Annotated in this window: 50 protein-coding genes, 1 other RNA gene and 1 pseudogene (2 of these 52 cut by a window edge); 16 read left to right on the forward strand and 36 right to left on the reverse strand. The window is 55.2% G+C overall.

The window, feature by feature from the left end; all coding sequences use genetic code 11:
- Both F5984_RS12350 and gyrA read right to left on the reverse strand, forming a co-directional pair.
- On the reverse strand, nt 1–402 hold the 5' end (the start) of the coding sequence (locus F5984_RS12350) for a tetratricopeptide repeat protein (protein ID WP_152124589.1). It extends 1,053 nt beyond the left edge of the window; 402 of the gene's 1,455 nt are visible here — the first part of the coding sequence; its start codon is at nt 400–402; its stop codon lies off the left edge, out of view.
- An 80-nt stretch (nt 403–482) separates the two neighbouring features.
- Entirely contained in the window at nt 483–3,032 is a 2,550-nt protein-coding gene (gyrA, locus tag F5984_RS12355) for a DNA gyrase subunit A (protein ID WP_152124590.1), read from the reverse strand.
- A gap of 409 nt (nt 3,033–3,441) precedes the next feature.
- Between gyrA and F5984_RS26540 the strand changes: the two genes are divergently transcribed.
- Nucleotides 3,442–3,618: a hypothetical protein gene (locus F5984_RS26540; RefSeq protein ID WP_185155501.1), complete on the forward strand. Its 177-nt coding sequence runs from the start codon at nt 3,442–3,444 to the stop codon at nt 3,616–3,618.
- A 12-nt stretch (nt 3,619–3,630) separates the two neighbouring features.
- Here F5984_RS26540 and F5984_RS12360 read toward each other — a convergent pair whose 3' ends face one another.
- Together F5984_RS12360 and parS are read right to left on the reverse strand one after the other, a co-directional pair.
- On the reverse strand, nt 3,631–4,116 hold the full coding sequence (locus F5984_RS12360) for an RES family NAD+ phosphorylase (RefSeq protein WP_152124591.1): 486 nt from the start codon (nt 4,114–4,116) through the stop codon (nt 3,631–3,633).
- A 15-nt stretch (nt 4,117–4,131) separates the two neighbouring features.
- Nucleotides 4,132–4,542, reverse strand: coding sequence for a type II RES/Xre toxin-antitoxin system antitoxin (parS, locus tag F5984_RS12365; RefSeq protein WP_152124592.1), 411 nt, complete (start codon nt 4,540–4,542; stop codon nt 4,132–4,134).
- Between the two features lie 128 nt (nt 4,543–4,670).
- On the opposite strand from parS, the pseudogene F5984_RS12370 reads away from it, so the two are divergent.
- A pseudogene (locus tag F5984_RS12370) lies at nt 4,671–6,235 on the forward strand (M81 family metallopeptidase).
- Between the two features lie 88 nt (nt 6,236–6,323).
- Here the strand turns inward: F5984_RS12370 and F5984_RS12375 are convergent.
- From F5984_RS12375 to F5984_RS12410, 8 genes are all read right to left on the reverse strand, one after another.
- Entirely contained in the window at nt 6,324–6,872 is a 549-nt protein-coding gene (locus tag F5984_RS12375) for a hypothetical protein (protein WP_152124593.1), read from the reverse strand.
- 181 nt (nt 6,873–7,053) lie between these two features.
- Nucleotides 7,054–8,961, reverse strand: a complete 1,908-nt coding sequence (dnaK, locus tag F5984_RS12380) for a molecular chaperone DnaK (protein WP_152124594.1) — start codon at nt 8,959–8,961, stop codon at nt 7,054–7,056.
- 210 nt (nt 8,962–9,171) lie between these two features.
- The gene (locus F5984_RS12385; protein WP_152124595.1) at nt 9,172–9,393 is read right to left on the reverse strand and encodes an MbtH family protein; all 222 of its coding nucleotides are present in this window, start codon (nt 9,391–9,393) and stop codon (nt 9,172–9,174) included.
- A 23-nt stretch (nt 9,394–9,416) separates the two neighbouring features.
- Nucleotides 9,417–10,328, reverse strand: a complete 912-nt coding sequence (hemF, locus tag F5984_RS12390; protein WP_152124596.1) for an oxygen-dependent coproporphyrinogen oxidase — start codon at nt 10,326–10,328, stop codon at nt 9,417–9,419.
- A 76-nt stretch (nt 10,329–10,404) separates the two neighbouring features.
- A complete protein-coding gene (locus tag F5984_RS12395) occupies nt 10,405–11,025 on the reverse strand; it encodes an AlbA family DNA-binding domain-containing protein (protein WP_152124597.1) in 621 nt (206 codons plus the stop codon).
- Nucleotides 11,026–11,311: 286 nt separating this feature from the next.
- Nucleotides 11,312–12,187 (reverse strand): universal stress protein, encoded by an 876-nt coding sequence (locus F5984_RS12400; RefSeq protein WP_152124598.1) that lies wholly within the window; start codon nt 12,185–12,187, stop codon nt 11,312–11,314.
- 24 nt (nt 12,188–12,211) lie between these two features.
- Nucleotides 12,212–13,027, reverse strand: coding sequence for a universal stress protein (locus tag F5984_RS12405; protein ID WP_152124599.1), 816 nt, complete (start codon nt 13,025–13,027; stop codon nt 12,212–12,214).
- Between the two features lie 38 nt (nt 13,028–13,065).
- Nucleotides 13,066–13,308 (reverse strand): hypothetical protein, encoded by a 243-nt coding sequence (locus F5984_RS12410; RefSeq protein ID WP_152124600.1) that lies wholly within the window; start codon nt 13,306–13,308, stop codon nt 13,066–13,068.
- Between the two features lie 233 nt (nt 13,309–13,541).
- Between F5984_RS12410 and F5984_RS12415 the strand changes: the two genes are divergently transcribed.
- Together F5984_RS12415 and F5984_RS12420 are read left to right on the forward strand one after the other, a co-directional pair.
- Nucleotides 13,542–14,651: a L,D-transpeptidase family protein gene (locus F5984_RS12415; RefSeq protein ID WP_152124601.1), complete on the forward strand. Its 1,110-nt coding sequence runs from the start codon at nt 13,542–13,544 to the stop codon at nt 14,649–14,651.
- 128 nt (nt 14,652–14,779) lie between these two features.
- Nucleotides 14,780–15,178, forward strand: a complete 399-nt coding sequence (locus tag F5984_RS12420; RefSeq protein WP_152124602.1) for a hypothetical protein — start codon at nt 14,780–14,782, stop codon at nt 15,176–15,178.
- An 85-nt stretch (nt 15,179–15,263) separates the two neighbouring features.
- Here F5984_RS12420 and F5984_RS12425 read toward each other — a convergent pair whose 3' ends face one another.
- The 12 genes from F5984_RS12425 to F5984_RS12480 all read right to left on the reverse strand — a co-directional run bounded on the left by F5984_RS12425 (nt 15,264) and on the right by F5984_RS12480 (nt 25,169).
- Nucleotides 15,264–15,659: a DUF983 domain-containing protein gene (locus F5984_RS12425; RefSeq protein WP_152124603.1), complete on the reverse strand. Its 396-nt coding sequence runs from the start codon at nt 15,657–15,659 to the stop codon at nt 15,264–15,266.
- A gap of 226 nt (nt 15,660–15,885) precedes the next feature.
- Nucleotides 15,886–17,298 (reverse strand): MBL fold metallo-hydrolase, encoded by a 1,413-nt coding sequence (locus F5984_RS12430; protein WP_152124604.1) that lies wholly within the window; start codon nt 17,296–17,298, stop codon nt 15,886–15,888.
- Between the two features lie 113 nt (nt 17,299–17,411).
- A complete protein-coding gene (locus tag F5984_RS12435; protein ID WP_317163102.1) occupies nt 17,412–17,576 on the reverse strand; it encodes a hypothetical protein in 165 nt (54 codons plus the stop codon).
- Complete coding sequence (locus F5984_RS12440; protein WP_152124606.1) at nt 17,539–18,528, reverse strand: sterol desaturase family protein; 990 nt, start codon at nt 18,526–18,528, stop codon at nt 17,539–17,541. The genes F5984_RS12435 and F5984_RS12440 overlap by 38 nt, the downstream gene beginning before the upstream one ends.
- A gap of 5 nt (nt 18,529–18,533) precedes the next feature.
- Entirely contained in the window at nt 18,534–18,926 is a 393-nt protein-coding gene (locus tag F5984_RS12445; RefSeq protein ID WP_152124607.1) for a rhodanese-like domain-containing protein, read from the reverse strand.
- A 123-nt stretch (nt 18,927–19,049) separates the two neighbouring features.
- Nucleotides 19,050–19,262 carry a YgaP family membrane protein gene (locus F5984_RS12450; RefSeq protein ID WP_152124608.1) on the reverse strand — a complete coding sequence of 71 codons (213 nt, stop codon included), beginning with the start codon at nt 19,260–19,262 and terminating at the stop codon, nt 19,050–19,052.
- A gap of 188 nt (nt 19,263–19,450) precedes the next feature.
- Nucleotides 19,451–19,936, reverse strand: a complete 486-nt coding sequence (locus F5984_RS12455) for a DUF6691 family protein (protein WP_152124609.1) — start codon at nt 19,934–19,936, stop codon at nt 19,451–19,453.
- 6 nt (nt 19,937–19,942) lie between these two features.
- Entirely contained in the window at nt 19,943–20,515 is a 573-nt protein-coding gene (locus F5984_RS12460) for a YeeE/YedE family protein (RefSeq protein ID WP_152124610.1), read from the reverse strand.
- A gap of 3 nt (nt 20,516–20,518) precedes the next feature.
- Nucleotides 20,519–21,904, reverse strand: a complete 1,386-nt coding sequence (locus F5984_RS12465) for a hypothetical protein (protein WP_246168947.1) — start codon at nt 21,902–21,904, stop codon at nt 20,519–20,521.
- A 65-nt stretch (nt 21,905–21,969) separates the two neighbouring features.
- A complete protein-coding gene (locus tag F5984_RS12470; protein WP_152124611.1) occupies nt 21,970–23,379 on the reverse strand; it encodes an MBL fold metallo-hydrolase in 1,410 nt (469 codons plus the stop codon).
- A 238-nt stretch (nt 23,380–23,617) separates the two neighbouring features.
- Entirely contained in the window at nt 23,618–24,448 is an 831-nt protein-coding gene (locus F5984_RS12475) for a sulfite exporter TauE/SafE family protein (protein ID WP_152124612.1), read from the reverse strand.
- 82 nt (nt 24,449–24,530) lie between these two features.
- Nucleotides 24,531–25,169: a Crp/Fnr family transcriptional regulator gene (locus F5984_RS12480; RefSeq protein WP_152124613.1), complete on the reverse strand. Its 639-nt coding sequence runs from the start codon at nt 25,167–25,169 to the stop codon at nt 24,531–24,533.
- Between the two features lie 222 nt (nt 25,170–25,391).
- Between F5984_RS12480 and F5984_RS12485 the strand changes: the two genes are divergently transcribed.
- The gene (locus tag F5984_RS12485) at nt 25,392–28,010 is read left to right on the forward strand and encodes a T9SS type A sorting domain-containing protein (RefSeq protein ID WP_152124614.1); all 2,619 of its coding nucleotides are present in this window, start codon (nt 25,392–25,394) and stop codon (nt 28,008–28,010) included.
- Between the two features lie 71 nt (nt 28,011–28,081).
- On the opposite strand, the gene F5984_RS12490 is transcribed toward F5984_RS12485, so the two are convergent.
- Together F5984_RS12490 and F5984_RS12495 are read right to left on the reverse strand one after the other, a co-directional pair.
- Entirely contained in the window at nt 28,082–28,849 is a 768-nt protein-coding gene (locus F5984_RS12490) for an LOG family protein (protein ID WP_152124615.1), read from the reverse strand.
- Between the two features lie 471 nt (nt 28,850–29,320).
- Nucleotides 29,321–30,013 carry a hypothetical protein gene (locus F5984_RS12495; RefSeq protein ID WP_152124616.1) on the reverse strand — a complete coding sequence of 231 codons (693 nt, stop codon included), beginning with the start codon at nt 30,011–30,013 and terminating at the stop codon, nt 29,321–29,323.
- A 321-nt stretch (nt 30,014–30,334) separates the two neighbouring features.
- On the opposite strand from F5984_RS12495, the gene F5984_RS12500 reads away from it, so the two are divergent.
- Together F5984_RS12500 and F5984_RS12505 are read left to right on the forward strand one after the other, a co-directional pair.
- Complete coding sequence (locus F5984_RS12500; protein WP_152124617.1) at nt 30,335–31,159, forward strand: universal stress protein; 825 nt, start codon at nt 30,335–30,337, stop codon at nt 31,157–31,159.
- Nucleotides 31,160–31,177: 18 nt separating this feature from the next.
- The gene (locus F5984_RS12505; RefSeq protein ID WP_152124618.1) at nt 31,178–31,624 is read left to right on the forward strand and encodes a pyridoxamine 5'-phosphate oxidase family protein; all 447 of its coding nucleotides are present in this window, start codon (nt 31,178–31,180) and stop codon (nt 31,622–31,624) included.
- A 300-nt stretch (nt 31,625–31,924) separates the two neighbouring features.
- On the opposite strand, the gene F5984_RS12510 is transcribed toward F5984_RS12505, so the two are convergent.
- From F5984_RS12510 to F5984_RS12520, 3 genes are all read right to left on the reverse strand, one after another.
- Nucleotides 31,925–32,482 carry a transposase gene (locus tag F5984_RS12510; RefSeq protein WP_152124619.1) on the reverse strand — a complete coding sequence of 186 codons (558 nt, stop codon included), beginning with the start codon at nt 32,480–32,482 and terminating at the stop codon, nt 31,925–31,927.
- Between the two features lie 118 nt (nt 32,483–32,600).
- Nucleotides 32,601–32,969, reverse strand: coding sequence for a helix-turn-helix domain-containing protein (locus F5984_RS12515; RefSeq protein WP_152124620.1), 369 nt, complete (start codon nt 32,967–32,969; stop codon nt 32,601–32,603).
- Nucleotides 32,970–33,273: 304 nt separating this feature from the next.
- Nucleotides 33,274–34,266 (reverse strand): 2-hydroxyacid dehydrogenase, encoded by a 993-nt coding sequence (locus F5984_RS12520; protein WP_152124621.1) that lies wholly within the window; start codon nt 34,264–34,266, stop codon nt 33,274–33,276.
- Between the two features lie 201 nt (nt 34,267–34,467).
- On the opposite strand from F5984_RS12520, the gene F5984_RS12525 reads away from it, so the two are divergent.
- Nucleotides 34,468–35,265: a universal stress protein gene (locus F5984_RS12525; RefSeq protein WP_152124622.1), complete on the forward strand. Its 798-nt coding sequence runs from the start codon at nt 34,468–34,470 to the stop codon at nt 35,263–35,265.
- A 93-nt stretch (nt 35,266–35,358) separates the two neighbouring features.
- Here F5984_RS12525 and F5984_RS12530 read toward each other — a convergent pair whose 3' ends face one another.
- Nucleotides 35,359–36,222 (reverse strand): universal stress protein, encoded by an 864-nt coding sequence (locus tag F5984_RS12530; RefSeq protein WP_152124623.1) that lies wholly within the window; start codon nt 36,220–36,222, stop codon nt 35,359–35,361.
- Between the two features lie 165 nt (nt 36,223–36,387).
- On the reverse strand, nt 36,388–37,362 hold the full coding sequence (locus F5984_RS12535) for a 1-phosphofructokinase family hexose kinase (protein WP_152124624.1): 975 nt from the start codon (nt 37,360–37,362) through the stop codon (nt 36,388–36,390).
- Between the two features lie 239 nt (nt 37,363–37,601).
- On the opposite strand from F5984_RS12535, the gene F5984_RS12540 reads away from it, so the two are divergent.
- The 3 genes from F5984_RS12540 (at nt 37,602) to F5984_RS12550 (ending at nt 44,897) form a co-directional block, all read left to right on the forward strand.
- Nucleotides 37,602–40,301, forward strand: a complete 2,700-nt coding sequence (locus tag F5984_RS12540; RefSeq protein WP_152124625.1) for a cation-translocating P-type ATPase — start codon at nt 37,602–37,604, stop codon at nt 40,299–40,301.
- 77 nt (nt 40,302–40,378) lie between these two features.
- Nucleotides 40,379–40,750, forward strand: a transfer-messenger RNA (tmRNA) gene (ssrA, locus tag F5984_RS12545).
- 337 nt (nt 40,751–41,087) lie between these two features.
- The gene (locus F5984_RS12550; protein WP_185155502.1) at nt 41,088–44,897 is read left to right on the forward strand and encodes an Ig-like domain-containing protein; all 3,810 of its coding nucleotides are present in this window, start codon (nt 41,088–41,090) and stop codon (nt 44,895–44,897) included.
- 55 nt (nt 44,898–44,952) lie between these two features.
- Here F5984_RS12550 and F5984_RS12555 read toward each other — a convergent pair whose 3' ends face one another.
- Complete coding sequence (locus F5984_RS12555; protein WP_152124627.1) at nt 44,953–45,429, reverse strand: DUF3347 domain-containing protein; 477 nt, start codon at nt 45,427–45,429, stop codon at nt 44,953–44,955.
- Nucleotides 45,430–45,599: 170 nt separating this feature from the next.
- On the opposite strand from F5984_RS12555, the gene F5984_RS12560 reads away from it, so the two are divergent.
- Nucleotides 45,600–46,400 (forward strand): sialate O-acetylesterase, encoded by an 801-nt coding sequence (locus tag F5984_RS12560; RefSeq protein WP_152124628.1) that lies wholly within the window; start codon nt 45,600–45,602, stop codon nt 46,398–46,400.
- A 114-nt stretch (nt 46,401–46,514) separates the two neighbouring features.
- Here F5984_RS12560 and F5984_RS12565 read toward each other — a convergent pair whose 3' ends face one another.
- Nucleotides 46,515–47,687, reverse strand: a complete 1,173-nt coding sequence (locus tag F5984_RS12565) for an acyltransferase family protein (RefSeq protein WP_152124629.1) — start codon at nt 47,685–47,687, stop codon at nt 46,515–46,517.
- A 390-nt stretch (nt 47,688–48,077) separates the two neighbouring features.
- On the opposite strand from F5984_RS12565, the gene F5984_RS12570 reads away from it, so the two are divergent.
- Nucleotides 48,078–48,320 (forward strand): hypothetical protein, encoded by a 243-nt coding sequence (locus F5984_RS12570; RefSeq protein WP_152124630.1) that lies wholly within the window; start codon nt 48,078–48,080, stop codon nt 48,318–48,320.
- A 252-nt stretch (nt 48,321–48,572) separates the two neighbouring features.
- On the opposite strand, the gene F5984_RS12575 is transcribed toward F5984_RS12570, so the two are convergent.
- On the reverse strand, nt 48,573–49,982 hold the full coding sequence (locus tag F5984_RS12575; protein ID WP_152124631.1) for a sensor histidine kinase: 1,410 nt from the start codon (nt 49,980–49,982) through the stop codon (nt 48,573–48,575).
- A gap of 179 nt (nt 49,983–50,161) precedes the next feature.
- Between F5984_RS12575 and F5984_RS12580 the strand changes: the two genes are divergently transcribed.
- The gene (locus F5984_RS12580; RefSeq protein WP_152124632.1) at nt 50,162–50,353 is read left to right on the forward strand and encodes a hypothetical protein; all 192 of its coding nucleotides are present in this window, start codon (nt 50,162–50,164) and stop codon (nt 50,351–50,353) included.
- Here F5984_RS12580 and F5984_RS12585 read toward each other — a convergent pair.
- Nucleotides 50,350–52,572, reverse strand: a complete 2,223-nt coding sequence (locus F5984_RS12585) for a bifunctional alpha,alpha-trehalose-phosphate synthase (UDP-forming)/trehalose-phosphatase (RefSeq protein ID WP_152124633.1) — start codon at nt 52,570–52,572, stop codon at nt 50,350–50,352. The genes F5984_RS12580 and F5984_RS12585 overlap by 4 nt on opposite strands.
- Before the next feature lie 285 nt (nt 52,573–52,857).
- Between F5984_RS12585 and treS the strand changes: the two genes are divergently transcribed.
- Nucleotides 52,858–56,163 carry a maltose alpha-D-glucosyltransferase gene (gene treS / locus F5984_RS12590; protein WP_152124634.1) on the forward strand — a complete coding sequence of 1,102 codons (3,306 nt, stop codon included), beginning with the start codon at nt 52,858–52,860 and terminating at the stop codon, nt 56,161–56,163.
- 26 nt (nt 56,164–56,189) lie between these two features.
- On the opposite strand, the gene F5984_RS12595 is transcribed toward treS, so the two are convergent.
- Nucleotides 56,190–57,272, reverse strand: a complete 1,083-nt coding sequence (locus F5984_RS12595) for a hypothetical protein (RefSeq protein ID WP_152124635.1) — start codon at nt 57,270–57,272, stop codon at nt 56,190–56,192.
- Between the two features lie 248 nt (nt 57,273–57,520).
- On the opposite strand from F5984_RS12595, the gene F5984_RS12600 reads away from it, so the two are divergent.
- Nucleotides 57,521–57,671, forward strand: the beginning of a protein-coding gene (locus F5984_RS12600) for a glycoside hydrolase family 88/105 protein (RefSeq protein ID WP_152124636.1). The gene runs 992 nt beyond the window's last position; the window shows 151 of its 1,143 coding nt (coding positions 1–151); its start codon is at nt 57,521–57,523; its stop codon lies beyond the right edge, outside the window.

A 57,671-nucleotide genomic window follows, 5' to 3' on the forward strand; every position in this document is an offset into this window, starting at 1 on the left:
TTTAGACTGATACCGCGAAGCACCCTGATTCATAAAGGCACTGTACAGCTTCTGCCCTGCCAGAGCTTCGTTCAGTTCTTTACCCGACTTACCCCCGTTAGGCTCGACTTCAAGACCTTTCTTGTACGACTCATAGGCCGTCATAGCCGCGTTGGTATCCAACTTCGAATACACACCCGTCTGGTCGAGGGCAATCGCTTCGTAAACCTGTCCGCGAACGAGCCAGGTTTTCGCCTTACTGGCCGCCTTGCTACCTTCGCTAACATCTTTATCAATAGCGGCTTTAGCTTTGTCCAGAGTGCCACTCTGCAACTGTAGCATGGCATTCGTCTGGGCAGATGCCGGTTTTACGGCCGCCAGCACCGTCAGGCTGAGTGCCGAAGCAACTACGAGTTTTTTCATTGTACTTAATTAGGGTTGATTAATTTATTGTGAACGCAAAAGGGTATTCTTACCATTAACCTCTACAGAGGGCCATCGGTTCATTCTACCGATGGATCGCCTGCCTCGGCAACGCCTACACTACCATCTGTCAACGGAGCGTCCTCCTCTTCTTCCTTCGTGATTTTCGTCACTGAAGAGATAGAATCCTGCTTCAGTTCGATCAGTTTAACGCCTTGGGTATTCCGACCACTCACCCGAATATCTTTCACTGGCGTGCGAATCGCAATACCAGAACGGTTGATAATCATCAAATCGTCATTGTCGGTCACGTCCAGGATAGCTACCAGATGCCCTACTTTATCGGTTACTTTGAGCGTACCTACGCCCTTAGCTCCCCGATTGGTCACCCGGTATTCATCCACCTGCGAGCGCTTGCCATACCCATGTTCCGAAACGACGAGCAGTTGGGTATCGGGCGAGCTGATACAAACCATACCCACTACCTGATCGTCGGCTTCCTCGTCATCCAGCGTAATCGCTTTCACACCGGCTGCCTGACGACCCATAGGCCGTACCCGACTCTCGTGGAACCGAACTGCCTTACCCTGCTGCGAAGCCACGACAATATCGTTATCACCATTGGTAAGGCAAACCGATAACAGACAGTCTCCCTCATCAATCGTAATCGCAATAATCCCGTTCTGACGGGGCCGTGAGAAGGCCTCCAGCATGGTCTTTTTGATAGTCCCCTGCTTGGTACACATCACAATGTAGTTATTGTTGATGTAGTCGTCGTCTTCGAGGGTTTTAATGTTAATCACCGCCCGAACCTTATCGTCGCCTTCAATATTGATCAGGTTCTGAATCGGACGCCCTTTTGCCGTACGATTTCCTTCGGGCAATTCGTGCACACGCTTCCAGAACAAACGACCCTTATCCGTGAAGATAAGCAGGTAGTTATGCATAGTTGCCGTAAAGAGGTGCTCCGTGAAGTCATCGTCTTTCGTCGATACGGCTTTAGCCCCTACCCCGCCCCTTGTCTGGGTCCGGTATTCCGTCACAGGCGTCCGCTTCACGTAGCCATCATGCGAAATGGTGATCACCATCTCCTCATCGGCAATGAGCGACAGGTCGCTGATATTGCCATCCCCGAAAGGATTAATCTGTGTCCGGCGCTCGTCGCCATAACGCGCCTTGATGTCCTGAATCTCGTCACCGATAATGCCGCGCTTGCGTTCGTCTTTGGCCAGAATGTCTTTGTAATCGGCAATCTCGACCATCAGCTGATCGTATTCCTGCTGAATCTTGTCGCGCTCCAGACCCGTAAGCCGTTGCAGACGCATTTCCAGAATAGCCTTGGCCTGCACTTCCGACAGACTGAATTTCTCTATCAGACCATTCTTCGCCACCTCTGCATCCCGGGCCGAACGAATAAGGGCAATCACTTCATCGATGTGATCGAGAGCGATCAGCAGACCCTGCAAAATATGCGCACGCTTTTCAGCCTCGCGCAATTCGTACTCAGTCCGGCGGGTAATCACCTCGTAACGATGCTCCACGTAGTAGCGGATCATGTCTTTGAGGTTGAGCATCATCGGGCGGCCTTTGACCAGAGCCACGTTGTTGATACCAAACGACGACTGTAACGAGGTGTATTTGTACAGATTATTGAGGACTACGTTCGGAATAGCATCCCGACGAATATCGTACACAATCCGCATCCCGTCGCGGTCTGATTCATCCCGGAACGCCGAAATACCCTCAATCCGCTTCTCATTAATCAGTTCAGCGGTTTTCTCTAGCATTACCGCTTTATTGATCATGTACGGAATCTCCGTCACAATGATCTGGGTTTTGCCTTTATGCTCTTCAATAGTCGCGTTAGCCCGAATCACCACTCGTCCCCGACCGGTGCGGAAAGCAGACTGTACCCCTTCCATCCCGTAGATCGTTCCACCGGTGGGAAAGTCCGGTGCCTTTACGTGCACCATCAACTCCTCAACCGTTATCTCTGGGTTTTCCAGGTAGGCAATAATTCCATTAGCCACCTCCGTGAGATTATGAGGTGCCATATTGGTGGCCATACCCACGGCAATACCCGACGAACCGTTGAGCAGCAAGTTTGGCAACTTGGCCGGCATCACGCTCGGTTCTTCGAGGGAATCGTCGAAGTTAGGCTGAAAATCAACGGTTTCTTTATAAATGTCTCCCAGGATCTCATCGGCAATCCTCTTCAACCGAGCCTCGGTATAACGCATGGCTGCGGGCGAGTCGCCATCGACAGAGCCAAAGTTACCCTGCCCGTCCACAAGGGGATAGCGCAGCGACCAATCCTGGGCCATGCGCACCATTGTATCATACACTGAAGCATCGCCGTGCGGGTGGTATTTACCCAATACCTCCCCAACGATACGGGCCGACTTCTTATAGGGTTTATTGTAATTGACGCCCAGTTCCGCCATACCAAACAGCACCCGCCGGTGAACCGGCTTGAGTCCGTCGCGTACATCGGGCAAGGCCCGGGAAATGATAACCGACATCGAGTAATCGATATAGGCACCACGCATTTCGTCCTCAATATTAATAGGAATGATGTTGGTTGGACCGTCGGATTCGGGCAGGTTTGCACCGGTTATTTCTTCCGCCATGTTAGAGGGGTTTCACAAAAAATTTCTATTTCGCTCTACAAACGACGTAGAGGGAACGATATAGACAAATATACAAATTTTTTCCGTAAAATGAAAATAACGGCCAAACAACCGCCTTAAAGACCCAAAAAGGCCTATCAAGGAGCCCTTTCTAACTACCAGTAATCACACACTGACCAAACAACCCGGTTATACGTCAGGCTTAGCGGAGTGCAATTTTCTGGTCTCATCTCTAAGACTCTTTTTGGAGCGTATAGTTTAATCCGGCAAACACGCACAATCCTCCAGTGTCCCCCCATCACTCAACCGACAGGTAACAACTTTGGAAAGGAGCCCACTTACCCAGTATTCTGAACATTAGGGGCTTGGCACCGTTCTGCCTGTAGTTCTCACAAACCGACATTCACATATGGAAACGAACCGATTCTTTTCTCTTCTTTTGATTGCCCTCACGCTTACCCTGAGCAGCTGCGATATTATCGGGGGAATTTTTAAGGCCGGCGCCTGGACAGGCATCATTGGTCTGCTACTGGGTGTAGCTCTGGTTATCTGGCTTGTTTCTAAACTTTTCGGAGGTCGGCGCTAACCAATGGCTGTGTCACTGCCCATCCCGCCATAGTCGGCGCTCAATTGGGAAGGGTTCACTTTTCAACACCCGGATATCCGCAAAACGGGGATGGAACGGGTGGATAAGGTAATTGACCGACATAGGCACAGCAACCGAAGGGACGGCCACCATGAGCGTATCCGGTTTTTCGAGCCAGGGACGCAGAATCCACTGTGTCTGCTCATAACTCTCCGCATTCCAGTACGCGGGCAGATCAGCTACAGAATAGGTTCGGAGGGGACACCCTTCAGCCTCATCGGGCACCTGAAGGGTAAACAGATACAATGCGGGTAGTTTTTCGTACCGAACTCCCGGTTGGTGTACGAGGGATTCGATCAGAGCAAGCGAGGGCGACGATGTAGCATATAGCAACGGGGACCCTTTGGGGTTCCAACGCCCGCCAAAAAGCCGCGCCCCTTCGGTCCCAAGCGGGTCGGCTACGTATTTCGCCTTTACGGTTCGGTAAACAGTCAGCATCAAAAACCCGGCGAATTACCCGACAATCCCGTGTTCAATCCGACCCAGCACGTCATCGACCAGACCAAAGCCAGTGGTTGTGTCGAGCAACTGAATGGGGGCCTGCTGCGCCAATTCACGGATGGGCGTTCGGAGCCACGAAGCTACGGTTTCGGCATCCCCATCGAACACGTCGAGCGCGTGACGCAGGAGATTGGTCAACAACAAAAGCCGCTCCGACGAATCGCGGGCCAGCCGATCTTCGTCTTTCAGGCGGTGCATATTCCGCTCTGACATATTCAGAATCGGGGCCATCTCCTTATCCGTCAGGCCAACCAATTCGGCAACCTGATCGACCTCAACCCGCGGAACCCCCTGCCGCGAACGGGCAATCATCATAAAAGGCGGGTACGAAACCGGCAAAGCCTGGGCAGTTGCGTGTGTCATAAGCTAACGAGTGACTAATTGCACGAATATAACTGCAATTAGTCACATCTGGTTCATTCAGAGAAGTTCTCCCCTCACAAACCAGCTTGTCTATACCAATGAGCCGTTCCATCGCTTAACTTGGCGACATGAACAAGCTACTCTCTGCCGTTTTTGTATGGCTGACCGTTGGGCCCGCCCTTTTCGCCCAACCCGCCAACGGCCGACTCCCACGAATTGCTATTGCAGGACTGGGCATCGAATCGAGCACGTTTTCGCCCGCTGTTACCCACGAAGAAGCCTTTCATGCCCGGTACGGCCCCGAGGTCTTCAACGCCTATCCGTTCCTGATGCCGATGGCGCCCCTACGCAAACAGGCCGCATGGGTACCCACCGTGATGGGAAAATCGCTACCCGGCGGGGCTGTCACCCGGCAGGCCTACGAGTCGCTGGTGAACAAAACCCTCGACTCGTTGCGCAAATACGCTCCGTACGACGGCCTTTTTCTCGACATTCACGGGGCCATGAGTGTGCAGGGACTCGACGACCCCGAGGGAGATTTTATCACCCGAATCCGGCAGGTAATCGGGTATCAGACTCTTATCTCTACCTCAATGGATCTGCACGGCAACGTTTCGTGGCGGCTCGCCCAAAACACAGACCTGATGACCTGCTACCGGATGGCCCCGCACGAAGACGCCATGCAAACCAAAGAACGGGCCGTCGTGAACCTCCTCCGGCGTATCCGGAGTGGGCTGGGCAAACCCGCATACAAAGCCCTTATTACCGTACCCATTCTGTTGCCCGGCGAAAAAACAAGTACCCGGATTGAACCCGGCAAGAGCCTCTACGCACAGGTGCCCCCCTTGCCGACGGACAACCGGGAATTGTGGACGCCGGCATCTGGATCGGGTACGCCTGGGCCGACGAACCCCGCAACCATGCCGCTGTCATGGTGACCGGCGACGATAAAGCCAAGGTATCCCAGACAGCCGAAACCCTCGCCCGTCAGTTCTGGGATGTGCGTAAGCAGTTTGCGTTTGTTGCTCCAACCGCTCCACTCGCCGAATGCATCGACAAAGCGCTCAAGAGCAAAAAACACCCGTTTTTCATCAGCGATATGGGCGATAACCCAACCGCTGGTGGGGCGGGCGACGTAACCTGGACACTCACCCAGATTTTGAACCAACCGGCATTTAAAGACCCCAACGGCCCTTCGCTTATCTACGCATCGATCCCAGACCCGGAGTTGGTCAAAAAAGCCATTGCCGCCGGTGTAGGTGGACAGGTTAGCGCCAAGGCCAGTGCCAATGTCGATGCCCGATTTGCTCCGCCGGTGCCTCTGAATGGAGTGGTACGAGCCATTGAATACGGCGACCGGGATGCCGAAGTTGAAGTAGTGATGCAGGTAGGCAGCGTTCGGGTAATTGTAACCCAAAAACGAAAGCCCTACCATAAGGAGAAAGATTTTACCCGGCTCGGCCTCAACCCACGGCAAGCCGATGTCGTTGTGGTGAAAATCGGGTACCTTGAGCCTGAACTGTACGCCATGCAAGCCGACTGGCTGATGGCCCTCACCCCCGGGGGAGTCGATCAGGATTTGTTTCGCTTGCCCTACAAGCGGATTCAGCGCCCCATGTTTCCCTTCGATACCGATATGCCTACGCCTGACCTCTCGGCCAAACTAGTTCCGGTATCAGGTAGTACCAAGTAAGCGTATTCTACTGAGCTGAAACTACGGGGGCGGGTCGAGATTTCATTTCTCGATCCGCCCCCGTTTCATAATCACTTCATTAAACAGCTCAGAGCGCCGTCAGATCCATACCGTCATTCAGGTTCGGTGTAGTGCTGATGGTCATTACAGTCTCACCCCGGTTATTTTTACGAATCGCGTAATAATAGGTTCTGGATTTAAGCTCATCGGCAGTCGCATCGCGTTTAAAGTTTTGGCTCGCGGCACAGGAGTAATACCCCCGCATGGTTCCCCGCGCCGGGCGAATCGAAAACGAACCGGCCCCCTCATCAAACGTCACCGTACCCGCCGTAAACGCATACGATTCGGTTCGGCACGAGTAGGTCGTGGCCGAGTTAATGGTGTAGACCTCGTATTTTCCATTCGTACTAAAGTCGAAGAGCATACCCTGCTCAAAAGCCTTGCCGCTGTACGAGCCATTGTAATTCCAGAAATCGGTGGCCGAAAACGAACCCCCATACACCCATTTCCCCTTAGCCCGCGCCGGGGTTGTCGTGTGTGGTTCCGGTTCGCCCCCAGCATCGGCTCCTCCCGACGGTGTACAGGCAACAGCCGCAAGAGTGCCCCAGAGAAAAAGTACCCGAATTAGCGTGTTCATCAGCGTATGTTGTTTGGTTACGGACCAAAATTGGGTGTCCAATACCCCACAACGCGACCTTTACCTGCACGAACAGCCATGTTGCTCAACTGAACTGCGCGAATCTGGTTCTTAACCGGGACAGGTAACCAACAAAAAACCCCGCCGTTTTGGGGCGGGGTTTTCCAGAAACAGGTTCTGCTTATTTCACTTCTTCGTAAGGCACATCCGACACGTCATCGGCAGGCTGCCCCTGTCCATTGGCCGCGCCAGTAGCAGCGCCATCAGCGGGGTTAGCTCCCTGCGTAGCGTTGTAAATGTCCTGCGAAGCGGCATTCCAGGCATTCGTCAGGGCCGCCAGTGCGGTATCGATAGCAGCCGCATCGCGCGAGCCGTGAGCCGTGCGCAACTGCGCGAGGCCGTCTTCAATCGCTTGCTTGTTAGCGGGCGTCAGTTTGTCGCCATAATCTTTCAGCTGCTTCTCGGTCTGGAAGATCATCGAGTCAGCTTGGTTCACTTTCTCGATTTTTTCCCGCTCCGCCTTATCCGCAGCTTCGTTGGCTTTCGCTTCGTCGCGCATCCGGTTGATTTCAGCGTCGGTCAGACCGCTCGATGCTTCAATTCGGATTTTCTGCTCTTTACCCGTTCCTTTATCACGGGCCGTTACGTTCAGAATACCGTTGGCATCAACGTCAAAGGTCACTTCAATTTGCGGAACTCCACGCGGTGCCGGTGGGATATCCGACAGGATAAACCGACCCAACTGCCGGTTCTGAGCGGCCATCGGGCGCTCGCCCTGCAACACGTTGATTTCTACACTTGGCTGGTTATCTGATGCCGTCGAGAAGGTTTCGGTTTTCTTGCTCGGAATCGTGGTGTTTGCCTCCACCATCTTTGTGAACACGCCACCCATCGTTTCGATACCCAGCGACAGCGGGATTACGTCGAGCAGGAGTACGTCTTTCACTTCACCGGTCAATACGCCACCCTGAATAGCTGCGCCTACGGCAACGGCTTCGTCGGGGTTAACGGCTTTCGAAGGCTTCTTACCAAAGAGTTTCTCTACCTCTTCCTGTACTTTCGGAATCCGGGTAGAACCACCCACCAGAATCACCTCATCGATCTGACCGGCGCTCAGACCGGCGTTTTTGAGGGCCCGGCGGCAAGGCTCCAGGCTACGCTGCACCAACGAATCGCTCAACTGCTCAAACTTCGCGCGGCTCAACGAACGCACCAGGTGCTTCGGAATACCATTGACCGGCATGATGTACGGCAGGTTGATTTCCGTTGACGCTCCGCTCGACAGTTCAATTTTCGCTTTTTCGGCGGCTTCTTTCAACCGCTGCAGAGCCATCGGGTCCTGACGCAGGTCGATACCTTCGTCGCTCTTGAACTCATTAGCCAGCCAGTCGATGATCACCTGATCGAAGTCGTCGCCCCCGAGGTGTGTGTCACCATCGGTCGATTTTACTTCGAATACACCGTCGCCCAGTTCGAGGATCGAGATATCGAACGTACCACCACCGAGGTCAAACACCGCGATTTTCATGTCTTTATCGGTCTTATCGAGACCGTAAGCCAGAGCCGCTGCCGTGGGTTCGTTGATAATCCGCTTCACATCGAGACCGGCAATCTGACCGGCTTCTTTAGTCGCCTGCCGTTCGGCATCGTTGAAGTAAGCCGGTACCGTAATCACGGCTTCGGTTACGGTTTGCCCCAGATAGTCCTCCGCGGTTTGCTTCATCTTTTGCAGAACAAGCGCCGAGAGTTCCTGCGGGGTATATTGACGGTCACCGATCTTAACCCGGGGCGTATCATTCGCTCCGCGCTCAACATCGTAAGCCACCGTTTTCATTTCGTTCTGTACTTCGTTGTAACGCTTACCCATGAAGCGCTTAATCGAAGAAATCGTATTTTTCGGGTTGGTGATTGCCTGACGTTTGGCCGGATCACCTACTTTGCGCTCCCCGTTGCCGTTATCCATAAACGCGACCACCGACGGAGTAGTCCGACGTCCTTCGCTGTTTGGGATAACCACGGGCTCGTTACCTTCCATAACGGCCACGCACGAGTTGGTTGTGCCTAAGTCAATGCCAATAATCTTGCCCATAGTCTGGTTTAGTTATGTCTAATTCTGTTGTAATTCCTGACAGATACCTCCCCTATTGCAAGGGATATGCCAGCCGCTTATAGGGCTTTTTTTTATGACAGATTGACAGCATAAAAGGAGGTAACGGGCAAGGTTGGCAGACCACTAACCCACACTCTGACACGCTGCCAGTACAGACCGGGTTAGGTATGTACCGGCAGTCCCAAGCTGTTATTCGCCCCGCTGTTGGGCTTCTTCCATCCGCTTGCGTAAACTCAGCGGACGCATGTCTGTCCAGACTTCTTTGATGTATTCCAGACACTCCGCTTTCGTACCCTGCTTACCGGCGTCATTCCAGCCCAGGGCGTTTTCGCGGTCGGCGGGCCAGATACTGTACTGTTCTTCGTGGTTGACCACAACTTTATACATCGTGTTGTCTTCGCGCTCTTCCATGAGGTAGTTTTTGGTTAACTAGATTATTTCCCAACCCAATCTACTCCTTTTCGCAGAAGGATCAAGGTGCGGGCCTCTTCGGAACCGGGTTGCGGCTGATGGTTATAGGTCCAGTTGGCCTGCGGGGGCATACTCATCAGAATCGACTCGGTACGGCCGTCGGTTTCGAGACCAAACTTGGTGCCCCGGTCCCATACCAGATTGAACTCTACATAACGCCCGCGCCGGAGCATCTGCCACGCTTTCTGCGCTTCGTCGTAAGGCAGATCGCGGTTCTGATGCATATAGTGCGTGTAGATTGGCGCAAAGGCTTCGCCTACATCCTGCACAAAGTGGAATAGTTCAGCCTTATGCTCGGGCGACTCGGGGCGGAGATGATCGAAGAAAATGCCACCGATACCGCGGGTCTCCTGCCGGTGTTTGAGGTAGAAATAATCGTCGGCCCAGGGCTTAAACCGGGCGTAGTAGTCCGGGTTGTGCTTGTCGCAAACGGCTTTAAGCTGCTCGTGAAACCAACGGGCATCGGCATCAACCACGTAGTGTGGAGTTAGGTCAATACCACCCCCGAACCAGTTGTGCCCGGTACTCATCTCGAAGTACCGCACATTCATGTGGATGATGGGCACCCTGGGGCTGTGCGGATGCAACACAATAGATACGCCCGTGGCAAAAAACGTAGGGACTTCGCCGTTTTGCGCTGTAATCCCAAGCTGACGCAGGGTACCTTCGGTGGCTTCGCCATGCACAACCGAAAAGCCAACACCTCCTTTTTCGATAACGGCCCCGTTGGCCAGCGTGCGCGAGCGACCTCCGCCACCGCCGGGCCGCTCCCAGCTATCCTCGCTAAAGCGCCCTACACCGTCGGCCGTTTCGAGCGAGTGGCAAATCCTATCCTGTAAGCCCCCAAACCAGTGGGCAATATCTTCCTTTGTCATGTATCAATGATTGTCATACCCGATTTGGTGCGTAACAAGCGTCGCGTACTAAACCGGGGAAGCGCAAAACTACACCTTAATTCACTTTGAGGGCAAACCGGGCGGGCCGGGGCTTATCGATGAGAATCAACAGCCCCTGCTCGGTCAGTTGCCGAAGAAGCTTGTTGGCCCGGTAATCGGAGATGTTGACCAGTTTGGCCAACCGGTCGGCCGTGATGTAATCATTCTTGCGCAGGTACTGCACCAGCGTGCGCACGTTGGGCGACTGTAGCAAGGTTTTGTCGGCTGAGTCCTGCTCCATAATGAGCTTGTTGGTCGGCACCGATTTATCCTTCACCCGAACATAAATAGTTCGACGCCCCTGATCGTCGACGGCATAGTGCGGCTTTTCGGTGCTTTCCGGCACATCGATCACAAGCACAGGGCGCCCATCGCCATACACCACCTCGTAGCTCACCGTGATGGGCGGCTCCACCAGCAGGTCGGTGGCCTGTTCAATCTTGCGCATCTCCCGTATTTCGGACTGAATACCGACCATCTTTCCGTCATCGTCGACGCCAATCAACAGCGTGCCGCCCGCCGTATTGGCAAACGCGCACAACGTCCGGGCAATGCGGGCCGGGGTCGAAATGGTACTTTTAAACTCGAGCCGGGAGCCTTCGCCCTGGGCAATCAGATCGGGAAGCTTTGAGACCATACTACGCTAACGACGGTTTTTGGTGTAGAGTTTTACGGGCAGCCGTTAACCGGAACGGAAATAGAGAAGTAGATATAAGAAAAGGGACTCTCTGCAGAGTCCCTTTTAAAGCGTTTACGCAATTGGGCAGAATTAGTTTGCCCCACTGGGGCTCCCTGTTACTAGCTCAGTAACAGACCCGCTTCTACCCCGTAGGGGTTTTCCGCCTACAGAAGCACCGGTTTCGAATACAAGTCTGTTTTTAACCAAAAACGACAAACTAAATACTATAAACCCAAAAGCCCACTTACAAATACGTAGCAAACGGCACCTCAGTTGGGTCGGTACTGGCGGGAGTAACGGGGGTGGCATCGTACAGGGCCAGCAAAGGAACCCGTGGGTGATACGCCAGCGAACGGGTCACGCTACGGCCAAATAAAGCATCGACCAGACTCTTACGGTGCGGTACCGTTACGAGCAGATCAACCGGGTGGGTTTCCAAGTACGCGTCGATACCCCGCACTACCTCGTTATCGTGAATGTAATACACCAGCGGCTTCGCCGGATCAAAGTATAGCTGCAACCGGTCGAGCGTTTCGGGAGCGATTTTCGTCTCTTTGCGGTCGGGATTCTCAATGGTTAACACTGTTAGATCAGCATTTTTAGCCTCCAGTATCCCTTTTACCGGGTCCAGACATTCGGTCGAGCGGACGAAGTTGGCGTCGGTGGCCAGCACCACATGCGCGAGAGGCCGGATGGGTGCCGTTGCCGGAACCACCAGCACATGGGCCGTAGCCGCCCGGATTACCCCGGTCGACACGCTACCCAGCCATTCGCTGCGACCGGCTCCGGTAGCTCCCAGTACCACCCAGTCGAACGACTCGTTGGCAAGGATGGCTTCCAGCGCGCTCACCGGCCCGCCGGCCAGCGTCCGGATTTCAAACGTATGGGTTGGTGTGAGCGACGCGGCTTCGAGCGACTCTTTCAACTGGGTCAGTTCGTCGGCGGCTGCCTGCCGCAGCGTTTCCATAGCGTAGATAGCCCCGTTGGCGGCTTCGAGCTCGATGGGGTACGCATTGAGCAAACAGAACTGAGTGGGCACGTCGCCGAAAAGCGTTTGTGCGTAGTTGATGGCGTGCGTTGATGCGGCCGAAAAGTCAGTTAAAATCAGAACCTTGTTCATAGTGAATGAGAAAATGTAAAAACGTTAAACAACAGCCAGCACAGGTACAATCGCCTGGCGGGCAACCTGCTGCGTGACCGACTCGGTGAGCCAGATCTGAAACCGGCTATGACGCTTGGGCAGCAGCACAATCAGATCGGCACGGGTCTGGGCGAAGTACGCATCGAGTGCCACCGTCAGGTCGTTGCCGGACAAAAACTGAAAGGTGTGTGGTTGATCGATAAATAGGTTACGGATGGCCTCGGCCCCCCAGCGGTGCAGGTCGGTCGGGGTATCTTCAACACAAACAATGTCGAGCGTGGCATCGAGCAGTCGCGCAAACCGCTTCACGTTGCCCAGCGTCAAGACGTCAACGGGCTCCTCTAAATCCACGGCCAGCACCACCGACCGAATGGGCGTGTAAACCGTGCCGGGCGGGACAAGCAACATGGACACGAGCGTTTCGGGAATCAACTGGGTCGCCAGGCTGCCTTCAATTCGGGCGCGGTAGGGTTCGTCACCCACGAGGCCCATCACGAGCAGATCGGGTTTGCGGTCGCGTACCTCCGCTTCGATACAGGCTGCCGGATCGCCCGGCCGGGCCACCACTTCCACGAGGAGTAGTCCGCCGGTCTGCTCCCTGATCGAGTCGCGCAGATCATGAAGCCGATGGAGGCAGGCCTGTTTAGCCCCTTCGTCGGCCGAGGTCAGCCACTCGTGAGCCGGTGCATTGGCCGGCAGCGGATCGTACGCGTTCAGAATCACGAGCTGCGCGTGCAGGGTAAACGCCATTTCAACAGCGTAATCAATTGCCCAATGGGCGTTTTCGGAAAAATCGGTTGCCAGTAGGATAGTTCTCATGAGAGTCGTGGTACAGGTTCTTTGCGATTCTTGCCCGATCAATTTACCAGAATCTCTTTTTCTTCCTGATATTGCTGCCGACCATCGGACCAGTTGAGCCGGGCTCGCCAGCTCCCTTTGGCCAGTTGTGCCGTCGATACCACATGACGCGCTTTGCCCGACGGGGTGACACCCACGCAGATTTTCTCGTCGGCATCGTTGCTCCGGCAGAATGTCAGCTCGGCCCGCCGGAAATCGGGCAAGACAAACACAACAGATTGGGTGGCAGGTTCGAAGGTCATGGTGATAAAGAGCTTAGTGATCAAAACGTTGATTGACACCACAAAACTGCCCCCTGTCTGCCAGCTTCCCCATGACCACGCTTAGACATCCGTCTGATTTAGTTCAGCCCGACACCTGCACCGCATCAGGCAGAAACCGAAGGCGGTGAAGTAATTTTGTTGGATGGGTAAAAAAGTGAGGAAGGCCAGGCATTGCACAACTAAAAACCAAAAACGATAAACCATAAACTCCCATGACAACCCGGTTGCTCCTTCTTATTAGTTTGCTTTTGCCCTTGCAAAGTATAGGTCAATCGGCCGAAGACTGGACGCGGTTGCGCGGGTATGGCGAAAGCATCGGGGTCGAGCCGGTTTGCAAAACACCTTTGCCCGACCGAGCCTGCCTCACTACGTATCTTTCAGAGGTAATTTGGGGGAAGCCCAGCCGGCGGCTCGGGTATCAGGGTGTTACGCCACAAATGGATTCGGTACGGCTGGGGCAGCTTGTCGACCGCGTGATAGTAGGCGGCAACTGGCCTCCACTGCTCGACTCCCTCGAATCGCACGACCCGCACTACCGGCAACTGAAAGAGTATTGCTGGCGCTGTTTGCTCGACGATTACGTGGGCGACTCGCTCACCATTGAGCAGATCAAGGCCAGTTTGCACACCTACCGCTGGCTCAACCGGTTTCCGGCCGACAAACGGGTAATCGTGAACCTCCCGTCGGCTACCCTGCGGGTGATCGATCGGCAGGGCGAAACGAGACTCAGCAGCCGGGTGATTGTAGGCAAACGAAACACCCCGACGCCCGTATTTACGGCCCGCATCACCGACCTCGTTACCTATCCGTACTGGAACGTACCCCGCTCCATTACCGAGAAAGAGCTGTTTCCGAAGATTAAACGAAATCCGGCCGCTATCGACGACATGAATATGCAGGTGATCGACAGCAAAGGACAGGTAGTTGACCCCACCACCATAAACTGGGCCGCGCTCACGCCGAAAACGTTTCCGTACCGGCTCCGGCAGTCCACGGGTTGCGACAATGCCCTGGGCCTGATGAAGTTTAACCTCGGCAGCCCTTACGATATTTACCTGCACGACACCAACGCCCGGCACCTCTTCAAAAATGAAAACCGGTGGCTGAGTCACGGCTGCGTTCGGGTTGAGAAACCCGTAGAGCTGGCCAACGAATTACTGGGCTCCAACCGGTTTACGCCCGCGTACCTGAACAGCTGCCTCAAGGCCAAAACACCCCTAACGATTCGGCTGCCCCGGCCGGTGCCTGTTTTTATCATCTACAACATTCTGGACATCGACGAAGCCGGAGCCGTACGGGTGTACCGCGACGTGTACCGCTAAGCCAGGCACGGGTAAGAATCAGCCGTTTGGCTGACGGAGCGCAGGAAATGAGTTGGACCAACGGGCTAACTATGCAGTCGGAACCTGAATTAAGTTCCGAAACCCAACGCCAATACGCCAACTCCCGCATGAAAACCGAACAACTCAACTACCTGTCGCATCAGCACATCGAAGTACGCCTTTGGCACGAGGAAATCACGTTTGTTCAGGTCGAGCTGCCTCTGCTCGAAAAAATGTTCGACCTCCTCGACCGGCAGGCACTAACCCCCGAAGCGCAGAAACAATTCGACGCACTCAAAAGCCATATCGCGCACTTCTACCGTCTCATTCCGCGACTTAGCGGAGATATTGAGGAGTACGATCAGACGGTGGTTCAATCCTGGCAGAACAAACAGGCCGTACCCGCTGGGCTACGGCGCGACCACCGCTACATTCGGCAGGAGATGGATGATTTTCACGCCGACTATACCCGCATGAAACGCGAGCTGCGCGCTTTTGTGGCCTTGCACGAATCCTTTTTTGTGTAGTTTTTATTTACCCCCGTAACGCAAACGACCACCCGGCTGGGTGGTCGTTCTTTTTTCAAGATCTATTGTTCGTCAATTGGGCGTTTCAATGCCCGGCCGGGGCGGGTTCTTTTTTAGCCGCCGGGTCATACCCCACAAAAATATTAATCCAGGTACGCCGGGCTATCCGGAAGAAAAAGGGCGTCAGCAGCACGAGCGCGGGCAACAATCCCCACAGCAGGTCGACAGGGTCAACGTCGAGAAACACAACAAACAGGAAAAACGACGTCACGATGGTGGCCACGTACAAAGCGTAGCTCACGTACATCGAACCGAAATAAAAGCCCGGCTCCGGCTCAAAACGCTGCCCACAGGCGTGGCAGTGCGTGTGCATCTGATCGAACTCCCGGCTAAACGCGGTTGCACTGGTAAACATATCCCCCTCGTGGCAACGAGGGCATTTATTGAATAAGATGCTATACAGCTTGGTGCCTTTCAACATGACGGCAGGTGATGCAGGGCTCCCATTCAGAGCCCCTTGGTTGTGGGTTATTATCAATAACAAAGGTCACTGATTACGCAGTACATAGCCAGTCACAAACGCGGACATTCGTAGTACAAATCAACGATTTTCATTATAGCGACCGGGGGCTCTATTAAACTGAAGCGGGCTGAATTTGCCGCCTGTAATTACCTGTTGGCAAACTCAGCCCGTTTAATCGTTGCACTTAGAGCAACGTGGTAGGGCACACATAATCAGTCAGTGTGAGTTTACCGGTTGCCTTGATGGCGGCAAAACCACCGGCCACCTCCACGAGATTCTCGAATCCACGCGCTCGCAGAATCGATGCGGCTGTCATAGACCGATACCCGCTGCCACAATGCAGGTAGTACGTTTCGGCCCGGTTCAGTTGCGCCATGTTGGCGTTGATAAAGTCGAGGGGAAAATTCTCGGCACCCACCACATGCTCCGACTCAAACTCGCTCCGACGGCGAACGTCGAGCACCTTTAGATCGGGTTGGGCAGCGAACCGGTCGGCAAAGTCCCCGGCCGAAATAGACTCGATCGTGTCGGCCGGTCGGCCATCAGCAACCCAGGCAGCAAAACCACCCTGCAAATACCCAATGCAATTGTCGTACCCCACGCGGGCGAGCCGCAGCACGGCTTCCTCTTCGCGGCCTTCGGGCGCAACGAGCAGAATGGGTTGCTTCAGGTCGGTCACGAGTGTACCTACCCAACCGGCAAACTGCCCTTCGAGACCGATATTAATCGCGTTGGGAATAAACCCTTTCGCAAACGTCTGCGCATCCCGCACGTCGAGCACCAGAGCCTCAACCTCATTGGCGGCTGCCTCAAAGGCCCCCGGCGACAACGCCTGCGTACCCTGCTTCAACACCGTGTCGACGCTATCATAGCCCATTTTGTTGAGCACCGCATTTTTGGGAAAATACTGCGGGGGCGTGTTCAGCCCGGTGAGTACCTCGCGCACAAACTCCGCTTTCGCTTTGGCCTGCAACGCGTAATTGAATCGCTTCTGGTTACCCAAGGTATCGGTTGTTTCCTTACTCATATTCTTGCCGCAGGCCGAACCGGCCCCGTGACCGGGGTACACAATAAGGCTGTCGGGCAGGGGCAGAATTTTGGTGTACAGGCTGTCGTATAAATACCCGGCGAGGTCTTCGCGGCTCAAATCTGACTTAACGGCCAGGTCGGGGCGCCCCACATCACCGATAAACAGGGTGTCGCCGGTAAAAATGGCCTGCTCCTGTCCGGCTTCGTCGATGAGCAGGAACGTACTCGATTCCATCGTATGCCCCGGTGTGTGCAGCACTTTTATCTGCACCCTACCCAGCGTCAGAATCTCGCCATCCTGCGCAATGTGGGCGTCGTAGTTGGGCTGCGCCGTGGGGCCAAAGACAATGGTAGCCCCGGTTTTGGCAGCCAGCTCAAGGTGGCCCGACACAAAATCGGCGTGGAAGTGGGTTTCCAGCACGTACTTGATCCGGGCGCCGTCGGCAGTGGCCCGGTCAATGTACGGTTGCGGTTCGCGGAGGGGGTCGATGATGGCGACCTCACCGGCTGACTCGATATAATAAGCGGCTTCGGCCAGACAGCCGGTATAAATTTGTTCGATTTTCATGGTAGTTGCTCTGTTGAATTAACTACCCAAAAGTGGCCGATGCCGAGGGGGTATTCCGTGATAAATGTTACAAAACCGGGCTGATTAAAATCAGGCATTTACCCCCACTCAAATCATTTCTTACCGAAGCGATACCAAATCGAGAAGCCAATCAGACCCAGCCAGGGAGCCCCGTGCATGAGCAGGTCGCCCCAGTCTACGAGCTGCATGCCCACGGCTCCGCCCAGCACCCAGCGAAGTTTACCCAGCAGATGCGGTTCGGGCACGAAGGGGGCCAAACCGAGTGTGAGCGACGCCAGTGTTAGTTGCTGGAAGGTCGGCTGTTTCCAAAGAGGTTGTTTTTGGTTCATGAGGTTGGGAAGTGGGTTGAAGCGACAAGCCCAATTGGCCCGTCAGGGTACGCGGAAATGTGTCGAGCCCCGGAAACCCGAGTTTCAGGTGACTGTCGACGTAAGGCTCGTGGGCTGTACCGAACAGATAATCCCAGATACTCAACGTGATGCCGTAGTTGATTCCGGTGGGGTGGTCGTCGGGCATTACCTCGGCATGATGCCACAGGTGCATTTGCGGACTATTGAACAGATACCGCAACGGCCCCAGGGGTAGGTTGATATTGGCGTGGTTGAAATGTCCCACGGCCAATGTAAAGAGGTGTACCACAAAGAAATCGCTGATACCAAACCCGATCATCGCCAGCGGAATGTACTCAAACACGCGGTAAATGACTGTTTCCATCCAGTGATACCGCAGGTGCGCGGCAAACCCCATCTGCTCCACGCTATGATGTACCTTATGGAATGTCCACATCCAGGGCACCCGATGGAGCAACCGATGCACGTTCCACTGCACAAAATCGCGGACAATGAACAAGGTAAACAATTGCGCCCAGACCGACCAGCTCTGTATATTGATGGCCACCAGGTTCCGAATGCCCAACTGCGCCAGCGCATCCGAAACTATCAGCACGCCCACGTTCGACACGGCATTGTAGCCGACCAGCGAGAACAGAAAGAAATTGAAGAACAGGTAGAACAAGTCCAGGAAGAAATCCTGCCGCAGCACCGGCTGATCCCGGCGCCAGGGGAAAAGCAGCTCGAGCCCCCACACGGCCAGCGACAGGCCGACCAGCGCATAGAAATAGTTGTGCCAGCCGGGATTGGCTATCTCGTGCACCAGATACCGGGCGTAGCCCGAGTACCCATCGACAAAGGCCTGAATGTACCGTTCCATGACCCTCAGCGTAGTGGAACCACCGGATAGCCAGCCCCGATCCAGGCATCGATACCGCCAGTCAGGTTGTACACAACGCCAAACCCTTTCTGAGCCAGCAACCGGGCGGCCTGCGCGCTGCGGCTACCCACCGCACAATAGACGTACACGGGGGTTGCTTTGTCGAGCCCGTCGAGCTGTTGCTCAAAATAGTCGCTACTGATATCAATTTGCTGGGCACCGGGAATCACGCCCCCGCTTACTTCGGGGCCGGTGCGAACGTCGATGAGTTGGCGGGCGGCCGTACTGTCGAGGGCGGCTTTAAATTCGGCCGCCGTCATATCGATCACGGCCGTTTGCTTTGTTCCCGAGCTGCATCCGGGCAACCAGAGTACCAATAAGATCAGAAAAACACGCATTGGATGGGTTGTTTTCTGACAAAGCTCGTGGACCCACTCGTCTAACTTTGTGACACTTGTCACACAAGGCAGCAAATTATGGGCAGGCAATACCAGCCGCTATAGGGCAAGCGGCTCGATCGGTTAGGCAGATTTACGCACCCGGTTCGTTCGGATACCAAAGGGTAGGTACAACGGACAGAACCGAACCAGGCTCGTCAGTAAAAATACGCCAGCGAGCACCAGGCCCACTACGGACCAGATACCGCTCAGTGTACCTGTCGCTACTAAAGTAATTACCGCCAGCGCAACCAGTACGCGGATAATCCGATCGGCAGAACCCATATTCGCTTTCATTGTCGTCTGTTTTTTGAACAAAGAAACTCGGCTATTACGTTACAGGCTGTGACAAATATCAGGCAACCGGATGATATTCAACAAAATGACGTATATTCGAACGAGTATCACCCCTGACTCGAATCACAAAAAAGCGCGCACCGCCCGTATGCCGGGCTGATGCGCGCTTTTCAATAGTTGCCAACTGCTTAGTGTGGCAACCGATCCCGCAGGAGTCCGTAGGTCCAGGTGCCAGCAATCGCACTCAGCAGCGTTACGATCACCACCAGATAGCCACTGCCAATCTGGGCAAACAACGGACCGGGGCAGGCCCCCGTCACGGCCCAGCCGAGACCAAACATCAGCCCCCCGTAAATTTGCCCTTTATTGAACTTCTTCGGGTGAAATTCAACCGTCTCGCCCGACAGGGTTTTGACATTGAACCGCTTGATGATCCAGATCGACAGCATCCCGACGGCGATGGCCGAGCCAATGACCCCGTACATGTGAAAACTCTGGAGCCGGAACATTTCCTGAATCCGAAACCAGGAGATGATTTCGGCCTTTACGAAAACGATACCGAACAAAATACCCACCACGGCGTATTTCAGGTGCACCAGCAGGCTCTCTTCCCGCTTCATATCATTGGGTGCATCGCACACCAATGGTTCTTTCATTTCTTCGACGTATTGCATGATTGGTTACAGCAGTTTGAGGATGTAGGGTAAGATGAGGTGGGTCATGGCAAAGCCGCCTACCATAAAGCAGCAGGTTGCCACCACCGACGCCCATTGCAGATTAGAAATGCCCATGATGGCATGCCCCGACGTGCAACCGCCCGCCCAGCGGGTACCAAACCCTACCAGAAAACCACCCAGCACAAAAAACACAAACCCTTTGGGACTAAACAGGTTGGCCGTGTTGAACAGCTCCGTGGGCATCAGACCCGAAAAATCGGTCAGGCCCAGCGCCCGCAAATCAGCCATAGTAGCGGGCGCAATCACGATCGTGTCGGGATTAGCCAGCCATTGGGTTGCCACCAGACCGCCCAGCAGCACCCCGGCTACAAAAAACAGGTTCCACATTTCGCGCTTCCAGTTGTACTGAAAAAACGGAATCCCGGCTGGAATACAGGCCGCGCAGATATGCCGCAACGACGACGAGATACCAAAGGATTTGTTGCCAATCAGGAGCAACACCGGTACGGTAAGGCCGATCAATGGCCCGGCCACGTACCAGGGCCAGGGCTTTCGGATTAGTTCAAGAAACTCCATAACTCATAGGTGGTAATTAACAAGTACACTTAATTGACTCATATCAACCCGGTTGTACACATACCGGGGATTATTGTATGTAGGCCCCTGCGCCCCTTTATACACCCATAACACCCCTGTTTCTAATCCGTTCAGATGGCCGGCAAAGGCATAGTTCAGATTCAGGTTCAGCTGGCCGTAGGCAGGCAGGCCGTATTTATTGAGGCTGTACCGCTTCACATCGGGCAGGTGGTAATACCCTGCCCCAACCTCGGCCCGGAACCGGGAACCGGGTGTCATAATCAAGTTGGCACTCAGGGCCGTCATATCGCCGGTACCTTCGCTACGTTCGCGGGTCAGAAACGTGTACCAGGGGTCACGGCCCCATTCGCGGGGCATCAGATACCGGCCCTCCGCCGTAATCCGGGTGGCATTGAGGTGAACCGTCCAGCGTGGGGTCTGGTACCCAACCCGCCCCGACACCGTGAGCGAGCGACTGCCGGGCGGTATGTACGCTTTGGTCCGTTCGGGGTTGCCCCCTTCGCCAACGGCCCACTGCCGCGCGGCCTGCACCCCCAGCAAAATTCCTCGTTTTGCCCCGGCTGGCAGGCTGGCGTCGGCCCGCAGATAACTCATGTTGAACAGGTTAGCCACCCGCGTATCCCAGAGCTGCACCACTACCGGCCCGATTTTATGCGTCAGGCCAAGTTGTACAATATGCCCCGACCGGGTGTTGCCCGCGTATTGTGAAGCACGTCCCTCCGCATCTACGCCGACCCCGTGCTGCCCCACACTTTGCCCGATACCGTACCAACCGAGTGTAGACCGGGGCCCCATACGCCACAAATAGTCAACCTGAACTCGGGTGTTAGGGGTCAGGTCGTACTGCCCCACCAGCCCTTCGACCATGGTGGGAGCCAACCGACCATCCTGCGGATTAATGAACGGGGAGCGGGGCAACTGCCGACCGACCGTGAGCGAGCCTTTCGAACCAAAGCGCCACTGCCCATACAGCGATTCAATGCGGTGCAGGAGCCGATGGCTGCCCGGCTGACGGAGATCAAACAGGGCCGCTTCGTACCGGTTAGGCTGATTGGTGAGTGGGTCGCGGGTGGCCAGGTCTGACGACAACAGGTTTTTGCTCACAAACACAGTGCCGCCCAGTTGCAAATGCCGAAACAGGACGGGGGTCTGATACCCCAGGCCCACACCCACACCCCAGGCATATGAATCGGTCAGGTCGGCCTTATTGTCGGTTGCCATAAACACTGATCGCGCCCGGATCGGAAACCGCTCGCGCGCCAGCCACCGATTGACCGTGCGAAGCGTATCGGGGGGCTCAGCCCGGCTTACCAAACTTACCCCCAACACCCCCACACTAAGCCCTAACCTCCAAAATCGTCTGGCCATTACCCGTTCCCCTTATTAATCCAGTCAAGTTACCCGCACAAAACGCAAGCCGCGCCATTCGGGTTTCAAAGGGCCGCCAGTTCGGCGGTTACCACCGGGTTACCCTCGCGAACCCACTCGTTCATGCTGCCCGAGTAATTGCGCACATTGGTAAACCCGTGCCGAACCAGCAGGGAGTACGCAATGGTAGCCCGGTCGCCCCCCTGACAGTAAATAACAACGGGTGTGTTGCGGCTAATTTTATCGAGGTTGCGCTCCAGCGTACCCACAAACACGTTTTCGGCCCCTTCAACATGGCCTTGTTTGTATTCCGACGCTCCGCGCAGATCGATTACCTGCACATCCGACCGGTTGAGGTAGGTCTTGAACGTTTCGAGGTCGATCACATCGGCCTGCGTCAGCTCCACACCAAGGTCGTTTACGGTGTCGGTGTAGCCGTACACCCTATCCAGGCCAATGCGCATCAGTTTGCGGGTCAGGTCCTCGATCTGAGCCTCGTCGGCCACGAGCATAAACGGCTCATCGTACGACATGAGCCAGCCCATCCAGGTTGCAAAGGCATTGTTACCCTGAATGTTCAGGCTACCCGGCACAAACCCTTGGGCAAAAGCCGTTTTGTTCCGGGTATCAATCAGCTTCATCCCGTTTTGGAGACCTTCGCGCACCTCAGCCGGGCTTAGTTTTTTCTGCGTCGGCACCTGAGTCAGCAACGGGCGGTCTACTTTGTTCAGGGTTTTCATCTTGGCAAAGTAAGTCGGCGGCTCGGGCTGATCGGTAAGCAGGTAGTCCACAAACCCTTCGGGGTCCTCGTCGTACTGAAACGCCCAGTTACGGATTTTTTCGTAGCCAACCGTCGTGCTGGGCACGGCACCCAATGCTTTCCCACAAGCCGACCCCGCCCCGTGACCGGGCCATACCTGCACATACTCGGGTAACTGACTAAACTGCTGTACCGACTGGTACATCTGCCGGGCACCGGCATCCTGCGTACCCGTCATACCAGCTGCTTTCTCGAGCAGGTCGGGGCGGCCAATGTCGCCCACAAACACAAAGTCGCCCGTGAAAATCATGACCGGAGCGTCGGTAGCGGGATGGTCGGTGAGCAAAAAGCTGATGCTCTCGGGGGTATGACCGGGGGTATGGATTACCTTCAGAGTCAGGTTCCCCACCCGGATCACATCGCCATGCCGCAAACCCTCGTGTTCAAACGCATACGCCCAATCAGGGCCACCTTCGTCGGAGAGGTAGAGGGTAGCGCCAGTCAGAGCGGCCAACTCGCGGGCTCCCGAGAGAAAGTCAGCGTGAATATGGGTTTCGGTAACGTGTGTAATTCGGAGGCCGTTTTGTTTAGCAACATCGAGATAGGTATCCACATCCCGCTTGGGGTCGATAACAATAGACTCGCCGGTTTTCTGGCATCCTATCAAATAGCTGGCCTGGGCCAGGGTTTTGTCATAAATGGTTTGAAAGAACATTGTGCTAACTGGTTTATGGTTTGTGGTTTCTTGTGTATGGTTTCGCCGACAGGCGAGAAACGCATGGTCTGTAGATTCAGTACTGGACCTTCGGACTTCAGACATTAGACGTTAGACTTACTATTATTCTGTAGGGAGGTCTAACGTCTAATGTCCAACATCTAATGTCCAGTACTTAAGACGGAACCCCGTAATTCAATTGATAATGAAACAAAATTAGACTCCCTACAGCCCCCAGTCAGTGACTTTTGTTACGTAGGTCAGGAGAAAAGAACAATTCGCGGCTGATGATGTACACGCCCATGATGAGCACGAACCAGCCAAACGCTTTTTTGAGCCGGGCACTCGCTACATACCGCGATAGGTACATACCCACAAAGATGCCGACCACCGACAGAGCCGTAAATTCGAGCAGAAACGCCCAGTCGATAGTCAGATTAGCCACATCGCCCACGAAGCCAATGAGCGACTTGGCCGCGATAATCAGCAGGGAGGTACCCACGGCCATACGCATCGGTAAGCGGGCCAGCACCACCAGGGCCGGAATAATCAGAAAGCCGCCCCCGGCCCCGACAATTCCTGTGAGTACGCCCACTACGGCCCCTTCGAGACCAATGAGCGGATAGTTGAACCGCGGTTCCTGTTCGTCGGCATCGGCCCCGTTGCGGCTGTCCCGGAGCATGGAGTACGAGGCCGCCACCATCACGAGGGCAAAAAACACCATGATGCCGATGTTTTTGGTGATGGTCAGGTCTCCCATCGTGAACAACACGTCGGGAATAGCCGGTACAATGTATTTACGGGTAAGAAAAACGGCCGTGAAGGAAGGAATGGCGAAGATGATCCCGGCCTTATAGTCGACCAGTTTCTTCCGCATGAAATTGACCGAGCCTACAAGCGAGGTCACCCCCACAATAAATAAGGAATAGGCCGTTGAGATAACCGGGTTGATACCCAGCAGATACACTAATACGGGCAGAGTCAGAATGCTTCCCCCTCCGCCAATCAGCCCCAGGCTGACACCGATGAGTAAGGAGGCCGAAAAACCGGCCAGTTGTAATGAGGTCATAATCGCTCCAGAAATATATGGATGCGAAATACGCCCTCCGGCTGCGCCGGTTCCGTGACAAATGTTACATGGCCCCGAATTCTTAGCTCAGCATCTCAATTTTGTTGCGCATCAGCTTCAAAACCCCGTTTCGTTCGAGTTGCTTGAGTAATCGGGAGATCACTTCGCGCGAGGTAGCCAGATCCTGCGCTATTTCTTCGTGGGTAATCGACAGCACCCGGCAGCCGCAACTCTGGGCTTTCTTGTGCAGGTACGCCAGTAGCCGCTCATCGAGCTTCTGGAAAATCACCTCGTCGACTGTAGCCAGCAGGTTATCGAATCGTTTTTGGTAGGTCTGAAACACAAACTGTTTCCAGGTCGAGAAACGGCACATCCACTCATCGACTTTATCGACCGGTATAGCAATCAGTTCCGTGTCTTCCTCCACTACGGCCGTAATTTCGCTTTGCTTACTGCCCAGACAACACGTCAGCGACATAGCGCAGGCATCCATACCACCGAGGTAGTACAAGAGAGCCTCGCGGCCTTCTTTGTCGGGGCGCATGATTTTGACCGAGCCGTGCAGAATGATGGGCACCGACCGGATGTATTCGCCCGGCCGAATCAGGTACGACCCCGCCGAAACCCGTTTGTACTGCCCCGTCTTCGCGATTTCGTCCAGCAACAGGTGCTCAAACTGCCCGTTCAATCGTTCCTGCAAAAACTCGTTCGTTAGCTTCATAGTGGGTGTTCACCTTGGTTGTTTGCCCCTGCAACACTGAAGAGGTCCGTTGAGTTGCGATAGCGAATGAACTACGCACAACGTACCAGCGCAATCTGTCTCCGCCTGATAAATAACACGTCTGAATCTGATGCCCGTCAGAACAGTTTAGCCAACTGACTATCAACTTTGTATAGCCAGCCGATGAGGTATCGACTGGCTATACGTTAACCTCTTTTCATCATGAAATCCGTGTACCAACTTTCCCGGTTTTGTATCGGCTTGCTGCTGTTGCTTGGGCCAACGTTTACTACGGCCCAACATACCCTGCCCGACCCGCAATGGCGTGTTCTGTTCAGAACGTCGGAGTCGGTGGCCAATTACCTTCTGATCTCGGCGGGCGGAAACCTTGTCACGGGCGGTGTCGAGTATAGCCTGACGGGCGATACCCTCCGGCGCATCAGCGGGTTTTCTTACCCGATCGGCCGAACCGCCGACGGGGGCTATGTTACGCTGTACAGTGGGATAACCTATATTCAGTCGGGCACTGACCCGCGCCGGTTCGAAGCCTGGTGGGGGCAGCAAAAGCTGGATGCCGAAGGTCGGGTTGTGTACACCCGTGAGTGGTATCGTGGCTATGGCCCCGGTGGCCCCATGTACCCCGATTTTTTCAATATCCGCAGCATTACGGGTACCCCCGACAACGGATTCGTGATTTTGAACGCCAACGGCACCCTGACCAAATACAACCCCGACGGCAGTCAGAGCTGGGTAAAACAAGTTTCGGCCCGCAACCGAGCTGGCAGTGAGGTCCCCATCAGGCTCGAAACCTTATTCGTAACGCCCGAGGGCGATTTATTGCTGGGCGGCTCGATTCCCGACGGAGGAACCTATCCATCTGACCCCAATGGCCCCGCAACAGGTTGGATCGCCCGGCTCGATGCGGCCGGAACAGTACGTTGGGAGAAGTCGCTTGATGCCCTCTCGGCCGTTGGCCAGAACCGGGTTCGGTCGGTGTACACCATCACCGACATCAGCCCCGCAGCCAGCGGCAGTGGGTACGCGCTGGCGGGCATCGGCTACGGGTTCTCGTCGCTCGTACAGGCCCCAAATCGGGTTATTCTGCTCGAAATTGACGATGCCGGGACTATAAAACGGGGAAAAGCGATGAGTGGCATCGACGCCACTACGCCCTACCTGACCCCATACACCGGAGCCGATGGCAAGACATCCTACATACTCGGCAACACCTACCCCGGCCCGGATTTTTACGACTACAGGCTCTATAAAATAAGCGCCGACCCGATTGCCAACCCCGACGACCCGGCGTTTCTGGCAACGCTAGCCTTCCACGACTACAGCCTCTCCACCACGTCCATTGAACGAATAACCGACGTGGCCGTAGCAACCGATGGAAGCCTTGTACTGACCGGCACCACCGGCACCATTAAACTCAAACCCGAACGGACGGTATCCTCTCCGCTTGTGTTGCTGGCCCCGATTTATACTTGCCAATCCGGCCAGATTACCTTCCTGACAAGCGGGGGCGATGGGTCGCCGATTACGTTTGAAGCGCCCGGTATCAGCCGAACATCGGCCACCGCCACCACTGGGCAGGTGGAACCCGGCCTGCGCAACGACCCCAAACCGATTCCGATTCGGGCACAGCAAGGAAACGCAACCGTTTCGTTTCTGTTCGATCTGAAAGGGGCCTGCACCAGCGCTGTAACGCCGTTGCCCCCCGTCCTGAACCGCCCCATTCCGACCCTCCGGCTAACCGTCGACGATGTTACGGCCCTGCGGCAAGGGTTTCCTATCGGGCAGTATTTCTCCGACCCAACACCGTACCAGTTCAACTATAACTCGAACTGGCAGCTAAGCATAGCTGGCCTTCCCGCCGGGCTGTCAACGTTTAGCCGTAACGACGTTGGCTCGTACAACCCGGTCTGGACAATCGAGGGCACCGCCCGAACCGTGGGCGTTTATTCTGTAACCGTGACCGCAAGCACGGCCGCCTTCCGCGACAAACCCGTGGTAACTACGTTTACCATTGACGTAGTGCCGCCCGCACCCCGGCCGCTGGCGCTACTCCTGCCCGCTTATAACTGCCAGACGGGGGCTATCAGCCTGCGCGTAACCGGCGGCAACGGCTCACCCATTACCTACGTAACGCCGGGTATCGGGCGGGCAACCCCTACCGACAGTATCGGCACGGTGGAGCCGGGTCTGCGCATTGACCCCAAGCCCATTCTACTCCAGGCTACCCAGAACGGCCTGACCACCACGTACCTCTTCGACCTGCCCGGCTTCTGCCAAACAGCCCCGCCTGTAGGCTCCCTTCAGTTGTTGCCCCCTCTATACAACTGCACAACAGGGGCCATTACGTTTCGGACGTGGGGGGGCGATGGCTCACCGGTTGAGTTTATGGCGCCCGGCATCACGGGCTGGACAACCAACCCCAACGCGTTTGTAGACCCAGCCAGCCGCACAGCCACGGATATTGAGCCGTTTACCCTGACCGCCCGGCAAGGCAGGCAAACGGTTTCAATTCTGTGGAACCTGAAAGCGACCTGCGGACGGGCCCGGCTGGCTCTGACTGAACCCGGCAATCACCTGAGCGTTGAGGTATTGGGCAATCCGGTCGACAGTCAGCTTCGGGTTCGTATCAGTAGCCCAACCGACGGGCCCCTCGACCTCCAGCTCACCGATGTGCAGGGGCGGCTGCTCGACGGGCGACGGGTGACCAACCCACAAACACAGCCTGAGCAAACGTTCCGCCTGCAACCCGGCGCACCGGGCGTACTGCTGCTGCGGGCTACCAACGGCGTACAAACCGAAACGGTGCGTATTGTACGCCAGTAACGGTTCATGTCGGCACAAAAAAGGCCTCTACCCAAAAGTAGAGGCCTTTTTTGTGCTTTCGGGGTTTGCGTTTAAACCCGTTCAAGGAGCCACCAAAGGGGTTTCCGGCGTTTAACTACTTTGTAGTGCGTTTGTACGTATTTGCGGATATGCTCCTGCGCTTCGGCCACATCGTCGGTCAGGAGCACCAGTTTCAGGTCCTGCTCGCTAATGGTGCCTGCCTTGAGCATATCGCCCATATAATCGACCAGGGGCTGATAGTATTCGCGGCCCATGAGTACCACCGGGAAATTATGCACCACGCCCGTTTGCACGAGCGTGAGGGTTTCGAAGAGTTCGTCCATCGTACCCCAGCCGCCGGGCATCACCACGAACGCGTAGGAATATTTGAGCAAAAGCACTTTCCGAACAAAAAAGAAGTCGATTGTAACGCTGGTGTGCAGGTACGGGTTGGGTTGTTGCTCAAACGGCAGCCGGATATTACACCCCACCGAGCGTCCGCCGGCCTCGAAGGCACCCCGGTTAGCGGCTTCCATCAGCCCCGGCCCTCCACCGGTCATCACGGTAAAGCCCAGTTCTTTAATGGCTTGCCCAATCTGCCGGGTTTGTTCGTAGTACGGGTGCCCCTCCCGAAACCGGGCCGAGCCAAAAACCGTCACACACGGCCCCACAAAATGCAGGGTTCGGAGTCCTTTAAAAAACTGCCAGGCAATCTGCCCCACAAACCGAAGTTCAGAGCGCCGGTCCTTGGGGCCATCAAGCGATTGGGTCAGTCCGTCGCGCAGCAACGGGCGAATGGGTGGCCGTGGGTTGGCCTGGGCGGTGGAGTCGGGAGCCATCAACGAGCAAGAGCGTGAATAAGTAAACGCGTACGGGCTGGGTATGAGCGGTACTGAATGAATAAATACCTCCGTGATCGCTTTTACCCAAAACGTACGGTGGAAACATAAAAAAAGCCCGTAATGGACACCACTACAGGCTTAATAAACTACCCAGTTAGCAACGTATTCCAGCCCTGAAGCTGGGCTGCTATTCTCCCTTTGTAAGCGTCTAATCCGATTCAAACTTACGATGGTTGTACTCGCCGAATGATGCGTTTAGTCAGGCTGCGGGCTGATTTTGGTCAATGTTCCTTTCTCGACCTTACCAGATGGGCACGCGGATAACACAGCTTAGGCAGATGTACGCCGATTTGTTTGATCAATTCGTGAAAATCTATTCAATCTGTGTTATCCGCGTTCAATTCGTCAGGGGTTTTCTGATACGAAACCGGCTTCTGCTCCACTGCTTACAGGCACACCAGCCGACCCCTACAGACGGGCAAAACCACCGGCTCCGATCACCACCGTGATAAAATAGCCATTGGTGGCGTAGCGCGGCAGAGTTGACGAAAGCGTTTCGGTATCGCCCGACCAGTTGGTACTGATTGGGCTGAACTGATACCCCGCCCGAAGGCCCAGCAGGAGCCCACCGTTGCGTTTACGGTCGTCGCTATCGATACGGAACGCAAGCCAGTCGGCCCCGATACCCAGATGCAGGTTGAAATTGGGCAGCATAACCGTCGACTCGTTCAGCCGCTCACCGGTGGGGCTTTGTTCGTACTGAGTCAGGCCAATCACCGAAAAACCAGCCCCGAGAATCGGGTACAGCCAGAAACGGGGTTTGTCGAGCATAATCCGACCCGCCTGAATCAGACCGCCCCCGCTGAAGGGCTCGGCCCGGAGCCCGTTTTGGGTCATGGTCCGGCGGGCCATGCCGTAGCCCCCTCCGCCCACAATATATTTATTCAGCCGGGCGTACCCTTCGCCCCCGACACACAGAAAATCGTTGCCCAGCGAAGCCAGCCGGGGCGACGATACAGCCGCCAACGCCCGGCCCGACTGATGCAGGTTGGCGTAGCCGATCCGAAAAAAACCAGCCCCTCCGTACAGGCTCGTTTTCTGGCCGTAGCTGGGTAGAACAAACGTCAGGAAGAGGCCCAAAAAGATAGTGTAGCGGTTCATGGCATTGGCGAATCAAATGAATAATTTCAGTACTGGACATTCAGACTTCAGACACTGGATCTTAGACCTTTATGAAGGTCCATTGTCTAACGTCCAACATCTAAAGTCTAACGTCCATTGTTCTTTCTACATCTTACGGTAAAGTTGGGCGATGCAGGCGGCTCTTGTTGTGAAGCGGGTCAGGCCGGGGCGTGATTCTGGTAGGTTCTAAGCCTGATAAGAGTCAGCCGCCCCACTAACCGGCATCACCGCCCGGAGAGCCCCATTCGGGCGAATTTTACACCGTCGGTTACGTAACTGACCTCCGTTCACCCCAACGCCATGAACCACATCCTTGTCCCAACCGACCTTAGCCCACTAGCCAACGCGGCCCTGCCCGTGGCGGCCACCCTCGCCCGTCAGTACGGCGCCGAGATCACTCTTTTACATTACGTACCGTATAACCTGGCTACGCCGGGCCTTACCGAAGCTCCGCTGCCCATAGCCAACTACATTGACGAACAGGAAGCCGAAGCAACGCAGGCTCTACAGGCTTTGTGCCAAGACCCGCAGTATGCCGACCTGACGATAAAACCTATGGTCACGACCGATAGCAAAGGGCTGTACGGCGTGATGGCCAGCTACCCCGCCGACCTGATTGTAATGGCTTCGCGCGGGGCAACCGGCTGGACCGAGTGGCTCGTGGGCTCCAACGCCGAGCAGGTGATCCGGCGGGTACACTGCCCCGTGCTGGTGGTGAAAGAAGGACAACCCGATTTTGCTCCGAAGCGGGCTATCTGCGCCATTGATGTCGACGAGCGGCTCAAAACCCACCCAGCCTGGCCGTTTCATCTGGCCGACGGCGTGCGGCAGTACGTGTACGTGCTCACCCCCACCGACGCCCGCGTTCCCGAAGGTATCCGGGAGTTCATGGCCGAACTGGCCGCGGCTCAGCACCTGACTGATTATGAATTTACGTTTGTGAGCAGCGCCGATGTGCCGGGCGGCATTCTGGAGTTTGCCGAGAAACAGGCAGCCGATTTGATTCTTCTGTTCACCCGTCAGCACGACGGTTTCTGGCACCTGCTGAGCGGTAGTGTAGCCGAAGATGTAGTCAACCATGCTACTGTTCCGGTATTGGTTATGCCTTTAGGCGACAACGATTAACCGAAACACGACCCCGTTATGCTAAGCCATTTATCCGAAGAGGTAATCAATCACATGCTCACCAAACAGTGGTTCGGGCGGCTGGGATGCGCGTCGGGTACAGAGGTGCTGGTGGTACCGGTCACGTACCTGTACGATGGGCATTACCTGTACGGTCATACCCGCGAGGGCACCAAAACCCGACTGATGCGCGAGAACCCCAATGTGTGCCTAGAGGTCGATGAGGTCGTATCGCCTACCTACTGGCGGAGCGTGGTGGTGCATGGCGTGTACGAAGAGCTGACCGGCGACGACCTGGCGTATGCCCTGCAACGGCTCGGCAATCGGATGGCTCCGCTATTTGCCCACGAAATCACGTCGATGGAGCACTACCAGGGTGAAACGTTTCTGGGTACCGGTACACCCAACACGGTGGTGTACCGAATCCGAATTGAGAAGAAAAGCGGCCGCGCCGAACAACGATAAACGAGTGAGCCGGGCTTCTGTCGAAAGCTGGCCCGGCTGATTATGTAGACAGAGAAGGGATGTAGAACAAAAAGCGGGTCTGGATACTCGCTTTTTGTCTTTTGTACCTGATGCCAACACGCCCGCAACGACCGCGCATCGGCTATCAAGTAATCAAGCAGAATTACGCTCAACATTTTTGTCATTCCGACGAAGGAGGAATCTTTCTAATTGACTGACTGTAAGATCCCTCCTGTGTCGGGATGACAAAAGCGTCTGTTTCAAATACTTCAGTTTAATTCTGCTTGACTACTTAAGTAATCAAGCAGAATTAAACTGAAGTATGTTTTTGCTTTGCAAGTCGGTGAAATCAATACGATATTCTTGGCCGAATGATTTGATAATAGCAAAGATGGCCTTTCTCAAGCGGCTCCACGATAGGTAGTGGACTTTTTTCAGCCAACGGTACTTGATAAACCGCCACAGGATTTCGATCGGGTTGAGATGGGGACTGTAAGCAGGTAGAAAGAACAAGTACATATCCTGCTCTTCCCAACTGGCTAGCTGGTTGTAGACGAGTTGACAGCGATGAATCGGGCTGTTGTCGAGCACAATCGTTACTGGTTTTGGATGACCTTGCTGGACGAAATGCGTCAGCGAGTCTACTATGAAGGCCTTTTCGCTCGGATAGACGGTCAGGTGGTTGTCTAACCGCAGCAAACCAAGCGGGTTGAGCCGTTTAGTGGTGGTACGGGCCGGTAAGAGCAGCGGATGGTGTTTCTTCTGCCAGCCGTAAGGAACATAAGGTTGTTGGGTAAACCCGACTTCATCAGCAAAGTAAAGCTCAATGAGGCCACAGACCCAGAGCGTGAGTAAGATTTCCCATCGTTAAAGCCCCTCGGCATAGGCTATGGGGTCTTGTTGGGCTTTGGTGCTTCGGTGTAAGCGGTGGTAGGTGTAATCGTTTTTTTTAGGAAGCGTTTGACCGTATCGCGACTCATGGTCTGGCCCAACGCAGTTTGCAGCTGAGCTTGGATGCGGCCTGCATCTTGATAATGGCCGCCACGGCCTTGGTTAGGGCTTGTTGATGAGTGGGTTTTACAATGGACAAAATAGGTCGGCGGCCCTGCCCTTTTTGTCGGCGCAGGCCCACCAGCCCCTCTTGCTCAAAAGTAGTTAACCAGTTGCTGACCGTTTGGGAGCAGACATCCAGGGCTTGAGCGATGGTTTTCACAGCCCATCCTTTGTGGTTCCACAACAAGGCTTGGGCAGAGCGACGGAACTCGTGCTTGGGATGATTTTTGCGTGCTTCTTGCAGAGTAAGCTGCTCGGTGTCTGTTAGGTCGATATGGCGTTTGCGTCCCATATCGCTAAGTTAAATAATGTAAGATAATTCTGCTTGACTACTTAAGTGAATGAACAATGTAAAACGCATAATGAACAATTACATTACGCACTGAAAATCAGCCATTTCATTATACATTTTGCATTGTCCATTATACATTCTATTCAGTCTGAGTGCTAATGAACGCAGGGGCGGGGTAGGCAAACAAAAAAGCCGGGTGCCAGCGCCTGAACCGCTTGTTATACCCGACTTTCCAATTATTTAACCACTTGTAATAGACTCTTCACTAACCCAAAGCTGTCTGGGCAAAAACACTATGTACGCTTCAGCACATCGACGCCTTTGTGACGCCCTCTGCACGCTGCCCTTCAAAAAAACTTAATTTATTAAGCAGGCTCCGACCGATCTGCTCCAGCGCTTCGGCGGTCAGGAACCCCTGGTGAGCCGTCATCAGCACCCGCGGATGCCGCCGTAACTGATTGAGCCGCTCGTCGGCTACTCCCTCCATCGACCAGTCTTTACCAAACCAGCTCGCTTCATTTTCGTACACATCCGTGGCGTAACCCGCCAGTTTGCCCCGGTTGAGAGCCGCCAGCAGGGCGTCGGTGTCCACCAGTTTACCCCGGCTCGTGTTGACCAGAATAGCCGACGGCTTCATCTGGGCAAGCTTCCGGTCGTCGATCAGATAACGGGTCTGTTCGTTGAAGGGGCAATGCAAGGCTACTACGTCGGACTCCTGCAAAACCTCTTCCAGCGACACGTACTGAAGGCCTATATCTACCAGTTTAGCCTGAGGCCGCACATCATAGGCCAGCACCTTACAGCCAAACCCCTGCATAATCTGGCAAAACGCCCGACCAATGTGACCGGTACCAATCACGCCCACCGTTTTACGATGTAGCTCGGTACCCACAAGGCCATCGAGCGAGAAATTACCCCGACCAATTCGGCTGCGGGCTTCGGGCAGTTGGCGCAACAGAGCCAGCAACAGAGTCACGGCGTGCTCGGCCACCGCAAACGGCGAATAACCGGGTACGTTGATGACTGTAATCCCCAGCCGCTCGGCCGCTCCCAGATCGACATTATCAAGACCGGCACAGCGCAAAGCCACCACCTCGACACCCGCTTTTTTGAGCCCTTCGAGGGTCAGTTTGCACAGGTTGTCGTTGACCGACGCACAAACCGCCCGGCATCCTTCGGCCAGACTAACGTGGTAAGGCGTCAGCGGTTCATCGAAAAAATGGATCTGATGATGCCCCTGATGGCGTTCATACCAGTCTCGCTCGTAAAGCTTCGTATTGAAAAATGCGATTTGCATGATCGTCGACGGTTTGTGTTTGGGCAAAGGTAGCCCTACCCGACCCCTCCCAAACATGACGTTTCTCAGGTATATACCTGATTCGGACGGTAGCGGATGCTGAAAGACCCGTGACCACAATCAACCCCGGCTGTGAGTCTGGTCATGCCCCAAAAGGGCCCAAACGGGTTCATTTGCCCCACAGATTAAGCCTTTGTTCGCATGAAAACGATTGTTGTTCCGATCAACCTCGCCAATACCGACCCCAAAGCATTACCCGTGGCCGCCGACATTGCCCGGCTCTATGGGGCGCAACTGATTCTGATTTCGGTGATACCTCACCCGCTCCCTCAACTCATACCAGCGGGCGAAACGGCCGAAAATACCCGGCCCGATCCGCTCCAGACCCTGGAGCAACTGGCCGGTACCCTCCAGCAACAAACGCGCTACCAAAGCCTGACTATTAAACCTACCGTCACGTACTCCGACCAGAACCCGGCCGAGGTAGTTGCCGGGCTGGCTCCCGACCTGATTGTGCTGGGCGCACGCAATGCCGGCTTCTGGCAGGAGTGGGCCAGTGGTACCCGCGCCGAATCGATGGTGCGGCAGGCTCCCTGCCCGGTGCTGGTCGTGAAGCAACCCATTGCGCACTTCAACCCCCAAAAGCCGGTGGGTGCGCTTGATCTGGACGAGGGCATGAAAAAACGGCACGTACTTCCGTTTGGCGTGGGCGAAAACGGCCTCCGCCAGTTTGTGTACGTATCAACTCCTGCCGACACCCGGTCGCCGGAGCAAATCCGCGACTGGGTGGGCGATTGGGCGCGTATGCAGGGGTACGCCCAATACGAGCTGGCTATCCGCTCCGACCGTACCGTATCGGAGGGCATCCTGCATCACGCTGACCAAACCGGGGCCGACCTGATTATCCTGTACACCCACGGCCGGGCCGCTGGGCACACAAGCGTAGCCGAAACCGTGCTCCGGCACGCTCACGTCCCCGTGCTGATTATGCGCATGTAAAGACTGACCCCACTCCCAGCCCCTCCCTAACGGGGAGGAGACGGGGGTGGGGTCGGGTACAACGGACCTTACATGATGCTTACACCAAAAACGTTAAAAAAGCACCATCGGTACAGGCTCGGTTTGTAGCGGCAGGGTCAACACTGCCATGCCTGCATGATTCGCGATATCTTCGGCAATACTTCCCTGCAACAGATGCCGCAGTCCCTGCCGCCCGTGCGTCCCCAACACCACTAGATCGGCCTGGTGGGTCTGGGCAAACCGCAAAATGCCCGGTTCCACCTCCAGTTCGTTCAGCTCCGTCATCGACGTAACGCCCAGGTGGTAGCGCTGGACAAAAGCCTCCATCCGGGGCTGAGTTTCGTGACTGGCCGTAAACCGACCGAGCGTATTCACGTACAGCAGGTGCAATTGCGGAAAATCATACCCGTCGAGCAGCTCGTGGACGAAGTGCATACTGGCATCATATACATCCGTAAAGTCCGAAGCAAACACCACCGAGCGCAGGTCGAGGTAATGCTGCGGATTTTTCAGCACCAGCACCGGAATACGGGCATGCCGGATAAGCTTCTCCGCGTTGGAGCCCAATAAGGTTTCTTTGAGCCCGCCCGCCCCCGACGAACTCATCACGATAAGGCCGGCGCCCGCAAAGGTCGGTTGGGTGAGTACCTCCGTCACATCCGTTCCTTCAACCAGATGAGTTTTCACCACAACGCCCTGTAAGCAAGGCAGTTGCCTAAGCTGCTCAAAACCAGCCGTAATAGTTTCAGTCAGCCTATCAGCGTTGGCACTCGCGGCTTCGAGCGTCGGAACGGGCGTCCAGCCGGTAGCCAGGGGTGGGCTCTGTACGTGCACCAGATCCAGGCGGGCGTTGAAGAGTTTGGCCAACTGCGCGGCAATGGGTAATGCCTGTTGCGACTGGGCCGAAAAATCGGTGGGGAATAAAATCGTTTTCATCAGGAAAGAAATGTAAGGATGGTCTTAGTACTGGACATTTGTACAGTGAAGCGATGCTTCGCTGAGCCGTAAGGCTAAAATTGGCCTATCGGCCCAACCGAGCACCGCTCGATTGTACATTTTGTCCATTACTGAAAAGGATGGTATGCACCAAAATGGACTGAACTACGATTCAATGGGTTGTGCAAAAAAATCCGTTTGAGTACCGGCATCGGTCGCTCCGTTAATCCACCGGAGCAAGCTGTCGACATCAGCTTTGTGGAACAGTTCGGTGCCATGATTCAGGGTAGCCGCCGTGCCGCAAGCCACTCCCAACCGGACCATCTCGCGGTACGATTGGCCAGCCGACAGGGCGAACACCATTCCCCCCACCACACTATCGCCCGCGCCCACGGTACTCACCGATTTTACGGGCGGGGCCGGTACATACTCGAACCCCTGGGCCGTAACCAGCAACGCCCCCCGCGGACCGAGCGACACCACCACCACGGTACACCGCCCTTCGCCAATCAATTGGCGGGCCGCGTCGTGTACCTCATTCGCATTGAGCCGGTCTTTACCGACCAGCCGGGCCAGCTCACCCACGTTCGGCTTGAGCAGAAAAACCCCCTCAGCCACGGCCTGTTTCAACGGTTCGCCCGAGGTATCGAGCACAAACCGCACGCCTTTCTGTTTGGCCCACCGGGCTATCTGCGCATAAAAGTCAACGGGCAGGCCGGGCGGCAAACTGCCGCTACCCACCAGAAAATCAATTGGTTCAGGCAACGCATCCAGCGCTTCCAAACAGGCCATCCCTTCGACCGGGCTTAGCTCGGGGCCGGGGGTTCCGAACCGATATTGCAGGCCGGTACTGCTTTCGGTTACCACAAAGCTCTCGCGCGTGAGTCCTTCAATGCCGATAATCTGGTAATCGACGCCTTCATCGGCCACCAGTTGTTCGAGCGAAAGGCCCATAGGCCCACCGGCCGTGAACAGAGCCTTCGACTGACCACCGAGCCGCCGAATGGCTTTCGACACGTTGATACCGCCCCCACCCGCATCGTACCGGGGCTGGGCGCAATGTAATTTCTGCGTAGGCGTAAGCCGGTCAACGCTCGTGCTAATGTCGACGGCTGGATTGGGTGTGAACGTTACAATCATACAAAGGGAGGTGTTGGCGACAACCCAACCAATATCGGTTGGGTCGATTTACAAAGACGAAACTATCCGGTTTTCCCTCAGCAGATAATGACATCTGTCAGCTCACGGATTGAGTTTAAGAGTAAGCGGGCGTTGGCAACAATCCCGTATTTTGCGGTTTATCCATTCCGGTCCTTGTTCAACCCGTACCCGTTTCCGGCCGTCCGTTCGCCAACGGGTACGCAATCCGCCCGATTTTCATGCCTCAATACACAGATAATCAATCCAATACCCCTACCCCACCTCCGCATCGACCCTGGCATTCGTTGGCGGTTACCGAACTGTTCGAATACCTGCAAAGCCGCCGACAGGGACTGACCCAAACCGAGGCCGCGAACCGACTGGCGCAATACGGCCCCAATGTGTTGCCCCAGAAAAAACCGGTTACGCTCGTCGAGATTGTGCTGCGGCAGTTTATGAGCCCGCTTATTTATGTGCTGCTGTTTGCGGCCGTTATTGCGCTGATTCTAAGCGAATACGTCGACGCGGGGTTTATTGCCGTGGTGCTCCTGTTCAATGCCGCCATGGGTGCCTATCAGGAGTGGCGGGCCGAAACCAACGCCAACGCCCTGCAACAGATGATTCGGATTCGGGTGCGGCTCCGGCGCGACAATGCCGATGAAGAAGCGGAAGCGGAAACCCTCGTGCCGGGGGATGTGGTGCTCCTCGAATCGGGCAACAAAGTACCGGCCGACATCCGGCTCGTCAAAAGCACCCAACTGAACGTTGAAGAGGCCCTGCTCACGGGCGAGTCGTTGCCGGTAGCCAAAGGGAGTCAACCCCTTGACCCCACCGAACTGGCGATCGGCGACCGCGCCAACATGGTGTTTGCGGGGACCACGGTACTCACCGGCCGGGCAATGGGCGTGGTCGTGGCCACAGGTATGCATACCGAAATTGGCCGGATAGCCGCCAGTTTGCAGTACCTGGAACCAACCAAGGCCCCTCTTGTGGAGCGCATGGAAGCGTTCACCCAGAAAATAAGTGTCATTACGCTGATCACCTGCCTCTTTATTGGCGTGGTAGGCTACTGGCAGGGCATGAGCCTGACGCAGGTTCTTTTTCTGGCCGTAGCCGTGGCCGTTTCGGCGATTCCGGAGGGGTTACCCATTGCTATGACCGTAGCTCTTTCCATTGGCACCCGCCGGATGGCCAAACGAAACGTGATTATCCGAAAGCTGACCGCCGTGGAAGGTCTCGGCAGTTGCACCTTCATTGCAACCGACAAAACAGGTACGCTCACCGTGGATGGGCAGACCGTGCGACAGGTGTCCCTGCCCGATGCCCGCACACTGACCGTTACGGGTGAGGGGTACAACGGTATTGGGCAGATTCTGGATTCCGCTGGTCGACCCGCCCCCGTGCAGGACGGCCTGGGCGAGTTACTCGAAGCCGTAACCGTTTGTAACGAAAGTCGGCTCGAACACCGGCCCGATGGCTGGCATTATCAGGGCGATGCCGTCGATGTGGCCCTTATGGCCTTACCGTACAAGGCTGGCCTTTCGCCCGGCGACCTGCTTCAGTCGGTTGAGCGGGTTCATCAGATTCCGTTTGAATCGGAGCGGAAATATGCGGCCGTGTACTACCGACGGTCTGGTACACTTCGGATTGCCGTGAAAGGAGCCCTCGAAACCATCTTGCCCGCCCTGCACGCCGACCACGCCGACCTCCTCGTAGCCCGGCACGACGCCCTGGCCGCCAACGGGTTCCGGGTGCTGGTGGTAGCGGGTGGACCGGTCGACTCGATAAACGAGGCTGCCTTACCGCCCCTGCAATTTCTTGGTTTGCTGGCCCTTATCGACCCACTACGCCCCGAGGCCAAAGCCGCCGTACAGACCTGTCAGGAGGCTGGCGTAACCGTAGCCATGGTCACGGGCGACCACCCGGCTACGGCCCTCTACATTGCCCGCGAACTGGGCCTTGCCGAACACAAAGAGCAACTCATTACGGGGGCCGAGCTGGCCGAAGCCGCCCGGCAGGACTCGTTTACCGACTTCGTGGAGACCGTAAACAGTCGGCGGGTATTTGCGCGGGTGTCGCCCCAGCAGAAACAACAGATTGTCGAGACCTTACAGGAGTCGGGGCATTTTGTGGCCGTCACCGGCGACGGGGTCAACGATGCCCCGGCACTCAAAACAGCCCATATCGGCATTGCGATGGGCTACGGCACCGATGTAGCTAAGGAAACAGCCTCGATGATTATCACCGACAACAATTTTGCGTCGATTGTGGCGGGTATCGAGGAGGGCCGCAACACGTACAGTAACCTCCGCAAAATTATTTACCTCGCCATCTCGACCGGGGCCGCCGAGATCATGCTCGTGGCTCTGGCCCTAATTTTTAGTCAGCCAATTCCGTTTTTACCGGTGCAGCTTTTGTGGCTCAATCTGGTCACCAACGGCATTCAGGACGTAGCCCTGGCGTTTGAAGCCGGCGAGCCCGGTCCCATGCAGCAACCACCCCGCAAGCCGTCGGAGGGCGTGTTCAATCCGCTCATGATTCGGCAAAATCTACTGGCAGGGGGCGTCATGACTCTGCTCACGTTTGGGCTCTGGTACCACCTGCTCAACAACCTCGGCCGCTCCGAATTCGAAGCCCGCAATATTATTCTGCTGCTGATGGTGCTGCTCCAGAACTTCCACGTGTTCAACTGCCGTTCCGAGACCCGCTCCGCCTTTCAGATTCCGCTGCGCAATAATTCCGTACTGGTGCTGGGGGTGCTGGCGCTTCAGGCGCTTCATATCGGGGTCATGCACATTCCGTTTATGCAGCAACTGCTGAAGATTGCCCCCGTATCGCTCAACGACTGGGCCAAACTGGTACCCACGGCGGCTATCATCCTCATTGTGATGGAGTTGTTCAAATGGTGGCAACGCCGGGCGGCTGAGCCCATAAATTGAGCGTAAAATAGGGCGCACTGGCGAACTTTCCGACGTATAGATGGGTTTCACTGACACACGCCCAAGGTGTGTCATCTGGGGTCGACCGGAATTGACAGCTTGCTGAGGTCGCGTGTAAGCATGCCGGGAGTTGACGGAATTTCCCGCCCAAACAAATCGTCAAAACAATAACTGGCGAGTATAACTACGCCATGGCTGCCTAATCCGGAGGATTAAGCATTAGCCATCGTCTCCCCGGCCTACGTGCTGCTGGCTGGATTAGGGGGCGTCGAACCGCAGCGCTGGTTGGCCTAATGGTATTAACAGCCAACGAGATCCAAGTACCTACGGCGATTGGTCGGTCTGATCCGAACCAGCCTTTTGCCCGACAATCCAATCGAATCTAAGCATGTAGAAAGCACGACGGGTTCCTTGACTGGACGAGGGTTCAAATCCCTCCGACTCCACCCCGCGAAAGCCTGTAAGTCAAAACTTACAGGCTTTTTTTATGCGTTCCTTGCATATCGCTATATGAATACCAAGACTATTAAAGATGGCTAAAGGCTTCATTTTCAGCACCTACTAATCTACTTTATATATAAAATTACTTATTCGGACAGTTTTCTCCACATCACTGGTTCCCGTACTATATTGCCGTTTACTCACAATAAGTCTACACAAATTAGACAAAAACACAATTAACACGCTTTTCTGCATTTTTTACTTATGCGTTGGTTTTACGTAGCCCTCCTTCTCCTTACCGGATTCTTTGTACCACTGAGAGGGTTTTCTCAATCCCTCGACCCGATGGTTGTTAACTATACGGTCTATAATTATCCCGCTTCACAAACCAGCTTCACGCTAACCCGTGGCCAAAACTACGTGTTGCAGGATTTGACCAGAAACTTATGTGTCTCATACAAATTCACCTGGACGGTTACGCCTAATGCCGGTTTTACCATTAGTAGCCCAAATGATTACAACCCCACAATCAACTTTAATCAGCCGGGCTCGTATTATGTAACCCTGGCTGTTTCGACGAGCAGCCCCGCTGGTTCCTTGTGTCCCAAAACGTATGACGCCATGAGTAAGTGGATTCATATTCCCTATACCACCCCCTCGGCCCAGTTCAGGACAAATGGAACGATAGTTGCCAACGCATCGGTCATATCGGGTAATACGGTGAGTTTTGCCGATGCGAGTACCAACACACCCACAGCCTGGTCGTGGGCAATTACCCCCAATACAGGCTGGAACTTCACGAGCGGCAGCAGTACGTCGCAAAACCCGACGGTCCGATTTACGACCCCTGGCCTTTACACCGTAGCATTAACAGCGTCAAATCCGGCTGGCAGCAACACGATTACCAAAACCAACCACATCAACGTAACGGGGGTTGCTCCAGTTGCTTCTTTTCTGGCCAATAGTAGTTCGGCCAGTCAGATTGCCATTAACCAAAACAGCACGGTAAGCTTTACGGATGCCAGCACCAACACGCCTACAACCTGGTTGTGGGCAATTACTCCCGGTACGGGCTGGAACTTCACGAGCGGCAGCAGTACATCGCAAAACCCGACGGTACAGTTTACGACACCCGGTCTTTACAACGTAGCTTTAACGGCCAGCAATAGTTGGGGGAATAATACCCTGACTAAAACCAATCTGGTAGCGGTTTACCCTCCGCCACCTACTGTAACCGGAACGGTATACTACTGCCAGGGAGCCCAGGCCAGCCCCCTGACCGCCACCGGCTCTAACCTGCGGTGGTATACCGTACCCAGTGGGGGCACGGCCTCAACTACAGCCCCTACTCCCTCGGCCGCCAACACAGGAACCACCAGCTATTATGTGTCTCAGATAGTAAATAACCTGGAAAGTAGCCGAGCCCGTATTGATGTGGTGGTTACGGCCGTTCCTGCCGCACCCACCGTTGTCAGCTCACGTACCTACTGCACGGGGGCCACCGCTTCTCCTCTGTCGGCCACGGGCGTGAGTGGCAGTAGCCTGCGGTGGTATACCACGGCTACTGGCGGTACAGGCTCTGGCATTGCCCCCACGCCCTCGACCGCCGTTCCGGGCACCGTAACGTACTACGTGTCTCAGGCTATAAACAGCTGCGAAAGCCCGCGGGTAGCCATCACCATAATCACCTCAGACCAACTCCCCCAGCCAAACCTAACCGTCAGCGGAAATCTTACTTTTTGTACCGGCAGTAGCACCAGTCTGACTGCCAACTCCGGCACACCCGGTGTTATGTACCGCTGGAATACAGGCAACACTACGGCAGCCATCTCCATCAGTGCGGCCGGCGTTTACTCCGTGACGGCAACAGCCACCACTGGGTGTTGGACCACCCAATCCGCAACCGTGAGCAGTCTCGCTACGCCCTCGGTGAGCATTACGACCAGTACAATAATTGGCAGTAGTACCCTGACGGCCAGCTCGCCCACTACAGGCATTACCTACCGATGGAACACCGGGGCCGCAACGGGTTCGGTGGTTGTAACCACATCAGGCACATACTCCGTAACAGCTACGACGCCGAATAGCTGTTCGGCGAGCAGTTCGACGAACGTAATAATTTCATCGCTGATGGTGGGCATTGGCGGTAGTACAACGTTATGTAGTGGTTCAAGCACAAATCTTACGGCAACTTCGAACGCTGCCAACGGCACCTATCGCTGGAATACCGGGGCTATCATACCATCTATCTCTGTTAATTCCTCTGGCACTTATTCAGTAACAGTCACCGAAGGCCAGACTACGGCTATGGCATCGGTCGTAGTGACGGTAAAACCTGTGCCCGTGGTAAGTCTGAGTAACGTGTCGGCAAGCCAACTACCCGGCTCTGCTACATTGGTGGTCAACAGCTCACTTCCATTGAGTAATCTGGACTGGCTGCAGAATGGCAGCAGATTGTTTTCTGCGTACTCCATCGTGAACACCTCCTATACTACAGTAGCCGGAACTAGTATTCCGGGTTCCACAGCCTCTGACTTAAGAAATCCCAATGGAATATTTCTTGATGCTGCCGGGAATCTCTATGTAGCCGATGGTGGGAATCACCGGGTCCAACGGTGGGCACCTGGAGCCAGTGAGGGCATAACTGTGGCTGGTGGAAACGGACAGGGAAGCGCAGCTAATCAACTAGACACCCCAGTTGATGTTTGGGTCGATGGTCAGGGGAATGTTTACGTAGCAGATCACTGGAACCACCGGGTTCAGCGCTGGCCCCCCGGAGCCAGTGCGGGCGTGACCGTGGCCGGAGGAAACGGACAGGGAAGCGCGGCCAACCAACTCAGTAATCCAAGAGGAATTACAGTCGATGGTCAGGGGAATGTTTACGTAGCAGATCACCGGAACCACCGGGTTCAGCGCTGGGCCCCCGGAGCCAGTGCGGGTGTGACCGTAGCTGGAGGAAACGAATATGGAAGTGCAGCCAATCAACTGAATTATCCTAACGACGTATGGGTCGATAATCAGGGGAACCTGTTTGTATCTGACGAACGAAACCACCGGATTCAACAATGGCTCCCCGGAGCCAGTGAGGGCTTAACCGTAGCCGGTGGAAACGGACAGGGAAGCGCAGCCAATCAACTTAGTTATCCTTCGGATGTATGGCTCGATAGCCAGGGAAATATGTATGTGGTTGATGAAAATAACAGGCGTATTATACGTTGGGCCCACGGATCCAATCAGGGCGAGACGTTGAGAGAATACCCAAGGACTTTTGGCTCCACTAATCCACAACTGAGGGGGATATTTGTTGACAGCGAAGGCGGTTTCTATGTAAGTAGCTCGTATTATGCTAACGTTATCCGTTATTTAATTACTAATTTAGTCACCTCTACCCGATTTATTCCAACTCAAGATGGTCTATATCAGGCCAACGTACGGGCCACCAATGGCTGCCCGGCCACAACCAATAGTATTGCTATTGGCTCCGTCTCTATAAGTGGTAATCTTACGCTCTGTACAGGCGGTAGTACCACGCTGACAGCCGCATCTCAAACGCCCGGGAGTACGTTCCGCTGGAGCACGGGGGCAACTACCGCCACCATCGTTGTCGTTACCACCGGCACCTATACTGTTACAGCTACCGCCCCCAACGGCACGCAATCTATTACCCAGGCGACCGTGTTGAGTGTCCCCCGAACGCAACTAACAACGCAACCGCCCAGCAGCCTAACCCTTTGCGAAGGTTCTCCTCTGAGTGTTTCGGTGGGCGGATCGGGCACTTCGCTCACGTATCAGTGGTACAAAGGCTCCCTTAACACCCCTTTAGCCGGACAAACCTCGTCCGTACTGAGCCTTTCTGCCCTTACAGCAGCCGATGCCGGTACGTATTTTTGTGAATTAAACTCATTTTGCGGCCTCCTCAGATCGCAAAATATGACACTAACGGTTGGTCAAGGCCCCATGACAACCGTAAAGGCGGGAGCCTGGAACGACCCTTCTGTGTGGTCATGTGGGCGAGTTCCAGTCGGTACGGATGCTTTACTGATCCGACACGCCATTAGTCTACCCGCCGGGTTGAACGCCGTAGCTAAGTCGATAACCTTGGTTTCTGACGGCAATATCAGCTATGGATTAGGCTCACGCCTTATGTTCAATTAAATTGTCAGGCTATTGTTTATCGACAGATTGGCCGATAAACAATAGCCTGACAGTACTAAATCTCTTCCTTCACGGTGCCACACTTGAGCATTTTGTCGCCGTAGTAGGGGTTACGGACTTCCCGCTTGTCGCTGAGCCACGAGGCTCCTTTGCCCCCGGCCGCCATGGGGCAGTATTGCACATAGGCCTTACCGGGCTTGGTTGCTTTGGTGAGGGCAATCATGTTGGTCGACAGCCCTTCGAACTGCTTCCTTTGTGCTTCTACATCGGATGTTTTGGCAATGGCGGCCGCCTGCGTTTTGGCGGTCGACAATAGGGGTCGGGCCGAAACCGGCAGCGCGGCCGCATCCACTTTACCCAGGGCAGCAACAAGGCTCTGAGCCTCGGTTTTCGCCTTGCCCGCATTGGTCGCTACCAACGCATCTTTTACCGAGTAGTACGCCGACAAGGCGGGAGTCAGGCTCTGGGCCGAAAGGGTCAATGAACAGAATGTCAGACTAAGAGCCGTAATAGTCAATCGAATGGTTTTCATGTGTTTCGCCCGTTTTTGCGTGATGAATTGGGTCTAAATCGTTGCGCAAAGGTAAAATCGGGTGCCTGAATGGCAAGCCGTAGATAGCCGAAACGGTCAGCCTCTGTGCGTAAACCAACCGGGCTTTTTGCTTATACGGCAAAGATCAGATTCCCGCAAATAGCTTACCCATGAAACGGAATACCCTCAGCCGCCTGCTACTGGCACTTTTGTCTATTATCGGGGCGTACTCGGGCCACGCACAGGTAGGTCCTCACCCACCCGGCCGCGTTCACCTGTACCTGCTGGCGGGGCAGTCGAATATGGCCGGGCGCGGAACCGTCGAAGCAGCAGACCGGCAAACACACCCGCGTATCTGGGTGCTCGACAAAACAAATACCTGGGTACCGGCCGCCGATCCGCTGCACTTCGACAAACCGGCGGTAGTGGGTGTGGGTCCGGGAATGGCCTTTGCCCGGGTTATGGCCGAAGCCGACCCCAACGCCATTATCGCCCTGATCCCGGTAGCGGTAGGTGGCTCACCCATCGACAGCTGGCAGCCGGGCGGATTTCACGAGCAAACCCAGAGCCATCCGTACGACGATGCCCTGACCCGCGCCCGAATCGCACTCCAATCAGGAACACTCCGGGGCATACTGTGGCATCAGGGCGAAAGCGACGCCAAAGCCGAACTGGCGCCCGCGTATGCCGACAAACTGAGCCAACTGATCCGTCGCTTCCGCAGCGACCTGAATGCACTTCATGTACCTGTCGTAGTAGGCACCCTGGGCGACTTCCACACGGACAAAAACCCATACGCTGTACAAATCAACAATGCGCTACAGCAGGTAGCCCGTCGGGAGTCGCGAGTAGCTTGTGTTAAGGCAACGGGGCTGACGCACAAAGGCGATCAAACCCACTTCGACACGCCTTCGGCCCGCGAGCTGGGGAAGCGGTACGCAAAAGCGATGCAACCGCTGCTAAAAAAGTGAATGGACGGAGTGAAATGAATAATGTAAAATGCACAATGAATAATTCGTTTACCCTCACTATCCATTGTTCATTTTACACTATTCATTATACATATAGCCTACTCGATTACTTATTCAGGAGACTGAGCGTACTGCATTAACTACGGTTTCTTCATCCGTTTTCAGGCGGGGTGGTTCGTCTGTCGGCCCTTCCAGTCGAGCACGTAACCACCGACTCATGGGTTTCTCGACAAGCCGATGTAGAGCGTAAGCCATCAGAAGCATTGCCAGGGTGATGCCTATTAACAGCGAGTAAGGTTCTACAAGGTGGCCCAGTCGCCTAAACAACACATAGCCGATGTTGTGATGAAGCAGGTAGAGCGGGTACGTGAGTGCTCCCGCTACGGCGAGCCCCGGAGACTGACCTAAATAGAGCTTTCGGCGGATAATAGCCCAGAAAGTGAGGTAAAAGCCCGTTATAGCTACCCCAACCACTACCGGTGAAAAGTAGGTATGAAAATAAGCCTGTTGCTCATCGGCATACGCGAGAGCGTTACGCAGGGCCATTACCCACGAACATACCAGTAGACCGTAAAGCTGCCACACCGGATCGGTACGTTCAAGCAACCGGTGTTGTGCTAACCGACGTTGTGCTAACCGATAAAAGATCATGCCCGCACAAAACAGGGGGCTGTATTTGGGGAAGAGTACCGTATTGAGCGGGGCATCGGGGGCGGTGATCTCTGACAATACTCCATAGGCCAGCCAGCACCCTATTAGTAAGGTCAACCGGGGCATACCCCGTAGTGCAATCAGCAAAACCACGAGCCCATAGAACAGCATTTCGTAGGTGAGGGTCCAGTACACGCCGTCGATGTCGCGCTGCCCAAAAAAATACTGAAGCATAGTCAGATTGAACAGGTATTGCCGCCCATACACCTCCAGGTACGGCGATGGGTTGAGGCCACCCGGTTGCGGGCCAAACAGTTTCAGCACCACGAATGTGAGCGTACAGGCCACCCAGAACGCCGGATACAACCGCACCACCCGCGACACCACAAACTGCCGTACGGTTTTATGTTCCGCCGACATGAGTACCACAAAGCCGCTGATGATAAAAAACAGCTCGACACCCAGATAGCCGTATTTAGCCACCGGTTCCAGGGCCGGATACTGCACCGGACTCAGATTATCGGCCGCATAGCCCCGAAACGCATAGTGAAAAACGAGTACGCTCATGGCCGCCAGCAAGCGGAGCAGGTCGAGCTCGTAAAAGCGGGTAGAGGTAGTTTTAGGGTGCGGTTTCATGGATGACGGCAACAAACGGAGCGTATGGTCCCCCCCGGTAGCGCAGGTAAAGGCTCCTGAGTAATGACTGTTCCAAAGCCGTTCAGGTCACATGAATAGGCCTGTCATGGGCCGCCGTCAATATACACTTTTTGAATTTTTATCTACACCCCAACATGTATTTTAACCAATTTTACATACATGAATGTTGTAGCGTTTATCATTTGTACTGTAGTTTTGCCCCCTCAAGTACACGCCCCGCCTTTTTACAGCAGTCTCCATCTCATACCTTTCATCAAGCAATGAATTGTCTTTGAGCTGCTTACCTAAACTGAAGTATAAATAGACCGACATCCGACAGACTGGTTGTCAGGCCTTTTTAATCAATTTAATCGCTGGTTTATATTCGTTATGACAAAAACAAAGACCTTAGCCTGTATCATCAAGCCTTACTTTGGCGTGTTCTGTGATTTGCTTTGGGCATACGACAAGGGGGAATTTAATCTGAGCCCCGATTTTAAGTGGATTTGGACGGTTGAACCGGTTGAGCAGGACCAGCGTGGCTATGGCGTTTACCTGGGCTGGGGTTTTTGGGGTATATCGCTTCTTTACCTACGGCGCAAACCCAATGGGGGCCTGATGCCTATGCCGTAGTTTCCGGGTATTTAACGTGAGTTATGGGTAATATGCATCGCAAGCTGAGGGGTCAGCCATTCCCCGTAACTCACATTATGTACAAATAACGAAAAACAAAAAAGCCGAGCACCAGAAGCGTTCGGCTTTCCCATTTCCACACCATTTAAAAATGCAGGATAAATGTACTTAATTAATACATATAGCAACTCATTTTTGGCGCAAATGAGCTCAGAATAAACCACTTATTAACCGTTTTACCAATATCGACACCTAATACGATTGTTCAGCTACCTGATGATGGCTCCACTCGGGGCTGGGGCGCGGCAAAGCTACAGTGAATACCGTTGGGCGGCCCACTTCGGAGCTAACCGTGACCCCGCCCCCATGCACCCGTGCAATGCGTTCAACAAGGGATAAGCCAACTCCGTACCCCCGCACGTCGGCCGTTTGCCGGCTCCGATAGAACGGCTCAAAAATATACGGCAGGTCAGCCGCCGGAATAGGCGTACCCGTGTTCTGCACGTCAATCTGAACCTGTTCGGGGTGCACCCGTACCCGCAGTAAAGCCCGACCGTCGTCGGAGAATTTACAGGCGTTTTCGGTCAGATTTTTCAGGGCCGTGCGGAGCAGCGTTTTGTTACCCTGAATGGTAAGCCAGTCGGGGTCGTCGGGTAAATCACCCCATTCTACCTGCACGCGGTAACCGGGCTGCATAGCATTGACCTGATCGCGCACGTCCCAGACAATTTCATCGATACGGATGCGTCCGGTAAGTAAACCGGCCGTGCCATCGCCACTCACCTGCGAGAGCTGTAACAGCTCACGGGTGAGTGCCGTCAGTTCGGTCACGTCTTCGAGCACCGACCGGATGGTTTTCTGGTACGCATCGGGGTCTCGCCTATTGAGCAAACTCACTTCAAGCTGGGAGCTGATTTGCGTCAGGGGGTTCCTTAGCTCGTGGGAGACGTTGGCCACGAACATGCGCTGCACCCGAAACGACTCCCCAACCCGATCGAGCAAGCTATTGATTGTCAATGACAACCGGCTAATCTCGTCGCTTTCGGGGCCAACCGGCAGCCGCTCGTCCCGGTTATGGGGGAAAATATGGCTCAGGGTCTGATCCAGCCGTTGCATGGGCCGCAGGGCATCGCCCGCAAAGACCCAGCCGGCCAGGGTTGTAACCCCCACAATGAGGATAAACAAGCCCGAAAGGGCCAGTAGCAACCGACTCAGAAAATCATCGCCATCCGTATTTTGCGCACAGGCTATCACCACGTACCCGCCCGAATCGGTGGTGTAACGGCTTCCCGACAGATAATATATCCCCTGCCGGAAATCGGTTTGCTCACCCGCCCTGATCTTGGTCAGCGTCGTGGCCGGAATGGGTACCGTGAGGGCTTCGTTCGTCGCGAAAATGAGCGAGTCACGGGCATCGAACACCATGATTTTCTGGCTCGGTAACTGGTCTTTTCGGAGCCTTCCCAGTTGCCGAATCAGGTCGGCATCGAGCCGGTGCCGGATAAGCATATCGCCCGTTGTACTCGCCTTGCGGTCGAGACGCCGGTAGAAATCAGCCGAGATAAAAAACCAGCAGAACGCATAAATGCTCACAAAAACCAGCAGCAAAATACTGGATACCAAGCCAGTAAAACGTAGCGTCAGCCGATTACGGATGGTCATTGGGCGTGTAGAATTAGGAGTTATGAGTTAGCCTTGATGGTGAGCGGTTTACCTATTCTAAGCAATTTCTAAGCGTAGGTTAAGTCGGTTCTTAAAACTACAGCCTACTTTTCCGGTATTCTTTAAGGGCATTCTACTAATCGGGGAGCCCTTGCAAATAACTCTCAACGTCACTCATTATGCTTGTTCTGATCGGAATTGCTATCTTAGGAGCCGTCGCGTATTATACAAGTGCCTGGTTTGGTTGCCAATCGTCGGGTATGGGGCCTCTACCCCCGCACTATGCACCACCTGCCCGAGATGCCACCCTGCCAACTCGTGAAGACCCCGACGGCTCCATTCTCGAACCCGACGAACAGCCTGTTTATTAACCGGTTACTGGCGTGATCGCTTCGCTCATCTGGGTCAATAGCGTCTCCACATCGCGTTGTCGGGCCAGCCGATACCGGGCATTCGACGTTCCCGACCCCACTTTGAGCGTATAAGCCCAATTGGGCAACTGCCGAAACATATCTTCGTCGGTGGTATCGTCGCCGATACTGACAATAAAATCGTACGGTTTCTGTTCCGCAATGGCGAGCGCCACCGTACCCTTGCTGTGGTGCGCTGGCTTCACCTCCACCACTTTACTTCCCTGAATCACCGCGAGCGGTACCAGGGCATTGGTTTCACGCAGGCTTGCCGCCAGCTCAACAGCCTGTGCTTCGATATCTTCAGCTTCTGCCATCCGGTAATGCCACGCAATGGCGGTTTCTTTCTCCTCCACAAACGAGCCGGGGAACCGGTCGACGTAGGCCTGCATCTGCTCCCGAACGGTCTCCTGCCAGTCATCGGCCGAGAGGTCGAGCCGCTCCCAGGGGGCATCGGGCTTTTTCAGAAACGCGCCGTGCTCAGCCACCAGATATACCGGGATACCGGCAAAGGTTTTCTCCAGAAAGACCCGGTTTCGGCCGCTGATTACCACCAGATCACTTTGCTCGGCCAACCCATGTAACACGGTTTTGAGCGCGTTGGAGGGGCGGGCATCGGCCGGGTTGTTCACCAACGGGGCCAGCGTCCCATCGAAATCAACAAGCATCAACCGGCGATTGGCGTCGGCAAATGCCGTCACAAATGAGGGCACCGAGAGGTCGGTTTCCAGTTCGAGGGGGTTATTCATCATTTCATCGAAGGCTTTCAAAAAATCATGACTCCAGCGAAACACGCTGTAATTCTGCACCCGATCCCGCATTTTTCGCATCCGCCCTTCCTGCTCACGGGGTGTCATGACAAGGGCTTTATGAATGGCATCGGCCACCTCCTGCGTATCGGTGGGGTTGATAATGAGCGCGTCGGGCAACTCCTGCGCGGCCCCGGCCAACTCGCTCAAAATGAGTACTCCGCGGCCATCTTCCCGACTGGCGACAAACTCTTTACAAACCAGGTTCATACCGTCGCGGAGGGGCGTAATCAGGGCCACATCACAAGCCGTGTACAGAGCCAGCAACTCGGTGAACGTGAGCGAAGAATACAGGTACACCACCGGCCGCCAGCCAATCGACCCAAACAGGCCGTTAATACGGCCAACGGTCTCCTCAATCTCGCGCTTGATCTCCTGATACTGCGGAATATTATCGCGCGAGGGCACCACCGTCATCACAAACGTGACGGTATCGCGCCATTCGGGGTGTTGATGCAAAAACCGCTCAAAACCCTGCAGCCGGGAGGTTATGCCCTTGGTGTAGTCGAGCCGGTCGACGGAGAAAATCAGTTTGGGGTGCCGAAGCAACGAAAGGTACCCGTGCCGCATGGCCACCACGGCATCCTCCTGCCCGCTATTGTTGAACTTCGCAAAATCGACGCTGATTGGGAAGTCGCGCACCACCGCCGACCGGTCGGGAAATACCACCCGGTTACCAATGATGGGCAGCGCCAGCACTTCCGACACACTTTGCAGAAAATGCTGCACGTAATCGGGCGTGTGGAACCCGAGCACATCGGCCCCCAGCACCCCCTGAATCAGCTGCTGCCGCCAGGCACGGGGCAGCAACTTGATGATCTCGTAATTCGGAAATGGAATATGGAAGAAATAGCCAATGCGGGTGTCGGGCCGGGCCTCGCGCACCAGATTGGGCAGTAGCATGAGCTGAAAATCGTGAATCCAGACCAGATCGCCCGGCTCAATCAGAGCCAGTACTTCCTCCAGAAACCGGGCGTTGGCTTGCTGGTAACAGGTGAAATCGCTCTCCCGAAACGACGCGTACGACGGGAAGTAGTGAAACAACGGCCAGAGCAGGTCGTTGCTGAAGCCCTCGTAAAAGCCTTTGTTCACGGCTTCGTCGAGAAAAACCGGGTGTGCCACAAAGGTTTCGTTTTCGAACACCGCTGGATCGACCGATTGGAGAGCCGGGTCGGCATGACCCACCCAATGAATTTTGGAGGCCACCGGCGCACCGGGTTGCCCCAGCCGTTCGGCCATCGAGAGTACGGCCGACACTAGTCCGCCGGCATTCTGTTTGAGGGAGAGCCCCTCAGGGGTCTGATGAATCGTAAACGGGAGCCGGTACGAAACAATGAGCAACCGGTTGAACGGCGTTTTAGATGTGGTCATACAAGTGACGTGTCTGAGCTGAACGCTGAGTGTGAATAAACAAATAACAAGGCAGGCACTTAGAGTAGCCTTAACCAAATCTTAGAAATTCATTAGAAGCAGGCAAAGCGATTAGTTTTTAAAACATAAGGGCCACCTATGGGTCTTTTTTGAAAGACTCTCCGGGTCGTTTACCCCGTTTTTCATCCGCCCACCTCCCCCGTTCCCTCACCCGGGGTGCTGGTAAGGCAACGCGAAAAACAAGGAATTTACCGGCTCGAACCTTCCAAAAACAACCTCAACGTTATGCCCAACACCCCGAAAAACAACGCTGCTAACGACCTCTGGTACAAAGACGCCATTATTTACGAGCTGCACATCAAAGCCTTTTGCGATGGCAATGGCGACGGCATCGGCGACTTTGAAGGACTGCTGACCAAACTCGATTACTTACAGGAATTAGGCGTAACCGCCATCTGGCTCTTGCCGTTTTACCCCTCTCCCCTGCGCGACGATGGCTACGACATTGCGGATTACTACCGCATAAACCCTTCTTACGGCACTATTGAGCAGTTTAAAACCCTGCTCCACGAGGCCCACGAGCGCAACCTGAAAGTGATTACCGAACTCGTCATCAACCACACTTCCGATACACACCCGTGGTTTGTGCGCGCCCGCAACGCCCCGAAAGGCTCACCCGAGCGCGACTACTACGTCTGGACCGACGACCCAAGCCAGTACGGCGATGTCCGAATTATTTTTGGGGACTTCGAAAACTCCAACTGGACCTGGGACCATCAGGCGCAACAATATTACTGGCACCGGTTTTTCCATCACCAGCCCGACCTTAACTATGACAACCCGCTGGTGCAGGAAGAGGTTTTCCGGGTCATCGACTACTGGTGCGAACTGGGTGTCGACGGGTTCAGGCTCGATGCCGTGCCTTACCTCTACGAACGCGAAGGCACCAACGGCGAAAACCTGCCCGAAACCCACGAATTCCTCAAAAAACTCCGGCGGCACATTGATGCGCACTACCCCGGTGTGGCGTTTCTGGCCGAGGCTAATATGTGGCCTGAAGATTCGGCTTCGTACTTCGGCAATGGCGACGAGTGCCACATGAACTACCATTTTCCGGTCATGCCCCGTATGTTCATGGCCCTGCAAATGGAGGACCGGTACCCGATTACCGACATTTTTGAGCAGACTCCGCCTATTCCCGACACCTGCCAGTGGGCCATTTTTCTGCGGAACCACGACGAGCTGACCCTCGAAATGGTAACCGACGAAGAACGCGACTACATGTACCGGACCTACGCCAAAGACCCCAAAGCCCGCATTAACCTCGGTATTCGGCACCGGCTGGCTCCCCTCATGGACAACAACCGGAAAAAGATTGAACTCCTGAACAGTCTGCTGTTTTCCCTACCCGGTACGCCCGTAATTTACTACGGCGACGAAATCGGGATGGGCGACAACGTATACCTCGGCGACCGCGACGGGGTGCGCACACCCATGCAATGGTCGCCCGACCGTAACGCCGGGTTCTCAGCTGCCAACCCGCACAAGCTGTATCTGCCCACCATTCTCGACCCGGAATACCACTACGAGTCGGTGAATGTGGAGACGCAACGCCGGAATACTTCCTCGCTGTTCTGGTTCATGAAACGGATGATTGGCCTGCGTCGGAGGCACCCGGCTTTCGGGCGGGGCGATATGCAGTTTCTGGCCGTCGAAAACCCCAAAGTGCTCGCTTTTACCCGGTCGTATGGGGACGAAACCCTGCTGATTGTGGTCAACTTGTCGAAATACGCGCAACCCGTGCATATCGACTTGCCGGGGTTTGCGGGTTACGTGCCGATAGAAGCGTTTAGCCAGAATCCGTTTCCGGCCGTAGGCGACGACGAGCGGTATTTTTTCACCCTGGCCCCGCACGATTATGCGTGGTTTATTCTCGACAAACCGGCCGTCGGCCCCGTCGATGCGGCTACCTTGCCGCAGGTACAGCTCACCGATTGGAGCGAGCAACTGAGCAACGCTCACCGAACCGCGCTGGAACAAAGCGTGCTACCCGCTTACCTACACCGCGCCGACTGGCTCGGTGACCGAAAAACGGCCCTTCGCGAGGTACGTATTCTGACTCAGGTGGCGATTCAGACAACCGAGGGTCCGGCCTGGCTCCTGTTGCTGGAGGTTGCGTACGAGCGGGGTTTGCCCGAGTGGTTTGGGCTGGTACTGGCGTTTGTCCCGACCGATGGGGCCGATAAACTCATGCGCAACTGTCCGCAGGCGGTGCTGGCTACCGCAACTGTGGGCAACCAAACGGGGGTTCTGGGCGATGGGCTCTACCTGACTCATGTACAGCAGGCCCTGTTACAACTCATGACCGGGGAACAGGACAGACCCGCACCTTTGTACTTCAGCGGCTTAGACACCTTGCGGGCCTACACCGCCGAAAACGCCAGCCCGCGCCCCAAGCTCGAACGAGCTGGCCCTTACGACACCACCATCAGCTACGACAATCGGTTTTTACTCAAGCTGTACCGAAACGTGGACCGGTCGGAGAACCCGGATACCGAACTTGTCCGATTCCTGGCCGAACAGGCTAATTTTGGGCACGTGCCCACGCCACTCGGTACGTTTGGCCTGACGGTTGGCGGGGAGCCGGTGCAACTCGGGATGCTCGAAACCCAAACCGGCCGTTTTGGCAATGCCCGGCACTATGTACAGGATCGGGTAGGCAACGTAATTGAGCGGATTCTGGCCCGCGACCGGGTAGTGGTGGACAAAGCCCTGACCAAACCGGCGGCCCCGCTGACGGAGGTTCCGCCCTTCGATATGTTACCGGATGAAACCCAGATGCTGCTCGGAAGCCGGGGGGCTGAACAAGTCCGGCTACTGGCTATCCGTATTGCCGAGATGCACCTGGCCCTGGCCTCGGGTAGTGGACCTACGTTTGCTGCGGAGCCTTTTTCGTTGCATTACCAGCGTTCGTTGTTTTCGGGGATGCAGTCGCTTGTGCGCGAGAGTTTCGGGCGGCTGAACGGGCAACTTACCCAGTTACCAACTGCCTTGCAACCCCTGGCCAGTCGGGTGCTGGGTCAGAAAAAAGAGGTATTGCAAACCCTCCAGCGCATTTACGCGCACAAGCTGGACGCGCTCAAAATCCGAATTCACGGCGATTTACAACTGGAAAACATCCTGCTCACCGGCCGCGACATTGCCATCCGGGACTTCGGGGGCGAACCGGCCCGCAGCTACAGCGAGCGACGGCTCAAACGATCGCCCCTGCGCGATGTAGCGGGCCTGATCCGGTCATTCTACGACGTAGCCTACGACAGCTTCCTGACCAGCAATCACCTCACACAGGAAACCGCCGAGTCGATGTTACCCCTTGCCGATACGTGGGCGTATTACATGAGCGGTTTTTTTCTCCGTGCCTACCTCGACACGGTACGGCCGGGGGCGCTCATCCCGACCGACAAAGCCGATATTCAGCTCATGATCGATACGTTTTTGATCGAGAAGGCCCTGATCGATCTGCGCCAAAATCCCGAACAGGCCCGGGTCCCTCTTCACCTGCTGAGCAGCCTATTGCCGACTAAGCAATAAGTGAATGGACGATGCTGCTCCACTACTTACCCAAACAGACTATGGAGTACGGCCGCATACTGGCGGTCGTACACATAGTCGCTGCGGTAGGTGCGGCTGGGCAGGTCGGTTGGAGAGGCTTCCGAAGCGGTAACCCGGTCCGAATCGGCACGGCACAGAAACCGCTGACCCGACGAGCCGGTCAGGGTCGCGGGCGAGGCATCACAATCGACCAGTAGATAGTACTGGTGCCCGTTAACATGCGCCAACTGATTGGCGGCCTCACGCATGAGCTGTACTGTTTCGTCGGCATCGGGCAAAAACGCAAGGCCATTGAGCCGGAGCGCATCTACGTGAAAATCGCGCCACCAGAGCAGGGCATTTTCGAGGCAGTACCGTTGCAGGGCATCGGGGTAGCCCACGCCCGATGGCCGGTCGCGGTTTCCGGTGCGCATGGCGGGCATCTTGCCCCATCCGCCCGCCAGTGTATGGCTCGACGGAGCATCCAGAAAACTATAGTCCAGATCCAGGCAAACGGCTATCCCCTCAAAATGACAGACGTTGACAAACTGCTGCAACTGCCGGGGCGAGCCAAAATCGGGCTGAATAGCAAACAGAAAAGCGGTATCGAAAGGCCGGTCGGGCGAGTACAGGGCCGAGAGCGTTGGGTTAATAGCCACAGCGTTGATGCCCTCGGTTTTGAGCCGCGCCACCCGGGCTGTAGCGGCTGCCAGCGTACCCTCGCGGGTGAACGTCCGCAAATCAAGTTCAGCGACGCGGTATTGCTCAAACGGATGATTGACCCAGCAGGTATCTTCCCAATAAAACTGACCCGTATCGACCGCCAGCGATGGGCCAAAGGGCCCTTGCGGCTGGGCCAGTGAGGCCGTATCGGGGTATTCACGCTCATCGTCGACCAGAATCAGGTATTCATCGCCGGGGCAAATCGCGTTTGTTTCGGTGTGCCAATAGCCGTTCGGCTGGCGCGACAAAGATACGGGTCCCGAACCGCCCACCACCAATAGGGCCACCTGACGAGCGCCGGGATGCCATACCGTGACGGCCGCCTGGCCATCGGTGCTGAAAGTAACTCCCAGCGTTCGGTTATGAATAAAAGTAGGGTCAGACATACGTTGAGTAGCCTCAGACTGCCCAAGCTGGACCGACAGAGGGTTGGTTGATCTATTCAAATAACGCCCGAACGACTTAGATGGGGCTTAATCAGACCTTAGAAATTCCTTAGAGGCCCTACTTTCCCCTTCTGCTCCCACCGCAAACGCCATTCCTTGAACATGTGCTCCCCGGAAGGTATGAGTAGAACCGCCAATCGGTTGCCGTTTTGATGTCGCATTACCAACCTGTGTCTTTCTGTTTACCTATGTCTCGTACGTATTTCTGGACCGTTCGGCTTCTGGCCGGCCTCCTGTTGCTGGCCAGTACCGCCCGGAGTCAGCCCATGCCCACCAAAAAGGCCCTGTTGGCCACCATGACCCGCGCCAACGATTATTTTATGGCCAAATGGCCCGACG

It is taken from the genome of Rudanella paleaurantiibacter, assembly GCF_009184635.1.
In the GTDB taxonomy this organism is placed as follows: Bacteria; Bacteroidota; Bacteroidia; order Cytophagales; family Spirosomataceae; genus Rudanella; species Rudanella paleaurantiibacter.

Bases quoted from the DNA above. Each gene is read 5' to 3' on its own strand.
- F5984_RS12485 (WP_152124614.1), top strand. From the start codon at position 25,392: ATGAAATCCGTGTACCAACTTTCCCGGTTTTGTATCGGCTTGCTGCTG.
- parS (WP_152124592.1), bottom strand. From the start codon at position 4,542: ATGACACACGCAACTGCCCAGGCTTTGCCGGTTTCGTACCCGCCTTTT.
- F5984_RS12420 (WP_152124602.1), top strand. From the start codon at position 14,780: ATGAAAACCGAACAACTCAACTACCTGTCGCATCAGCACATCGAAGTA.
- F5984_RS12460 (WP_152124610.1), bottom strand. From the start codon at position 20,515: ATGGAGTTTCTTGAACTAATCCGAAAGCCCTGGCCCTGGTACGTGGCC.
- F5984_RS12430 (WP_152124604.1), bottom strand. From the start codon at position 17,298: ATGAAAATCGAACAAATTTATACCGGCTGTCTGGCCGAAGCCGCTTAT.
- F5984_RS12445 (WP_152124607.1), bottom strand. From the start codon at position 18,926: ATGCGTGTTTTTCTGATCTTATTGGTACTCTGGTTGCCCGGATGCAGC.
- F5984_RS12585 (WP_152124633.1), bottom strand. From the start codon at position 52,572: ATGACCACATCTAAAACGCCGTTCAACCGGTTGCTCATTGTTTCGTAC.
- F5984_RS12425 (WP_152124603.1), bottom strand. From the start codon at position 15,659: ATGTTGAAAGGCACCAAGCTGTATAGCATCTTATTCAATAAATGCCCT.
- F5984_RS12505 (WP_152124618.1), top strand. From the start codon at position 31,178: ATGCTAAGCCATTTATCCGAAGAGGTAATCAATCACATGCTCACCAAA.
- gyrA (WP_152124590.1), bottom strand. From the start codon at position 3,032: ATGGCGGAAGAAATAACCGGTGCAAACCTGCCCGAATCCGACGGTCCA.
- F5984_RS12540 (WP_152124625.1), top strand. From the start codon at position 37,602: ATGCCTCAATACACAGATAATCAATCCAATACCCCTACCCCACCTCCG.
- F5984_RS12560 (WP_152124628.1), top strand. From the start codon at position 45,600: ATGAAACGGAATACCCTCAGCCGCCTGCTACTGGCACTTTTGTCTATT.
- F5984_RS12415 (WP_152124601.1), top strand. From the start codon at position 13,542: ATGACAACCCGGTTGCTCCTTCTTATTAGTTTGCTTTTGCCCTTGCAA.
- F5984_RS12455 (WP_152124609.1), bottom strand. From the start codon at position 19,936: ATGCAATACGTCGAAGAAATGAAAGAACCATTGGTGTGCGATGCACCC.
- F5984_RS12495 (WP_152124616.1), bottom strand. From the start codon at position 30,013: ATGAACCGCTACACTATCTTTTTGGGCCTCTTCCTGACGTTTGTTCTA.
- F5984_RS12595 (WP_152124635.1), bottom strand. From the start codon at position 57,272: ATGTCTGACCCTACTTTTATTCATAACCGAACGCTGGGAGTTACTTTC.
- hemF (WP_152124596.1), bottom strand. From the start codon at position 10,328: ATGACAAAGGAAGATATTGCCCACTGGTTTGGGGGCTTACAGGATAGG.
- F5984_RS12525 (WP_152124622.1), top strand. From the start codon at position 34,468: ATGAAAACGATTGTTGTTCCGATCAACCTCGCCAATACCGACCCCAAA.
- F5984_RS12360 (WP_152124591.1), bottom strand. From the start codon at position 4,116: ATGCTGACTGTTTACCGAACCGTAAAGGCGAAATACGTAGCCGACCCG.
- F5984_RS12465 (WP_246168947.1), bottom strand. From the start codon at position 21,904: ATGGCCAGACGATTTTGGAGGTTAGGGCTTAGTGTGGGGGTGTTGGGG.
- F5984_RS12450 (WP_152124608.1), bottom strand. From the start codon at position 19,262: ATGAAAGCGAATATGGGTTCTGCCGATCGGATTATCCGCGTACTGGTT.
- F5984_RS12395 (WP_152124597.1), bottom strand. From the start codon at position 11,025: ATGGTCTCAAAGCTTCCCGATCTGATTGCCCAGGGCGAAGGCTCCCGG.
- F5984_RS12565 (WP_152124629.1), bottom strand. From the start codon at position 47,687: ATGAAACCGCACCCTAAAACTACCTCTACCCGCTTTTACGAGCTCGAC.
- F5984_RS12580 (WP_152124632.1), top strand. From the start codon at position 50,162: ATGCTTGTTCTGATCGGAATTGCTATCTTAGGAGCCGTCGCGTATTAT.
- F5984_RS12480 (WP_152124613.1), bottom strand. From the start codon at position 25,169: ATGAAGCTAACGAACGAGTTTTTGCAGGAACGATTGAACGGGCAGTTT.
- F5984_RS12500 (WP_152124617.1), top strand. From the start codon at position 30,335: ATGAACCACATCCTTGTCCCAACCGACCTTAGCCCACTAGCCAACGCG.
- F5984_RS12400 (WP_152124598.1), bottom strand. From the start codon at position 12,187: ATGAACAAGGTTCTGATTTTAACTGACTTTTCGGCCGCATCAACGCAC.
- F5984_RS12385 (WP_152124595.1), bottom strand. From the start codon at position 9,393: ATGGAAGAGCGCGAAGACAACACGATGTATAAAGTTGTGGTCAACCAC.
- F5984_RS12555 (WP_152124627.1), bottom strand. From the start codon at position 45,429: ATGAAAACCATTCGATTGACTATTACGGCTCTTAGTCTGACATTCTGT.
- F5984_RS12530 (WP_152124623.1), bottom strand. From the start codon at position 36,222: ATGAAAACGATTTTATTCCCCACCGATTTTTCGGCCCAGTCGCAACAG.
- F5984_RS12520 (WP_152124621.1), bottom strand. From the start codon at position 34,266: ATGCAAATCGCATTTTTCAATACGAAGCTTTACGAGCGAGACTGGTAT.
- F5984_RS12570 (WP_152124630.1), top strand. From the start codon at position 48,078: ATGACAAAAACAAAGACCTTAGCCTGTATCATCAAGCCTTACTTTGGC.
- F5984_RS12475 (WP_152124612.1), bottom strand. From the start codon at position 24,448: ATGACCTCATTACAACTGGCCGGTTTTTCGGCCTCCTTACTCATCGGT.
- F5984_RS12535 (WP_152124624.1), bottom strand. From the start codon at position 37,362: ATGATTGTAACGTTCACACCCAATCCAGCCGTCGACATTAGCACGAGC.
- F5984_RS12550 (WP_185155502.1), top strand. From the start codon at position 41,088: ATGGTTGTTAACTATACGGTCTATAATTATCCCGCTTCACAAACCAGC.
- F5984_RS12440 (WP_152124606.1), bottom strand. From the start codon at position 18,528: ATGGAACGGTACATTCAGGCCTTTGTCGATGGGTACTCGGGCTACGCC.
- F5984_RS26540 (WP_185155501.1), top strand. From the start codon at position 3,442: ATGGAAACGAACCGATTCTTTTCTCTTCTTTTGATTGCCCTCACGCTT.
- F5984_RS12470 (WP_152124611.1), bottom strand. From the start codon at position 23,379: ATGTTCTTTCAAACCATTTATGACAAAACCCTGGCCCAGGCCAGCTAT.
- F5984_RS12490 (WP_152124615.1), bottom strand. From the start codon at position 28,849: ATGGCTCCCGACTCCACCGCCCAGGCCAACCCACGGCCACCCATTCGC.
- F5984_RS12515 (WP_152124620.1), bottom strand. From the start codon at position 32,969: ATGGGACGCAAACGCCATATCGACCTAACAGACACCGAGCAGCTTACT.
- dnaK (WP_152124594.1), bottom strand. From the start codon at position 8,961: ATGGGCAAGATTATTGGCATTGACTTAGGCACAACCAACTCGTGCGTG.
- treS (WP_152124634.1), top strand. From the start codon at position 52,858: ATGCCCAACACCCCGAAAAACAACGCTGCTAACGACCTCTGGTACAAA.
- F5984_RS12410 (WP_152124600.1), bottom strand. From the start codon at position 13,308: ATGACCTTCGAACCTGCCACCCAATCTGTTGTGTTTGTCTTGCCCGAT.
- F5984_RS12575 (WP_152124631.1), bottom strand. From the start codon at position 49,982: ATGACCATCCGTAATCGGCTGACGCTACGTTTTACTGGCTTGGTATCC.
- F5984_RS12375 (WP_152124593.1), bottom strand. From the start codon at position 6,872: ATGAACACGCTAATTCGGGTACTTTTTCTCTGGGGCACTCTTGCGGCT.
- F5984_RS12405 (WP_152124599.1), bottom strand. From the start codon at position 13,027: ATGAGAACTATCCTACTGGCAACCGATTTTTCCGAAAACGCCCATTGG.